Annotated in this window: 45 protein-coding genes, 1 tRNA gene and 1 pseudogene; 23 read left to right on the top strand and 24 right to left on the bottom strand. The window is 47.3% G+C overall.

The features are described from left to right. Positions 1-18 precede the first annotated feature (18 nt). Positions 19-95, top strand: a tRNA-Met gene (locus tag ACJAYR_RS10785). Positions 96-195: 100 nt separating this feature from the next. Here the strand turns inward: ACJAYR_RS10785 and ACJAYR_RS10790 are convergent. Beyond that, a complete protein-coding gene (locus ACJAYR_RS10790; protein WP_415236607.1) occupies positions 196-852 on the bottom strand; it encodes a hypothetical protein in 657 nt (218 codons plus the stop codon). Positions 853-955: 103 nt separating this feature from the next. Between ACJAYR_RS10790 and ACJAYR_RS10795 the strand changes: the two genes are divergently transcribed. The 3 genes from ACJAYR_RS10795 to ACJAYR_RS10805 are packed head-to-tail and all read left to right on the top strand — an operon-like array spanning position 956 to position 6,265. Then, on the top strand, positions 956-5,833 hold the full coding sequence (locus ACJAYR_RS10795) for a DEAD/DEAH box helicase (RefSeq protein WP_415236608.1): 4,878 nt from the start codon (positions 956-958) through the stop codon (positions 5,831-5,833). Beyond that, a complete protein-coding gene (locus ACJAYR_RS10800; RefSeq protein WP_415236609.1) occupies positions 5,834-6,022 on the top strand; it encodes a hypothetical protein in 189 nt (62 codons plus the stop codon). Between the two features lie 57 nt (positions 6,023-6,079). Next, complete coding sequence (locus ACJAYR_RS10805) at positions 6,080-6,265, top strand: hypothetical protein (RefSeq protein ID WP_415236610.1); 186 nt, start codon at positions 6,080-6,082, stop codon at positions 6,263-6,265. A 53-nt stretch (positions 6,266-6,318) separates the two neighbouring features. Here the strand turns inward: ACJAYR_RS10805 and ACJAYR_RS10810 are convergent, their stop codons facing one another. From ACJAYR_RS10810 to ACJAYR_RS10865, 12 genes and pseudogenes are all read right to left on the bottom strand, one after another. After that, positions 6,319-7,464, bottom strand: a complete 1,146-nt coding sequence (locus tag ACJAYR_RS10810; RefSeq protein WP_415236611.1) for a hypothetical protein — start codon at positions 7,462-7,464, stop codon at positions 6,319-6,321. A 99-nt stretch (positions 7,465-7,563) separates the two neighbouring features. Continuing rightward, complete coding sequence (locus ACJAYR_RS10815) at positions 7,564-7,791, bottom strand: hypothetical protein (protein WP_415236612.1); 228 nt, start codon at positions 7,789-7,791, stop codon at positions 7,564-7,566. Continuing rightward, complete coding sequence (locus ACJAYR_RS10820; protein WP_415236613.1) at positions 7,788-8,021, bottom strand: helix-turn-helix transcriptional regulator; 234 nt, start codon at positions 8,019-8,021, stop codon at positions 7,788-7,790. The genes ACJAYR_RS10815 and ACJAYR_RS10820 overlap by 4 nt, the downstream gene beginning before the upstream one ends. Before the next feature lie 108 nt (positions 8,022-8,129). Continuing rightward, positions 8,130-8,816, bottom strand: a complete 687-nt coding sequence (locus ACJAYR_RS10825; protein WP_415236614.1) for a hypothetical protein — start codon at positions 8,814-8,816, stop codon at positions 8,130-8,132. Between the two features lie 413 nt (positions 8,817-9,229). Continuing rightward, complete coding sequence (locus ACJAYR_RS10830; RefSeq protein ID WP_415236615.1) at positions 9,230-10,384, bottom strand: tyrosine-type recombinase/integrase; 1,155 nt, start codon at positions 10,382-10,384, stop codon at positions 9,230-9,232. A gap of 492 nt (positions 10,385-10,876) precedes the next feature. Beyond that, positions 10,877-12,027, bottom strand: a pseudogene (locus tag ACJAYR_RS10835) (IS3 family transposase). 253 nt (positions 12,028-12,280) lie between these two features. Beyond that, a complete protein-coding gene (locus tag ACJAYR_RS10840; protein WP_415236616.1) occupies positions 12,281-13,363 on the bottom strand; it encodes an alanine/ornithine racemase family PLP-dependent enzyme in 1,083 nt (360 codons plus the stop codon). Continuing rightward, the gene (locus ACJAYR_RS10845) at positions 13,360-14,559 is read right to left on the bottom strand and encodes a DUF1611 domain-containing protein (RefSeq protein WP_415236617.1); all 1,200 of its coding nucleotides are present in this window, start codon (positions 14,557-14,559) and stop codon (positions 13,360-13,362) included. The genes ACJAYR_RS10840 and ACJAYR_RS10845 overlap by 4 nt, the downstream gene beginning before the upstream one ends. Before the next feature lie 248 nt (positions 14,560-14,807). Continuing rightward, positions 14,808-15,158, bottom strand: coding sequence for a hypothetical protein (locus ACJAYR_RS10850; protein WP_415236618.1), 351 nt, complete (start codon positions 15,156-15,158; stop codon positions 14,808-14,810). Positions 15,159-15,994: 836 nt separating this feature from the next. Next, entirely contained in the window at positions 15,995-17,305 is a 1,311-nt protein-coding gene (locus ACJAYR_RS10855) for a magnesium transporter (RefSeq protein WP_415236619.1), read from the bottom strand. Continuing rightward, the gene (locus ACJAYR_RS10860; protein ID WP_415236620.1) at positions 17,302-18,144 is read right to left on the bottom strand and encodes a magnesium transporter MgtE N-terminal domain-containing protein; all 843 of its coding nucleotides are present in this window, start codon (positions 18,142-18,144) and stop codon (positions 17,302-17,304) included. Before ACJAYR_RS10860 ends, ACJAYR_RS10855 begins: the two co-directional genes overlap by 4 nt. Continuing rightward, entirely contained in the window at positions 18,134-18,982 is an 849-nt protein-coding gene (locus ACJAYR_RS10865) for a mechanosensitive ion channel family protein (RefSeq protein ID WP_415236621.1), read from the bottom strand. The genes ACJAYR_RS10860 and ACJAYR_RS10865 overlap by 11 nt, the downstream gene beginning before the upstream one ends. Before the next feature lie 626 nt (positions 18,983-19,608). Between ACJAYR_RS10865 and ACJAYR_RS10870 the strand changes: the two genes are divergently transcribed. The 3 genes from ACJAYR_RS10870 to ACJAYR_RS10880 are packed head-to-tail and all read left to right on the top strand — an operon-like array spanning position 19,609 to position 22,802. Beyond that, complete coding sequence (locus ACJAYR_RS10870) at positions 19,609-20,919, top strand: hypothetical protein (protein WP_415236622.1); 1,311 nt, start codon at positions 19,609-19,611, stop codon at positions 20,917-20,919. A 12-nt stretch (positions 20,920-20,931) separates the two neighbouring features. After that, the gene (locus ACJAYR_RS10875; RefSeq protein WP_415236623.1) at positions 20,932-22,062 is read left to right on the top strand and encodes a cytochrome-c peroxidase; all 1,131 of its coding nucleotides are present in this window, start codon (positions 20,932-20,934) and stop codon (positions 22,060-22,062) included. Then, positions 22,062-22,802 (top strand): MbnP family protein, encoded by a 741-nt coding sequence (locus tag ACJAYR_RS10880; protein WP_415236624.1) that lies wholly within the window; start codon positions 22,062-22,064, stop codon positions 22,800-22,802. Before ACJAYR_RS10875 ends, ACJAYR_RS10880 begins: the two co-directional genes overlap by 1 nt. 199 nt (positions 22,803-23,001) lie before the next feature. Here the strand turns inward: ACJAYR_RS10880 and ACJAYR_RS10885 are convergent, their stop codons facing one another. Then, a complete protein-coding gene (locus tag ACJAYR_RS10885) occupies positions 23,002-23,565 on the bottom strand; it encodes a TetR/AcrR family transcriptional regulator (RefSeq protein WP_415236625.1) in 564 nt (187 codons plus the stop codon). Positions 23,566-23,611: 46 nt separating this feature from the next. Here ACJAYR_RS10885 and ACJAYR_RS10890 point away from each other — a divergent pair, with 46 nt between their 5' ends. Genes ACJAYR_RS10890 through ACJAYR_RS10900 form a run of 3 tightly spaced genes read left to right on the top strand, consistent with a single transcriptional unit; the run spans position 23,612 to position 25,106 of the window. Further along, positions 23,612-23,983 (top strand): hypothetical protein, encoded by a 372-nt coding sequence (locus ACJAYR_RS10890; protein WP_415236626.1) that lies wholly within the window; start codon positions 23,612-23,614, stop codon positions 23,981-23,983. A 52-nt stretch (positions 23,984-24,035) separates the two neighbouring features. Then, positions 24,036-24,680, top strand: coding sequence for a hypothetical protein (locus tag ACJAYR_RS10895; RefSeq protein ID WP_415236627.1), 645 nt, complete (start codon positions 24,036-24,038; stop codon positions 24,678-24,680). A 48-nt stretch (positions 24,681-24,728) separates the two neighbouring features. After that, positions 24,729-25,106, top strand: a complete 378-nt coding sequence (locus ACJAYR_RS10900; protein WP_415236628.1) for a hypothetical protein — start codon at positions 24,729-24,731, stop codon at positions 25,104-25,106. A 114-nt stretch (positions 25,107-25,220) separates the two neighbouring features. On the opposite strand, the gene ACJAYR_RS10905 is transcribed toward ACJAYR_RS10900, so the two are convergent. The 5 genes from ACJAYR_RS10905 to ACJAYR_RS10925 all read right to left on the bottom strand — a co-directional run bounded on the left by ACJAYR_RS10905 (position 25,221) and on the right by ACJAYR_RS10925 (position 30,108). After that, a complete protein-coding gene (locus ACJAYR_RS10905) occupies positions 25,221-25,964 on the bottom strand; it encodes a substrate-binding periplasmic protein (protein WP_415236629.1) in 744 nt (247 codons plus the stop codon). A gap of 403 nt (positions 25,965-26,367) precedes the next feature. After that, entirely contained in the window at positions 26,368-27,714 is a 1,347-nt protein-coding gene (locus ACJAYR_RS10910; RefSeq protein WP_415236630.1) for a dihydrolipoyl dehydrogenase family protein, read from the bottom strand. A 167-nt stretch (positions 27,715-27,881) separates the two neighbouring features. Beyond that, positions 27,882-28,346, bottom strand: a complete 465-nt coding sequence (locus ACJAYR_RS10915; protein WP_415236631.1) for a DUF1348 family protein — start codon at positions 28,344-28,346, stop codon at positions 27,882-27,884. A 115-nt stretch (positions 28,347-28,461) separates the two neighbouring features. Then, entirely contained in the window at positions 28,462-29,259 is a 798-nt protein-coding gene (locus ACJAYR_RS10920; RefSeq protein ID WP_415236632.1) for a cysteine hydrolase, read from the bottom strand. A 306-nt stretch (positions 29,260-29,565) separates the two neighbouring features. Next, a complete protein-coding gene (locus ACJAYR_RS10925; RefSeq protein ID WP_415236633.1) occupies positions 29,566-30,108 on the bottom strand; it encodes a PAS domain-containing protein in 543 nt (180 codons plus the stop codon). A 275-nt stretch (positions 30,109-30,383) separates the two neighbouring features. Between ACJAYR_RS10925 and ACJAYR_RS10930 the strand changes: the two genes are divergently transcribed. From ACJAYR_RS10930 to ACJAYR_RS10955, 6 genes are read left to right on the top strand one after another with little or no spacing between them, the layout of a single operon-like run. Then, positions 30,384-30,665, top strand: a complete 282-nt coding sequence (locus ACJAYR_RS10930) for a hypothetical protein (RefSeq protein WP_415236634.1) — start codon at positions 30,384-30,386, stop codon at positions 30,663-30,665. Next, positions 30,662-31,180: an ATP-dependent zinc protease gene (locus ACJAYR_RS10935; RefSeq protein ID WP_415236635.1), complete on the top strand. Its 519-nt coding sequence runs from the start codon at positions 30,662-30,664 to the stop codon at positions 31,178-31,180. The genes ACJAYR_RS10930 and ACJAYR_RS10935 overlap by 4 nt, the downstream gene beginning before the upstream one ends. 4 nt (positions 31,181-31,184) lie before the next feature. After that, positions 31,185-32,090, top strand: coding sequence for a 30S ribosomal protein S6--L-glutamate ligase (rimK, locus tag ACJAYR_RS10940; protein WP_169544412.1), 906 nt, complete (start codon positions 31,185-31,187; stop codon positions 32,088-32,090). After that, positions 32,090-33,133, top strand: a complete 1,044-nt coding sequence (locus ACJAYR_RS10945) for a succinylglutamate desuccinylase/aspartoacylase family protein (protein WP_415236636.1) — start codon at positions 32,090-32,092, stop codon at positions 33,131-33,133. The genes rimK and ACJAYR_RS10945 overlap by 1 nt, the downstream gene beginning before the upstream one ends. 33 nt (positions 33,134-33,166) lie before the next feature. Then, a complete protein-coding gene (locus ACJAYR_RS10950; RefSeq protein WP_415236637.1) occupies positions 33,167-34,129 on the top strand; it encodes a mechanosensitive ion channel family protein in 963 nt (320 codons plus the stop codon). Further along, on the top strand, positions 34,126-35,097 hold the full coding sequence (locus ACJAYR_RS10955; protein ID WP_415236638.1) for a zinc transporter ZntB: 972 nt from the start codon (positions 34,126-34,128) through the stop codon (positions 35,095-35,097). Before ACJAYR_RS10950 ends, ACJAYR_RS10955 begins: the two co-directional genes overlap by 4 nt. A gap of 63 nt (positions 35,098-35,160) precedes the next feature. On the opposite strand, the gene ACJAYR_RS10960 is transcribed toward ACJAYR_RS10955, so the two are convergent. Continuing rightward, the gene (locus ACJAYR_RS10960) at positions 35,161-36,327 is read right to left on the bottom strand and encodes a hypothetical protein (protein WP_415236639.1); all 1,167 of its coding nucleotides are present in this window, start codon (positions 36,325-36,327) and stop codon (positions 35,161-35,163) included. 257 nt (positions 36,328-36,584) lie between these two features. On the opposite strand from ACJAYR_RS10960, the gene ACJAYR_RS10965 reads away from it, so the two are divergent. Next, positions 36,585-40,193: a hypothetical protein gene (locus tag ACJAYR_RS10965; RefSeq protein ID WP_415236640.1), complete on the top strand. Its 3,609-nt coding sequence runs from the start codon at positions 36,585-36,587 to the stop codon at positions 40,191-40,193. 9 nt (positions 40,194-40,202) lie between these two features. On the opposite strand, the gene ACJAYR_RS10970 is transcribed toward ACJAYR_RS10965, so the two are convergent. Further along, entirely contained in the window at positions 40,203-43,271 is a 3,069-nt protein-coding gene (locus tag ACJAYR_RS10970; protein ID WP_415236641.1) for an AAA family ATPase, read from the bottom strand. A 368-nt stretch (positions 43,272-43,639) separates the two neighbouring features. Here ACJAYR_RS10970 and ACJAYR_RS10975 point away from each other — a divergent pair, with 368 nt between their 5' ends. The 5 genes from ACJAYR_RS10975 to ACJAYR_RS10995 all read left to right on the top strand — a co-directional run bounded on the left by ACJAYR_RS10975 (position 43,640) and on the right by ACJAYR_RS10995 (position 48,401). Beyond that, positions 43,640-43,915 carry a carboxypeptidase-like regulatory domain-containing protein gene (locus ACJAYR_RS10975; RefSeq protein WP_415236642.1) on the top strand — a complete coding sequence of 92 codons (276 nt, stop codon included), beginning with the start codon at positions 43,640-43,642 and terminating at the stop codon, positions 43,913-43,915. Between the two features lie 63 nt (positions 43,916-43,978). Next, positions 43,979-44,719, top strand: coding sequence for a Crp/Fnr family transcriptional regulator (locus tag ACJAYR_RS10980; protein WP_415236643.1), 741 nt, complete (start codon positions 43,979-43,981; stop codon positions 44,717-44,719). 298 nt (positions 44,720-45,017) lie between these two features. Next, the gene (locus ACJAYR_RS10985; RefSeq protein ID WP_415236644.1) at positions 45,018-46,097 is read left to right on the top strand and encodes a saccharopine dehydrogenase; all 1,080 of its coding nucleotides are present in this window, start codon (positions 45,018-45,020) and stop codon (positions 46,095-46,097) included. 27 nt (positions 46,098-46,124) lie between these two features. Next, the gene (locus tag ACJAYR_RS10990) at positions 46,125-47,279 is read left to right on the top strand and encodes a saccharopine dehydrogenase family protein (protein ID WP_415236645.1); all 1,155 of its coding nucleotides are present in this window, start codon (positions 46,125-46,127) and stop codon (positions 47,277-47,279) included. 24 nt (positions 47,280-47,303) lie between these two features. Next, positions 47,304-48,401, top strand: coding sequence for a PQQ-dependent sugar dehydrogenase (locus ACJAYR_RS10995; RefSeq protein WP_415236646.1), 1,098 nt, complete (start codon positions 47,304-47,306; stop codon positions 48,399-48,401). A 48-nt stretch (positions 48,402-48,449) separates the two neighbouring features. On the opposite strand, the gene ACJAYR_RS11000 is transcribed toward ACJAYR_RS10995, so the two are convergent. From ACJAYR_RS11000 to ACJAYR_RS11010, 3 genes are read right to left on the bottom strand one after another with little or no spacing between them, the layout of a single operon-like run. After that, positions 48,450-49,829, bottom strand: a complete 1,380-nt coding sequence (locus ACJAYR_RS11000) for an HlyD family type I secretion periplasmic adaptor subunit (RefSeq protein WP_415236647.1) — start codon at positions 49,827-49,829, stop codon at positions 48,450-48,452. Further along, a complete protein-coding gene (locus tag ACJAYR_RS11005; RefSeq protein ID WP_415236648.1) occupies positions 49,829-51,958 on the bottom strand; it encodes a peptidase domain-containing ABC transporter in 2,130 nt (709 codons plus the stop codon). Before ACJAYR_RS11005 ends, ACJAYR_RS11000 begins: the two co-directional genes overlap by 1 nt. Positions 51,959-51,961: 3 nt before the next feature. Further along, entirely contained in the window at positions 51,962-53,737 is a 1,776-nt protein-coding gene (locus tag ACJAYR_RS11010; protein WP_415236649.1) for a peptidase domain-containing ABC transporter, read from the bottom strand. Positions 53,738-53,973: 236 nt separating this feature from the next. Between ACJAYR_RS11010 and ACJAYR_RS11015 the strand changes: the two genes are divergently transcribed. Further along, on the top strand, positions 53,974-54,637 hold a 664-nt coding region (locus tag ACJAYR_RS11015; RefSeq protein ID WP_415236650.1), incomplete at its 3' end, for a cadherin repeat domain-containing protein.

The following is a 54,637-nucleotide window of genomic DNA, read 5'->3' on the forward strand; positions in this document are numbered from 1 at the left end:
TATAACAACCAAGACAACCGCGGGGTGGAGCAGCCCGGTAGCTCGTCAGGCTCATAACCTGAAGGTCGTAGGTTCAAATCCTACCCCCGCAACCAAATTTATCATAACAATATCAATTGTTTACACGAAAAGCCCTGAACTCATCGTTCGGGGCTTTCGTCGTTCTGGAAGCAATATGGAAGCAGATGAAATGCGTTAGGCGATGATGTGCACTTTTGGGTAATCGGTGCAATCATCTTCGAACGGCTTTGTATAAATGAGTTCGACTTTGTCGCCTAAAATATTCTTTGCTTGGATTGAAAGCTCAAAGGCTTCTTCGTGAAACTCTACCCAATGTTGTTTCAGATCACGCAATGGGTCTTGATCTTGAAAAAGAGTTATTTTGTGAAATTTTTTGCACCAGACATCATAAAAAAGATCATCGAGATTGTTCAATGCCGGAGCATCAGGGCAATAATTGTAAAATGCAGTTGATGATCCTTCCAAGTTCCATAAATAAGCGTCCCCAAAATCTGCCATAATTCTAAAGAATGCTGGAAATCTTGGCGGGATTTGAAGGTGGGTCGTCTTAAATTCTGTACCCTTTCTTGCAACCTTTAACGGGATCCTATTGATGCTTATACAGTGTTTGTTGCCAATATAGGTCCATCGCCTTTTTACTTTGAAGTAATCTACTTTAATATCGCGTGAAATGAGAACCCTATTAGGCTCGCGATAGAAAAGGTTGAGCCGTTCTTCTTGTTTTACCACTCCATGACATTGATCTGAGAATTCGTAAAAAGGTCTATCCTCTTTATCAAAAAAATCTAAAGTGAGAATATTGTTGATGACTGGATCAGCAGTTATTTTCATTTCTCCAAACCTCGTCTATTCTCCCATTGACCTTTCGATAATCTTAATTCGATAATAGGCGTAAACAACTACTACTTTCAATAGCGTGTTGCGGGGGATGGCCATGTCGGCTTTGCATTCAATTCTAAAACGGTTTCGGGATGGCTCTAAAACGGAACGGGAAAAAGGAACTTATTTTGAAGAATTGGTTCGCGCCTATTTCCAGTATGATCCAATGCAGGCGGGGCAGTATGACGCTGTTTGGTCGTTTGCCGATTGGGCAAAGGAATTTGGATATCCCGGTGCTGATACTGGCGTAGATTTGGTGGCGCGGATCCGTGAAGATCAAACTTTTTGCGCTATTCAGTGTAAATTTTATGCGGAAGATCATCGCATTCAAAAAGGGGACTTGGACACATTTTTTGCAGCGTCTGGTAAATCCTATTTCACCCGAAGGATTGTCGTTGATAGCACCCGATCAGAATGGGGAAAGAATGCACTTGAAACATTAAATGATCAGGCAGTTGAAACCCTGCGGATCAGTTTGGATGATTTAGAAAAAAGCCCGATTGATTGGACAATCTTTGATCAAAAGCGACAAGTGCAACTGTCTGCCAAGAAAGAATTGCGGGATCATCAAAAGAAGGCCCTTGAAAAAGTAAAAGAAGGTTTGGCGGTTGCGGATCGCGGTAAACTGATTATGGCCTGCGGAACCGGTAAAACCTTCACAAGCTTAAAGATAGCAGAGGAATTGGCCGGAAAAGGCCATAGGGTGCTGTATTTAGTGCCATCGCTAGCATTGATGGCCCAAACCATTCGCGAATGGTCAATGGACGCCACAGCGCCTTTATTGGCGTTTTCGGCTTGTTCAGATGTTCAGGTTGGTAAACGTAAAGCCAGCAAAGATGTAACAGCCGTTAATATTCATGATCTGGCCTATCCGGCAACAACCAACTCGGAAACACTGGCGGAAAAAGTGGAGGCGCAACATTCCACAGATCGAATGACAGTTGTTTTTTCAACTTACCAATCCATTCAAGTCTTGTCAGAGGCGCAAGCCAGTTTCGGAATGGGGGAATTTGATTTAATCGTTTGTGATGAAGCACACCGGACAACAGGGGCAACCTTAGCGGATGAGGACGATTCCAATTTTGTAAAGGTTCACAAACAAGAACACATCAAAGCAAAGAAGCGCCTGTATATGACCGCCACGCCGCGTATTTATAGCGATGCAGTTAATTCGGCGGCTAAAGATGCCAATGCGGAATTGGCCTCAATGGATAACGAAGAACTTTTTGGTGAAACCTTGCATACGATCAGCTTTTCCGAAGCGGTCGAGCTTGATCTCTTAACGGATTACAAGGTCATAGTTTTGGCCGTGGATGAAGGGACGGTCAGTGCCGGTGTGCAGCGCCGCCTGTCGGATGAAAATTCTGAATTGAAGCTGGATGATGCCACAAAGATTATCGGCTGCTATAAGGCACTGACAAAAGGCGATATGCAGGACGAAGCTGGCGTTTCTAAGGACCCCATGCGCCGTGCTGTCGCTTTTTGTAAAGACATTGCAACTTCGAAGCTCGTCCGGGATGAGTTTGGCGCGGTGGTTGAGGAATTTTTGGCCGAACAGGAAGAGCCAAACCTCTTGAAGTGCGAATTGGATCATGTCGACGGAACTTATAATGCAAAAGAACGTAATGTCCTTTTGGATTGGCTCAATAGTAACGATGATCCACAAACATGCCGGATATTGAGCAATGCGCGATGTCTGTCCGAAGGCGTTGATGTTCCCTCCCTTGATGCCATCCTATTTATGCACCCGCGCAAAAGCCAGATTGATGTGGTCCAGTCTGTTGGCCGGGTGATGCGCAGAGCGCCGGGTAAGCAAATGGGTTATGTGATCCTGCCCGTTGGCATTCCGGCCGGGGTCACACCGGAGGAAGCACTCAATAATAATGAAAAATACAAAGTTGTTTGGCAGATATTGAATGCTTTGCGTGCCCATGATGATCGCTTTGATGCCATGATTAATAAAATCGGCCTTGGTGTTGATGTATCCAGCCAGATTGAAGTCATAGCTATTGCCAATACGCTGCCAAACAGAACGCTAAAAGCAGATGAAGGGGCGAACATCGGCAACGGAAGTGATGCAGGCGAGCGTGAACAGGCGGGCTTGCCAAAAGAGGAAACCAGCGATCGGCAATGGAAATTGTTTGAAGATGAGTTTTCTAAAGCCATTATGGCAAAGATCGTCAAACGATGCGGGACAAGGGATTATTGGGCTGATTGGGCATCAGATATCGCCCGGATTGCCCAAACTCATATAAGCCGGATTACAGGTGTTATTGCAAAAGAAGAAAGTAGTGAAAAGAAAGCGTTTGACGCTTTTCTGGATGAATTGCGCGATGATCTGAATGATAGCATCACGCAAGATGAAGCCATTGAAATGTTGGCGCAGCATGTCATCACCAAGCCGGTGTTCGATGCGCTTTTCGAAGGATATGACTTTACCAAGCACAACCCTGTTTCCATTGCACTTCAAAAAGTGTTGGATGTTTTGGATGAGCATAATCTGGAGAAAGAAAGCGAAAGCCTTCAAAAGTTCTATGCCAGTGTAAAAATGCGAGCGGAGGGGATCGACAGCGCGGACGCCAAGCAAAAAATCGTTGTCGAACTGTATGACAAGTTTTTCCGTAATGCCTTCCCGCGTATGACAGATCGTCTTGGCATTGTATATACGCCGGTTGAAGTGGTCGATTTTATCATTCATTCAGTCAATGAATTGCTGCAAAAAGAATTTGGGCAAACCCTTGGCTCCAAAGGGGTTCATATTATTGATCCGTTTACGGGGACCGGAACTTTTATTACGCGGCTTTTGCAGTCGGGCCTGATTAAACCCGAAGAACTGGCACATAAATATGCCCATGAAATCCATGCCAACGAGATTGTGTTGCTGGCTTACTATATCGCGGCCATTAATATCGAAGCGGTTTATCATAGCATAGCAGGAGAAGACTATACGCCGTTTGAAGGGATCTGTTTAACCGATACGTTCCAACTTTATGAAAAAGACGATTTGGTGAGCAATCTGCTTGCGGATAACAGCGCCCGCCGCAACAAGCAAAAAGATCTGGATATTCGGGTCATTATCGGCAACCCGCCTTATTCATCCGGACAAACCAACGCCAATGATAATAATGCAAATGTTGCTTACAACGGACTTGATGAAAGCATTCGAACAACTTATGCGGCGCACACAAAGGCCACGAACAAAAACGCGTTATATGACAGCTATATTCGGGCCATTCGTTGGGCTAGCGATCGATTGGCGAAAAGTGGCAGTGGTGTTGTGGGGTTTGTTACTGGAAGCGCTTGGATTGAACGCGCGTTTGCAGATGGAATGCGGAAATGTTTGGCAGAGGAGTTTAGCTCTCTTTATGTTTTCCATTTGCGGGGAGATATTCGTAAAAACATGCTGAGCAAGGGGCAGGCGAAAGAAGGTGGAAACATCTTTGGCTCTGGAAGCATGACGGGCGTTGCCATTTCATTTTTGGTTAAAAATCCTGACCAAAGTGAACAAGGAAAAATTTATTTCCATGATATCGGCGATGATTTAGGCGGTAACGATAAGCTAGCCATCATTCGGAACTTCAAAGATGTTTCAGGGATTGAGGAAGCGGGAGGTTGGGAGGAAATTGTCCCGGATCAGCACCATGACTGGTTGAACCAGCGAGATGAGAGTTTCGACCAATTTATCAAGATTGGAGATAAAAAGGTTAAGGGAGGCTTGAATTTATTTAAAACGTTCTCAAGGGGGATCGAAACCGGCCGAGATACATGGTGTTACAACGGGTCTAGGCGGAAGCTAAGTAATAATATTTTGGAAACCATCCTTTTTTACAACAGTGAGGTAGACCGTTATCAACAATCAGGTGAAACCCAAAAAGTGAAAGATTTTGTGAGCAATGATCCAACAAAAATCAGTTGGAGTAGCAGTCTTTTGCCTAAAGTTGAAAAAGGGATAAAGGCCGATTTCAAAGACACTCGGTTGGTTCGTTCCGTGTATCGGCCTTTTGCTAAAACAAACTTGTATTATGATCGCACCTTTAACCATCGCGTAGGGCAAATGCCCCACATTTTCCCAACCGGAAATGAAGAAAATCGGGTGATAGCATTGTCAGGCGTTGGCTCAAGAAATGGTGTTTCAATATTAATGAGCGATCAACTACCAGACTTAAATATGTTGGAGGCAGGGGCGCAATGTTTCCCATTAAAACTCTACGAAAAAACTGAAGATAGCTCTGAAGCTGATTTGTTTTCCGGTGATGGCGATGAAACTGGGTACAAAGTCAAAGATGGTATCACCGATGAAGGGCTGACTCATTTCCGGTCGGCCTATCCGGGTGAGGAAATAACCAAAGAAGATCTGTTCTATTACGTTTATGGTCTGTTGCATTCGAAAGGGTATCGCAAGCGGTATGCGGATAATCTGTCAAAGGAATTGCCGCGCATACCCGCCGTCAAGAAAACAGAGGATTTTTGGGCCTTTGTTGAGGCAGGACGCAAACTTGGCGATTTGCACGTGAATTATGAAAATGTTGACCCATACAAAGTGAACTTTAAAGAAGGAAGTTTGCTGTTTGGAGCTGCATCACCTGATGATTTTCGGGTCACGAAAATGAAATTTGGCAAAAAGGGCAAGGAAACGGATAAATCTGTCGTTATTTACAACAGCAAAATCACCATGACTGATATTCCGTTGGAAGCCTACGATTATATTGTGAATGGCAAGGCTGCTCTTGAATGGGTTATGGACCGTCAGGCGGTCAAGACGGATAAGGCCAGCGGCATCGTCAATGATGCGAATGATTATGCTGTCGAGACTGTTGGGGATCCGGCGTACCCACTTAAACTGTTCCAGCGTGTCATTACCGTTTCGTTGGAGACTATGAAAATCGTCAATGCGCTTCCGAAATTTGACCCGCAAATGAAAGAGGATACATAAATGTCAAAGCCGGATGAGTTTCAATTGCATGAAGCCTTGCATATGTCGTTGTTTCTTGGGGAGGCTGTTGAAAGTCAATTGATTGCTCACACTTTTGTAAAAGCAAATCCGGATTGCCTAGAATTGGCAGAGAAGGCCAATGATGCCTTGTTAGAGCTTTATCAGTTGATTGGCGCCAAAAGAGAATAGAGCCCCTTAAATGGGCTTAATTTTGGCGATTTGAAATGGCGGAAGTAGGAGAATTTAATGGGCGATGAAGATTTTGTAAGAATTGTTCATGGCATTCCGGTTCAGTTCACGCCGAAAGTGCCGCCACCCCCGTCAGATGATGCAACCGCAGAATTGGAAGAGTTGTTAGGTGCGACCGAAACACCTGACAAAAAGAATAAGCAATCTAGGGCGGCAAAGAAAAAACCGCCAAGCGACGCTTGATGGCTTCCTCCGGGAATTGGGTGCCCAGCGGCTAACACCGCTCATAGCTCCTCTCAGGGCGATATGAAGATATACCTCTCCTTGGCCTTCTCCATCTTTTTGTAAAAATGATCTTTGCCATCCCCGAGCGCTCCATTGAACGTTTTATGCAGTTCTTGCTTCAGCTTGGTGGGCCGATCATCTTCCAGATCCAGTAAGGACAAGTAGGTGGCCCCAAGCCCGACTAACTGACCTTGTAGCATTTCTGCCTGTTGGGCCTGTATGACCTCTTTAACAGCGGTTGGCTCGGCATTGCAGGCCATCTCAAACAGGTCTGTTTGTAATTCATGTCGAACTTTGTCCCAGAGTGGATCATTGGGCCAGCGAGCCCGGTTTCGATCCGCCGTTGGGCAGGTGTAGCGGATGGAGCGTAAAGTCCAGTCCATCAAATCTCCAAGCTTGTTGTCAAAATCTGCCCATTTGCTGATTGACCATATATCTTTCAGCAACCTTTTCCCTGCCCGAAGTTCAACACGCCAAACCTGTGATGAGCTTTTGTCACTTGGATTTAGGGGCGGTAACCCTTCTGCACGTCTGTTTGCATTCCAGATTTCCCACCATTCCGCTTTCTTTTTGGCAATGACTTCAGCTCGCTTGTCATAGACGACAAGTTGTCGTCCTGGCATCTTGCCAATGCGAACGCCCGTCACCCGACCAGACCGACCGCTTGTCTCCATTTCCCGGTTATCAGTTCTGGTGGCGTTGGAGTGCATGACAAAGTGATCCGGAACCAGTTCAAAGTCTGGCATGAGAAAATCCAGACAGTAATCCACGCGGCCAATGCTTTCCATGCCCGGCCTGTAAGGAGCGCCAATGGCCTCCAAAAAGTCGAAAAGGCGCGCCCGAACGCCGCCCAAGCCATAAAGGGCAAGGGCAAGAGATTTAGAGGAAACCCGAATACCCCATTGATCCTTGTTGGAACTGGGTTTCTTAAAGAACCATGTGGCCCCATCAGGCCCAGTATCTACTCGATAGGCAAAGCCGCCTTTGCCGCCGCTGTCGGAGACAAGCATGTATTGTCCGCCGCATTCTACCAACTGTGGTTGGTGTATTGATCCAGCGGCCTCTTTTGCCTTTTCCAGTTCAGCGGCAAAGGCTGCGGGGATATGTGTTTCAAAAGCAATGTCGAGGTTATCAAAACCTTTATGTACAATATTCATATTTTACTTTCCTTGACGCAGATGTATTTCCAGAGGGGGGTGTTACAAAACCCCCCGCCTAACGGAGATACGCCGTTGTCATTTTGTTAAATTGTAAGATTAAGAAGTGCATCCCTGCGGGATGCGGTTTGTTTGTGGTTGCGCGTTCCGCGCAACGGTGGCGGTTTGTGTTTTGGGGTCGGGAAGGGGATCAGAGTTCCATTTTGAAGCGCTTCTGTCTGCCGAAAGGGGGAGTTGGGAAGATGAGCGGCGATGCTGCCCATCTTCCCGGCCTTCCGGCCCCAAAATGCCTTGCGGTACCGCCAAGCCCGCAAGGCCAAAACTCAAGCGCCTGTCATTTGTGATGTGTTGTTAATGATCCGCGCTTCGATCCAATCGTTGATATCGCGGAACCGATAGCGGATGGATCTGGAAGAAACTTTTACATAGTTCGGCCCGCCGCCACGCAAGCGCCAGTTTTGCAGTGCCCGCATGGTATAGCCCATGAACGCCGCAGCTTCTTTTTCTGTCATTAGCCGGTCTTGGCTGGGGGTGTTGTTCGTATTCATATCCTGCATTGAAAAATCCTTTCATCAATTATGCTTCGATGGAGGAACTGTGCAGGAAGGATGTTGGTATTAAAATTGGTAAGAAAGAGGTTGGTTTTTTACCGGTATTTTTACCAACTATTTTTCTTTGTTGAACAAGGGGCTGATTGTTTTGCGAATATTCTGATCGCTTAAGCCCGTCTTTGTTTCTTTGTCGTCTGGATAATGCTTTAAAACCCAATCACGGATCATCGGGCATTGCGAGTTCATGGATTGAGAGCGGTTGATCTTTCCGTCTTTATCCAAGGCTTGAAAAGCGAAGATAATTTGGTCTTTGCGCGATGGTCTGCCTTTGGGCGTTGTAATGATTGCCGCATCCGGGGTTTCTGTAATCCACTTGACCGGGGTTAATCGAATGGCATCCATTTGAAGGCCATTGGCTTTTAAAGTGTCATCCATCCAGTCGCTTTTAATAGCCCAAAGATCGTCCGGGACCTCTTGGGCTTGTGCATCGGCTTGGCGCGGAAATGAATAGCCGTATGCTAATACTTTGCGGTCTCTAATGTCGACTATAATAGCTTTTTGAATTTTGGCTTTTAGATCTTTCGCGTCTTTGAGTGGCGTTGACGCCTCTTTTAAACTGTTTGTTATTACATCGCCGCTGGGTTTGCCCGATTCCAATTTTTGCGCGATCGTAGTGAAGATATTTCCAAAGGAGCCTTGCTGTTGAAGGTCACTTAATTGAGAAAGCACTTCCTTATTCCCAAAACGGTAAATGGCCTCGGAAAGCGGAATTCCTTTTTTCCAAATGTCATTGGGTTGCATACGTACGGATCCAAGAAAAGCGACTACAAGTTACAGCGTAAACGTCATGTTTAGCGGATGAGTCAGCAAGAGTCACCCGGAATAAGTGTTGATAATTCGACTGTACGACGTTGTTCGCAAAATTGTTTAGGCGAATGAGTCAATGGGCGAAAAGATCAGGGTTTCCGTAGGTAAAAGCGGTCGCCTTTAAACAGTTCTGGAAAATCTCGAAAAATTTCATATTTACATAGTATGAAATGGTCGACACAAAATCGCTGGCTCTATTTAGCAACTGTCGTGACATGGTGCTCAACAGTCTATTGGTTGTTTGAGCCAAGCTTCTGGGTTGCCGTTTGCGTTTTCGCTCTGTTTGCTATCTGCATGAAAGTTCATACTGATCTTGAAGAGCAACGAGAGCAAAATGAAGGAGGCGGTTAGCCTCCCATCAACGCTGCAATGTCTCCCGAAACCTTATCTACAGACACCTGAACCGGATCGTCCGCTAAATGGGCGTAGCGGGCTGTTGTCTGGACCTGTGAGTGCCCAAGTACCTTTCCGATCATCGGGAGGCTTTCCCCGCTGCCTACGGCAATAGAGGCAAATGAGTGCCGCAAATCATGAATACGAACATCTTCAATCTTGGCCGCCTTGCGAATGCGCCGCCATGGCTTCTGCATGTCCGTCAGATGGCTTCCGGCCTTTTTGCCGGTAATGACATAGGGATTGCCATCAATGCGCTCTATGCCCTTTAAAATGGCTTGGGCGGCACTGCCAAGGGGCAGGCGCTTTGCGCCCGTTTTGCTGTCTGGCAAATAAGCCACATTGCCCTTGATATAATCCCACTTTAACGTCTGGATTTCTCCAAGCCGTGCACCGGTCAATATCAAGAGGCGAATGCAGTTGATAGCCGCTTGCGGCGTATCCTTCTCATTCTCCAACTTGACCAATGTTTCGCCAAGCCGCTTGAACTCTTCCGGGCTTAAATAGCGCTCCCGTTTCTTTTCTTCATATTTTTTGACATGTCGGCAAGGGTTGGATCCATCTGGACGAATGTCCCAGACTTCTGCTTGATTAAATAGAACGGACAAAACGCCCAACGTGCGATTGGCCTGATAGGGCTTGTCTCTGTGCTTGTGATGAAGATCGGCAATCTCAGAGCGGGTGATATCTTCTGCTAAATCCGATCCAAAGGCCGGGCAGATAAAAAGATCAACGCAGCGGCGATATTCCTTTGCGGTGCTTTCCTTGCAAAGGGTGGGCACGTAATCGCGCATAAATTTCTCACAAAGCTGGGAAACTGTTAAAGCGCCCTTTTTTCGCTTTGCTTCTTCGGCGGGGTTCTTGCCCCGCGCAACGGAGGAAAGAAGCTCTCTGGCCTCTGTCTTGGCTTCCTCGGCGGTAACGGTGCCAAAGCGGCCCAAGCTTTTACGGCGTGTTCTGCCTGCCTGATCCCGATACTGAATGAGAAAAGATTTGCGCCCTGTCGGCATTACCCGAACGCCAAAACCGGGCAGGGTGGCATCCCATACGAAATAATCCTTATCCGATGCATCAAGTGCGTCTATCGTGCGTTTGCTTAGTCGTGTCATGTCGCTTCCATTTCTCAATTTGGAAGCATTATGGAAGCAAATGACAGCGAAAGACAAGATATTTTTTGAACCTTTAGAGTAAAAGGAAATCAAAAATACTCAATATAATCAGTACTATGTAACGCTTTATGTGTCACAATGAATTATTATGAACAATTACACAAACTAACTCATAACCTGAAGGTCGTAGGTTCAAATCCTACCCCCGCAACCATATTTAAGGGCTCGTCCTCATCAGAGGGCGGGCCCTTAAACGTTGTACGGGGATTGGTGAATGAACCTCTTCAGGGGCCCTACAAGCGGCAATAGCCGCGCAGGTGGGACAAACTCAATCAAATCCTACCCCCGAAACCAAAATTACCAAACAATATCAATGGATTAATGGAAATATATCGAAGTATCATCGATCTAGTTTTGTAGATTGGGCTACCATCGGGCTACCAATGTGATGCTTCGAGTGCTTTAAGCTTAGTTTGAGATGCCCCTATTTTGCTAGACACCTAGGGACTTCCATTTTTTCTGTTTCTCGAATTCGATAGGCGACAACATTCCGTTGTTACCATGCTTTCTGTTTGGATTGTAAAAGAACTCGATGTAATCAAACACATCCTGGCGAGCCTCTTTACGGGTTGTATAGGTCTTTCGTCTGATCCGCTCTCGCTTCAGCAATTGAAAGAAGCTCTCGGCAACGGCATTGTCACAACAATTGCCCCGACGGCTCATACTAGCTTCCTAATTATGAGCCTTCAGAAATTTTTGCCACTTATAACTGGTAAACTGACTCCCTTGATCAGAGTGAAGGATCACTTTTGACTTTGGCTTTCGCCGCCAAACGGCCATTAAGAGTGCGCTCAACACTAGATCCATTTGCATTCTGGATTGCATCGACCAGCCAATAATCCGGCGCGAATACAGATCAATGATAACGGCAAGATAGAGTCAACCTTCGTGGGTTTTTATGTAGGTAATATCCGCCACCCAAGCTTGATCCGGCTTCTCAACATAAAAAACCCTGGCCAGATGATTGGGCGCAACAACAGCAAGTCGCCCCCCATAGAAGCCAGCCTTACGTTTATAGCCAATTTGCGCTTTAATGGCGGCAAGACTTGTTAGCCAGGCTACTTTGTTGAGGCTACATACCTCTCCAAGAGATCTCAGGTCATCATGCAGTTTACGGTAACCGTAGACACAACCGCTTTCCAGCCAAGCCTGTTTTAACAGGTCAGTTAGCCGCAAATCATCTTTGGCTTTGTTGCTCAAAGGTTCTTTAAGCCATGCATAAAACCCACTGGGGTGAACTTTGAGAAGGCGGCACATCGGGCGAACACTGAAAACAAAACGGTGGGCCTTGATAAAGGCGTACTTTACTTGGCATCTTTTGCGAAGTACACCGTTGCCTTTTTTAATATATCCCGCTCCTCAGTCACCCGCGATAGTTCAGCTTTTAAACGGCGGATCTCAGAGGTCTGATCAACGTCTCGTTGACGCTCAGGCTCCGGCTTATGATACGTCATCTTCCAGTCATAAAGTGACTTCGTGCTAATACCCAATCGATTGGAGACTTCTTTTACCGAATATCCGCGTTCTGTGATTTGAGCGACCGCATCGCGTTTGAATTCTTCTGTGTGGCGAATACCTGACATGATCTAAAGCTCCTTGCTTCATTTTTAAACTGCAAGGTGTCTACAAATTCAAGGGCATCTCAGTTTTGCAGAACTAAATGGCAAATTACCGGTCTTTTTTGCCTGATAGCCGTTTAGGCTGTCGTCACTTGCGAACCCCGCGAACAAACTAACGTCGTAACTTTAACAGGTTACGGCGTTATATCGTTAACGTCGCCCGCGTGCGGAAAACCGTCTGCAACCAGAAGGGCTACCACAGGGATACTTTCGGTGTTTAGGGCGCCAGCGCAATTTCTTTCGTCAGTAACTGCTTGGCGACGAAAGGGGAGGTCATGGCGCGGATTAAGGCACTGTAATTGAGTTGGAAGTGGGTTTCGGTGCCGATTGGCATTGTATTTCGTCCAGAATCTACAATCAGGTGATCACTACTTGATCCAAGAATTTTAATCCCGGATGGCGGGGTCAGGCCTTCAGGATCGCAATCCATATGCCCCAAAGCAAATATAGCCTGTGAGATATGCCCGCTGTCGCGTATTGGAGTTGCTTTGCCAAAAGCTGTTTCAGCGACCTCTCCCCAAGGCTGAGATGGTTTGATTTTTGACTCAATGACTTCTGCGACGAGTGTGATCGCGTCTGTATGGAGACCTTTGATTGGTTGGCGATAAAGCGGCTCACATCCGAGAAAGATCGCTTCTCCCAGGCGAAGGTTGTTAATCCGGCCGGTATTGGAGGCATTAAGCAGCCACTGAAGATTACTCGAATTACCCCCGGATACAATTGATATAATAGGTCCGAAAGTTGTGTCTATTGCATTTGCAAGTGTGGATAGCTCCGCCATATTTTTCTCATCTGGCGCAACCCCGCAACGGCAGGCCAGATTAGTACCGATCCCTTTAAACAAGATATTCGGAAAGCGCAGGGTTCGACGGACAACCTCTTCAAGATCGTTTGGCATAATGCCTTCGCGCAAATCACCAAGCTCAACCATCAATAGGACGCCGTGAGAAAGTCTCATTGCCTGCGCTGATTTAGAAAGCTCTGAAATAACATCCAGTTCGGTGTTGAAGCTGACGTCTGTATTTTTGACGACCAGATCCGCCTGGCTGATCATTGGAGAGCGGATAAGGGCCATCGGTGCTTTTATGTTGGACTGGTGCATGGTTTGGATATTTTTAATCCGCGAGTCTGCCAGGCCGTTTACCCCGGCGGCCAACAATTCTCTGGCGATGCTCGGTAATCCTAACACTGCTTTGGTTACAGCGGAAACCGAAATCCCGCGGTATTTCAGCAAATTAACCAGAACTTTTGCATTGTGGTGCACTTTGGAGAGATCAATTTCCAGCCGTGGGGCCGTCAATTTGTGATCCCAACGGCCTTTTTTCTGAGGTGAGGGAATGATGTGAGTACCATTTCAACTAAATGATCAGGTGATCTCGTCAGTGCATCCGTTGCCGGAATAGCAAGTTCGTTTTCAAAATGTATGATTGCAGCGTCAACTTCGGCTTCAGACATATTCTCGTGGTTTATCGTAAGGCCAATGACCTTCGTATCGGCAAAGGTCTCGATCAGGTTAATCTCGCGGGATGGGGTTGGCATTGGTAATTGGTCAAAGTCACATCGGTTGATGCGTCCAGGAGCATGTTGAAGCACGACACCGTCAGGACAGGCCCCCCGCAATATGAAGGATGAGGTTGAGAATGCCGGATGACTGAGTGCTCCCTGACCCTCGACAATTATGATATCCGGACTTTCGGCTTCGAAAGCTTCAACGAGTGTGGCTTCTAATTCACCGCAACAAAATTGGGACGGGACAGCGTCGAGAGCAATGCCATATCGCGCGCCTTGAATTAAGCCGGTTTGTCCTGTGCCAACCATTACTGCCTTGACACCATATTCGTTAAGTGCCCTTGTCAGGATTGTCGCAGTAGTGCGCTTGCCGATTGCACAATCGGTGCCGAGCACAGCAATGCGAGGACAGGTGACCTTTGCGATCGCGCCACTAAACATACGAAGGTCTTTTTTGTCACGTGGTTTTCGAATGTCGAGAATTGTAACATCGTAAGTGAGACAAGCTGCGGCAAAGATCGGATCGTCATTGAGGAATTCATGCAGGCCACTTACAATATTCATTCCATGGCTCATGGCTTCGATTACGAGAGTGCGTTCATAAGCCGAGAGCATACCGCTTGACGGTGCCATGCCATATATAAAATAGTCAGGCAAGTTTTCAGAGAAGAACAATGCTTCAGCGAGATCGCGGTAAATAGGAATTCCGTTTGGTGCATCTCCGAGTGTCATGCTGGCATCAAAACCGGCCTTTTCACTGTCGATGACTGACAGGATTTTATATTTCTCCGAGTGCCGAACTAATCCGTTGGCCGTTTTACCGTCAATAGCACCAAAATTCCCTTCACAATAGACGATTGCCGTCTTGGTTATTTTTGGCAAAGCATGTGTCGGAGATTTGAGATCTGCTTTGATGCCCTTTGTAATAGCGGTTTGGGTTTTGTGGGCGGATGGGGAACTTTGATCGAGAGATATTGCGGAAGGCATATTGTTTCCTTGAATGTCACTTAGCACTGGCAACGGGATCGTGCTAGCAAAGCAACTGCGATTTTGCAGATGTATTAGCGGCGCAGGTAATTGTCGCCGCACATTTGTTATTTGCAATGTGCGATTGGTCGTAAAAGTTACAGAAGACGAGCGTGAGCAGCCCTTTAATAAAGTCGCGTCTTTATTAAAGGGGCTAATAGGGCATTAACGTTTGCTTTTTTTAAGAGCTGCGCTTGGACCAGTAAATACTAGGTTTTTTCTTTTAATGCGATCTGACAGGCTTCTGCAAGTGCTCGATCTGGCCTCTCAGCTCCCAAGGGCGTCGCCCAACCGGCTTTCTCAACAATTCCCCGTCGTTGATAGTTGTTGGCTTCTTTCAATTTTACGAGGACATCCATTGAATTCGCATCGCGTTTGGAATTTTGAAGGCAATAAGGCAAAAGTGCCTCAGTAACAGCTGTTGCCGAGCTCTTGCTTGACATTTGTAGGGCTGCATTCGCTGTGACCCAGCCACCCCAGTTAAACCCCACTATAGCCAGAGCAATAGCACCGGTTCCTGCACCAATCAAGGCAGGTTTCGTCCATTCAGGGATTTGCATAATAAGTCCGATCTGTATCAGGACAGGCACGCAGTGTCGCGTGCAAGTATTAATGTTATAACACACAGTCGTAAATAACGCGCATGGTTTAACGAAGTATTTTTCAAGTCAGATTGATTTGTTTCAATAAAAACTGGCTGGGACGCCATTAATTTAGCAAATATTCTTACACCGAAGCGCAAGTAAACTTGCCTTTATGTCCCCGCAACTAAGCAAATCAACGGCTTGTCGCAAAAAAAAGCTGAGCCGTTTTATTGTTCGCGGTCTTCGGTGCAAATATTCGTGCTGGACGTAGGGCGGGGAAAAAAAGCAAAAAAAATATAAACAGAAGGACTGCCAAAGGGTTACTTTGGGTGCAGATTTGATCCTTCGGAAAGAGGTATTAAACATACCTTTGACAGGTTACGGCCAAAGGGGCTTCTGAGCACCGGCTAAACCACATGGACGCTAAACTCTATCAGCAACCAAGAAAATGCCCCGTTGTGTCTACGATGCCGCAGGGTCAGCGATCAGAGGTTGATTTAACAGCGGAAGTGGTGTGGGCGCATGGTGAACGAAAAATGAGAGGAAATCCGTCAATAATCTGGTGGCGCCGAAAACGGTTTTGCTGGTAGTGACACACGGTTTTACCTGTCACCGAGCGAAAAATAATGAGCACAATACCCAAAGCCGATAAACGAATTCTGTTCAACAACGCTCCTATAAAGGTGAGCATTACCATATTGTGCGGCCTTTGCGATTAAACATTTCCAATTTTGGTCGTATATGCGGTGCGATGTCATTTTAGAAGCTGGCTAGCGTACAATAACTAAGGATTAGTCCACACAGGCAGTATTTTACTGCAAGAATTGCATCATTAATGAAGCAATGCCGAGAAACGCGAAGAAGCCAGCGACGTCTGTAACGGTGGTTAGGATGATTGAGGATGATGTGGCAGGATCTTGACCAAGGCGTGTGAGCAACACGGGGATCAACGCGCCAGTAAATCCTGCCGCGATCATGGCAATGACCATCGATGACATGATAACAGCGACCAGGCCTATGGATTGACTCCAGATAAAAACACCGATGCCACAGGTGATTGCTATTGCTACTCCGTTTAGGAAACCGGCAATCACTTCCTTGCGGACGACCCGCGCCCACTGTCGCACTGTAATCTCTCGCAGGGCCAGACCGCGCATCGTAACGGCAAGGGCTTGCGCACCAGTATTGCCAGATTGCCCCGCGACAACCGGTAACAAAACAGCAAGAGCCGTAACTTGAGCAATCGTTGCTTCAAAAATCCCAACGACTGACGCTGCTAAGAATGCGGTTAGCAGGTTTATTTGTAACCAGGGCATACGCTTTTTTACGGTGAAAAAAGGACTTGAAAGCGCCCGCTCTTCTTTACTGGCACCTACCATGGTTTGTAGACCCGCAGTTGCATTCTGTTGGACTGTTTTGGCAATATCGGTATGCGTAACCGCCCCAAGGAAGATACCGTCAAGGTCGACCACTGCAATATCGAGTACGTCTCGGTTTTCAAAAAGCTGGGCCACGATGCTGAGAGAGTCAATTGGACGAACCACTGCGACAATCGGCGTTTCCATTGATCCAAGTACCGCGTCTTCAGGTGCAAGTGCTGCGTCCTGCAGCGAAACTTTACCGGTGAGGCGCAGGTTATCATCGACAAGAAACAGGCTTCTCGCAGTTGTCATTCCACCTTTGCGTAATCGTTTCAAGGCATCTGCGACCTTCGCATCGCGGCGGAATGTCCAGACCGAGGTGTCCATAATTCGTCCAGCGGTATCCCTTGGATAAGACATGATTGTTTCAAGGTCGCGGCGGATCGTGTCGTCAAGGCGAACAAGTCGCTCAGCTCTTTCTTCTTGGCTTAGATGGCCGAGTACTCTTACAGCTGCCGGTGGCGGCAATTCAGTCAGCAATTCATCCGCCATGCTATCGGGCAACGCCCGTAACAGCCTTGAGGCCGTATCCGGGGTTATTTTTAGAATAGCGGGAATAAGTACTTTTACGGGTTGGCGGGTAACGGCGTCAATCACTTCTGCCGCAGGAAGCTCTTCGATTTTTTTTGCGACGTCGCTTGGATAGTCAAGAAAAAACCGGCGGTTCAGGTTGTCTGCTGGGGTTGCCAAATAGTCGGTCATGGACGTTTCTCCTCAGCTGATACCTTCTGAGTTTCAGTAACGATCTTAGCCAATCCATTTATGCTTACGAGAAAAGCATCGAGTATTGATGCCGCAATTGACTGGTTGAAACGTGTATTTTCCACGGGTTGAACCTGTAATGCGTCCTTTGCTGTTTTCCTTAACAATACACCTATTGTTTGGTCCTGACGGTTGATCACGGGAAGCTCGCTATAATCGACCCACCCAGAAAGATCATGAACTGACAATAAGGTCGAGCGGGCTGATATTCGGGCGACGCCTAGATCCATTATTTTGCTCAATAAAGTGTCTGGTGGGTTTTGCAAAAGATCGCGTGCTGAGACCGCACCAATGAGTTTGTAGTCAGCACCTATTATATGAATGATATTTGATTTGGTTTTTTTGGACTGTCGAAACAGTTCCATTGCGTCTGAAACCATGTGCTCCTGAGTGAGGGTCATGATAGCCGTCGTCATATGCGCGCCCACGGTATCATCAGGGTATTTCAGGGACGTCTCAAAGTCCGTGCGAAGTTTTTCTGGAAGTGCCAACAAAATGCGCGAGCGATCTTTAATGGCAATATTCCGTAAAATAGCCGACGCATCTCGATAATCAATCTGTCCTAAAGAAGCGGCGGCACTTACAGCATTCATTTTGGTAAGAATAACAGCGGCCGACCAAGGGGGCATTGCTGCCAGAACAGGGGCTGCGAACCGGGCAGGAATTTCATCAAGAAACTGTGCAGCATCTGTCGCTTTTAACGAGGCGAGTTCTCGGCTGGCAGAGAGTGGTTTTTGTTCTAGGAAGGCCAGCGTTAATGGAGAGAAATTAGACATCATCGTTCCCTTCCACGGAAGTCAAGATTTCGATAATCTGGTTATCAATGATGCGTGCTGGCAAGAGCATGCGACCGGTTGCAGTATCAAGCGCAATGTGAGCCTCCGTAACCTCCAGAATATCACCTTCAATATCCCCAATTCGGACCTTAAGGCCAGGCTGTAGAGTTCCGCGTGCTGTTCGAGCGCCAATCAGGTTGCGTACATGTTCCTGGGCTCCGAGGCCAAAGGCAATAGAAAATCCGGCGATTGAGGCCCCGGTGACCACTGTCAGTAAGGTAATTAAAAAAGAAACTTTTACACCAAATTGGTCAAGACCGATTATCAGAGCTGTTACGAAGATAAAGCCCTGGGCAAGTCGGCCAACGAAAATGCTTTTGCTTGATGTTTCTTCACCGGCACTAGAGGTCACCAACTTGCCGACATATAGGCTTGCTATATACCCAAAGGCAATGATGAAAATACCGAGTACGAGGTTTGGTAAATAGAAAACTATTTCATTGAGCCAGCTGGATATTGCAGAGAAGCCGGCCATGCGCGCTGCAACAGTGATTGTCAAAAACAGAATAATCCAGAAGGTCACCTCAGCCACAATTGAGGTTACAGGCGCGGTTAGGCGAATAGTTGACAGCGTCCCTTTTCGAAAGACGCGATCTAGCAATCTGTTTACGGTGTTGGGGAGGCGCCTTACAAGGTCGCGCACGATGCGGGCGAGAAACCACCCTGCAATGGATATCAGTATCGCACCTAGAAAACCCGGTGCTATGTCCATGATGCTAGACGTGGTTTCAGCCGCCTTTTCTCCAAAAATCGAAACCCATGATGTGCTTGTCTCTGTCATCTTTCGTTCCAATCAAAAAATTCGAAAGCGAACAACTTCGTATTTTGGGGGACTACAAAGAAAATTACTTCAGAATGAAAATTAGAATAATCTAAATCAGATGTTACCACAGTAATGGGCGTCGTCACATTAAATTGCGATAAGCATCGGGAAGCTTAAGTGGTTTTTTGAGGCGGCGGCGTTTGCAGGTTACCCCAATAGCCCATAGCTTCGGCTTGGCATTCTTTGAGAGAGAGGTGGGGGCGAAAAACGCTATATTATCGTTCTTTTCGCCGCGAAATTGGTGTGGCGACAACTGGGTCTGCTTGTGACTAGAAATGGGTTTTCTTGCCACCTAATATTTAGCTTTTACCAAGGATACTGGGATTTATATTTCTGACTATTAGGCGCCCCCACAGCGCCAATTGAGAATAAGCAATAGTGCGCATTACTTACCCAAGGGTGGCAGTATGCTAGGCGTGATGCTTTGAGCAGTTACCACAGCGGAGCGAGACTTGTTGTCATTTGGTTGTTTTCATAATATGATAAAAAAATAATATAAAAAAGTAGTGAGTGGTGTTTCAGACCTAAAAACGCTGCCGGTTTAGTTTTTTCTAAAAACTATTTCTCTTTTGGAGGCTGATCCCGTGAAATTCCATTTATTTACAAAAATGCGTCCAATTCCATTGCTGGTACTTTTCGCTGCCCTATTCTTTAGCCCAGTTTTGCATTCTGGAGAGGTCCGCGAAGAAAGCCATGCGATGGTGCTGTTGCGCGGTTTGCCCACGTTGGGAACCGTACATAGTATCGGAATCGTCGAACTTGATCCCGAGGCTTCAAACTTTGGCGAAATTCTGAGTGAGGTGGAACAACCTGATATGGCGCTTCCGCTGCATCATATGTACTACAGTCCAACTGGTCGATTATACGCTACAGGATTAGATCCAGCTTGTAGTTTGGCGGAAATCAATCTCATCCGCGATGCGTCGGGAAATCCAGTGGTGAAGGGTTTCAGCTGTCTGGATACCAAAGGTCAAATCGTTGGTGAAGACATTATGTGGCATTCCTCCAACGGCAAGGATTATATGTTTGTCACCTTCATGGGCGGGGTTGGTGGCAAGGATGGTGGATCAATCGGGGTCTTCGATCAACAAACGAATGAAGTGGTCAAGATAATTGAAGCCAGACCCAGCCAAGTTGGAGACGGCAAACCGTATATCATGTATCCGCACGGGATATCAGCGTTCAAGGATCGGATGATCGTAACGTCGACAATCCATCCCGATCTAGCAACAGGTGTCGGAAACGCAATCACAGTTATTGATCTCAATACGCTCGAACCGATTGAGAATATTGTCGTCGAAAAGGAAAAGCCTGTGGGCTTTCCTTCTTCGCCCGTCGAAGTCTTGTTTACACGTCCCGATATACACCCGAACGCTAAGCCTGCGGTCCTTGTAAATACTATGTTTGGCTTTGAAACTTGGCGAATACCCTATGATGAAACAACCAAGAAATTTGGGGTGGCGGAAGTCGTATATAGTGGCGTTGAAAACAAGACCGGTGTTCCGCTTGAGTTTTATGGTAATGAAACTGAATTATTCATCAGCCACGCGTTGCCAGGAGTTGTGAAGCGTTACAAGCTTTCTGAGTTGCCAAATCTGGTTCCGGCAGGACCGGATATCAATGCGGATGCTGGCGCCCACCATATGATCTTTTTTTCGTCCCGATCTGGTCGCAAACTCATTGCCGTTCAGAATAACCTTCTTAATCTCGGTGATGCGAAAGCCAACGATCCGACAGATATCGATTTTATTGCGGGTGTGAATGCACATACCATCACAGTGCATGATCTTGAAACGGGTGAAAGACTGGCAGCGGTGGACTTCAAAAAACGATATAGTAAAGGCGTCGACAATGTTGAAGGCCTATTCGGATCTGGATTTGTTCACCATCACTGATCTATAGAGAAAATGACCAAACGGTTTTGGATTCTGATCTGTTCGTCTGCAATCCTCGTTGGGGGGCTTGTCTTATATGTTTTCACCCGCGAGAGCGTGCGCGTTTCTGCAACCCCCATCACAAATTTCTCTGCACCGTTTGTTTTTGGTCGGTTCAACATACCAAAAGAGAACCCTTTAACAGAAGAGGCGTTCGCTTTGGGGCGTAGGCTGTTCTACGATCCAATTCTGTCAGGGAACAACGATGTTGCATGCGCGACTTGCCATCAACAACATCTGGCATTTACCGATGGGTTGGCCAGGCCTACAGGGCTTTCAGGAAAAGAGCTTGAGTTCAGCAGTATGAGCTTGGCAAACCTTTTGTGGGGGGCACGTCGATTTTTCTGGAACGGTCGAGCTGTATCTCTAGAAGAACTGGCATTGATTCCAATACAACACCCTGAAGAAATGAACCAGAACTTGGACGAACTTCTGCGCGAACTGAAGAAATCTGAGAAATATCGATATATGTTCGCCCAGACTTTTGGTGATATCTCGTCGGATGCGGTTGCGAAAGCCCTTGCAACGTTCATGCGGCTGCTGATTTCATCTGATTCAAAGTATGATCAGTTTCTGCGTGGTGAAGTCAATCTGAGCCCATTGGAAGAACATGGCCGCAAATTATTTATGGCGCACCCTGATGTCAAAGCGTCACTACGCGGTGCAAATTGCATTGACTGTCACAGCCAGTTTCTTACCTCCGGCTTTCGTGATGCTTTCGACGGATTTTCCAACAACGGACTGGACAGCGAAGAACATCTGTCCAAAGGCTTGGAGGCAGTAACCAAGGATCCGAAGCATCGGGGTCTGTTCAAAGTACCAACACTGCGAAATATCGCACTAACTGCCCCTTACATGCATGACGGACGCTTTCGAACTCTGGAAGAAGTCATGGATCACTATATAAATGGCATCAAGATTAGTACGACTTTGAGCCCCTTGATACTTGAAGCGGATAATTCACCTTCTGATAACGATCCGTCCGTTGGCCTAAAACTCAACGACAGCGAAAAGAAGGCGATCATAGCATTTCTGCACACTTTGACTGACGAGAAATTTGTCTCCAACCAGAAACTATCTAATCCTTTCGAAGGAGGGAGCTAATGTCACGTCTCGCAAAACTCACGATGGCTATGATTAGTTTGGGAGTGATAATTACGGTCACTTGGCTGATTTTGTCCAACATCTCGCCATCCTTCAACAGCCTTGCATTGGTGTTCAACGCAAAAGTTGGCGATCAGGCCCTCGTTTTCGACAAGTTCAATTATACAAATCCAGAAGGCTCTGAGAAATTCAAGATCCGAGATTTTCGCTTTTTTATAAGCAACATCACGTTACACAGTGGAGACGATAAATACATCGAAACCAATAGTTATCATCTTGCGCGTTTTGACAATGAGCAAACCTCCTACTCTATCATTTTGCAAGATGTTGAACTCAATGAAATAGACAAGATTACCTTTTCCATCGGCGTGGACTCTGACGCAAATTCCTCACTCGAGCCGCTCGGTGATCTTGATCCCAACAGTAAAATGGCTTGGAACTGGGAGGTGGGCTATAAGTTTGTCCTATTGGAGGGGGGCATCCAAATAAACAAACAGGTGCGTCCGCTGGTCTACCATATCGGTTTTGATGAAAATCGTCGTGACCTGGAATTCAGTTTCCCTACAGGCTATGCGTTAAGTGATGGGATGAAGATTCAATACACTGTGGACGCTATGAAGCTCTTTGCCAGTACTTCCAGCGTGAATATTGCGGATATTCAATCTGTAAAATTTGACAAGACGGATGCTCGCCTGTTTGCCGATAATTATCAAAAAATGATCTCCGCAAACTGGAAATAAGAGATAGAAACGCGCCTTCGGGAATTGACACTTTGTTGACTGCTGTTGAGCCTACGGAATTCTTTTGGGTAACGTGCATTCCAACGAGGGGGCAAGATTTATTCAAGCAAATTCCACGACGCGCATTATATTTGGTGGGAGCATAATTTTTGAAAGTATAGATCCTCCCAAGCTTTTGGTGCGGTATGCGTCTCTGTGTTTACTTTACATTCATGGCTGAACGGTAGGCTGCAAGAATATATTCATCAACAGATTTCGGGACCCGTTTGTGGGGCAGATATAGCCGCACGGAGGCGAGGGGAAACGCGACAATCCCATGAAGGCAGGCTTGCATGTTCAAGGCATGTTTTTTTGAATAAGCAATCATTGCGGCGTGCGTTTCTGCGTTTAGGGCATCTACAGCCTGCCTGATTTCCGATGGGGCTTTCTCATTTAATAATGTCTCGCGGCGTCCCACACATAATATGACGGCCCTTTCGCGATGGGCCCGGGAGAATTGCGGCGTTACAAGAGCCGCCCGTTCGCCCGCTTCCAGGCCGGGAGACTGAATGGCCTTCAGAAACTCCTTTTGAAAGGCCTGCAAGGCATCCAGCCAAGCGGCCGCCGTGATCCCCTCGCGTGATCCGTAGTGGTGATACAGAGATCCAACCGAGACACCTGTGTCCACTGCTAGATCATGAATTCTGAATTCATCCCCTTGCGCGACCTGATGGCTGACGGCTTCGAATATTTTTTGAACTGAAATTGTTGACTTTCTACCCATACCGATGAATATACTAGAAAAAATATTCTAGTAAAGGAAAAATCTGATGTTGATTTCGATTTGGCTTGCCGCGGTGGCTTCGGCTGTGACGTTTGTGGTGCATTTTTTCGTTGGAGGTAGAATGGTTGCTGCGCCGCTCCTTAAAGATAAAACGCTGCCTGTAGCATCAAAGTGGCTCAATTATTATTGTTGGCATGTGACCTCGGTAATGTTGATTTTCTTTATAGCAGGGTTTGTCTGGTTGGCTGTCGTCCCGGATCGGCCCTCGGTAGTCTTCTTGGCACTGCTCAGTATTTCTCTTTCGGTTTTAAGTGCAACGGTCGCTCTGAGGGCCAATCTTGCGCCTTGGCGTTTCCCGTCAACGTCCCTGTTTGCGGTTATTGCTATCTTTGGCTTCATTGCAGTGCTTGCGGAATGACTTCAAAGGTCAGGAATTTATTGGGCAAACACCTGTCGCCACGGAGGAGGAAATGGTGAGCTATCAGACATACCATCGCGTAAATGGTCTTTTTATCAGTCTTTTTATCGTTTTACATATGGCTACACATTTGTCGGGATTGTGGGGCATTGATGCTTATAACGCGATGCAACAGGTGATGCGGATCGTCTATCGCAATACAGTTGTAGAACCCATTTTACTTGTGTCTGTTGTTCTTCAGGTCGGGGTTGGTATTAAATTGGTGAGCCAAAATTTCCGACGAAAACTGAAAGAAAAATGGGCGAGACGACAGGCTCTGTCAGGTCTTTTCTTTTTGTTTTTTATTTCCCAGCATCTGAGTGCATTAGCAATGGCCCGCTGGATAGAGGGGCTGGATACCAGTTTCTTCTGGCCGGCATCCGTCATGAGTGCGCCGCCTTTCTATTGGTATTTCGCGCCTTATTATTTTCTGGGGGTGACAGCAATGTTTGTGCATTTGGGCTGTGCTTTGCGACTATATGCCTTGAGAAGAAAATCAACAGTTTTGGCGGGTTCTCTTTTTTGGGGAGTATCGGGCGGCGGCGGGTTGCTTGCTTTGACCATCGTTTTTATGTTGCTCGGTCTGTTTTATGACATCGAGCTGCCAGCTGTCTGGGTCGGTTATCTCACCAGGGTTAGTGGGGGTTTATACCCCTGATCCCATCGCCAGTTTCAATAACATCACACTAATCTGAAAGGGTTGAATATGTTGGTTCTATCAGCGGTCTTACTTTTTTCCGTTGGGCTTATGCATAGTTTGTTAGGCGGACGGCGTTTAATTGCTCCGATCCTCGCCCGGTCCGATCTGCCGATTATTTTGGGAAGTGTTCGTAATACCCGGCTGACCTTGTGGGTCGGATGGCATATCCTGACCTTGTTTTGGTGGGGGCAGGCGATTGTCCTGATTGTGATCGAAGTTGCCCCGGATTATGTCGCAGAAGCTACTCTTTTGACGTTGGCGTTCAGTTCTTTTGTAGCGGGCGTTTTGGCAATTATACTCTCACAGGCTAAACATAAATCCTGGATCATGTTCCTGCCGCTGGCATTTATAGCATTTTATGCTGCAATTTGGGGTGGGGTCTGAGCATGTGCCAACACGATGGTCGAGATCATCTGTATACCACAATGGCTGGATTGAAACGCTTTGGCCTAAGCGACCTTCTTTTTAGGGTGATTAAACTAAGAAAGCGCCGTCGCCTTAATAGTTGGGTGGAATGTTATACTTTTTGAAAATTTCATCGATTTTTCCAGAGCTGCGCAACTGGTCCATCGCTACTTTCAATTCTTCTAGATGAGGGTAGGGGGCGGCGCTATTTGTGGCAAGAAATGTCTTGAAGGTCTGAATGGGTTCGCTGTAGGCGATATTTTGATCTTCCTGCTGGTTTAAAACACTGCCAGCAATGATGGTGTCTGTGTACCAGGCATCAATCCTATTGTTACGCAACAGTTTGATCAATTCGCGACCTTCACCGGGGACTCGGTGAACACGTTCAAAACCATGCTCGGTCAACCAATTGTCCCAACTCGATTTCAGTTGAACACCAATATGTTTTTCGCGGGCAGTTTCAACTGTTAGCTTAATATTATTAAAGGTTATGAAATGGGTTTGGTTGTTGAAGATATTAACCCGCCAAACGTAGTTTTGTTCCCGCGTCGTTGTTCTGGACAACGGAAATATAAGGGCGTGCGGTGTTTGCTTGGCCATATACTGGGCTCTGGCCCACGGAAGAACGATTAATTTGAAATCTTTCTGTACGAGTTTAAAAAGCTCTTGGACAATTTCATAAGCAATACCCGGCTGATGTGGGTCTTCTGTCACCACATGCGGAAAATGGGATGTGTAGATCGTCACGGGTTCTGACGCTATTGCGCTGCGTACAAACAGAGTCATGAAAATGGAAATGCATAAAATTGAGGTGGTGATTTTTTTCAGTAAAACCACATTTCCCCCCCTACAACTGAACATATTTCACCAGAAAATTAATAATCAAAGATTTCAAAAACAATGAATGAATACAACTTTTCTATGTGCGTGCAACGTTTTTGTGTGCACGCTCAGTTATTCCCTAACGTTGATTGTAACATTATAAGGCCGAAATGAAGGTCGCGGCTAGCAATTTTATGTCGCTTTCCAAGGACGGGAGGGGTTTGGGGCTTTTTATCTTTTCCCAAAAGTCTTCGCTGTGGCTTGGGTTAAGGGGCGGAGTATGCCCGTTCAGGCAGAGACCGCCAATGGAGACCTGGAGGTCGTATTTGCTTCAGCGGACATACTTTTTGCGTGTTTTCTTTGCGGATATCGTAACTAATTTGATCGTTTCTAAGGTTTTTTATGTCTCTGCAATAGGCTAGATCATATTTTTTATGTCCGAAGAGAAGGTAGGAAAGGCAAAAATATCCTGTTTTAAATCACTGGCAGAGATCCTGTGTCGCATTGCCATTGCAAAAATGTGGATTAACTCCTCACCGTGATGTCCGACCATGTGGGCACCAACGATTTGATCGCTATCCTCGTCAATAATGACCTTTGCGTAAGCGACTGTCTCGGCATAGGTCTTTCCAGAAAACCAATTGGACATATCGCTTTCTGTCACTTTTACCAACAAACCTTTCTGTTTAGCCGCTTTTTCTGTTAGCCCAACAGTACTCAGGGCGGGCACTGTATAAACGCCGCTGGGAATTACCGTATAATCTGGTTTGCTGATTGCCCCTTCAACGATATTCGTTCCTACAATTTGTCCTTCATAGGACGCTATTGGAGAGAGTTGGGCGGGTCCGACCAAAGCATCGCCGCATACCCATATGGACGGATTGGAAACAGAACGGAGGTACTCGTCTACTTCAATGGCATGTTGTTTATGCTTGATGTTTGCAGCGTCGAGGTTCAGGTGTTCGACATTCGCAATCCGCCCCGCACCATTAACCACCTGGTCGGTATCAATGGTGTGTTCTTCCTGTTCAATCGAATAGGTAACGCTTAGGCGGCTGCCGTTCTTGGTTATGGTTTTTACGTCCACATTCGTCTTGATCGATATCCCCAGACGTTCGCTTTCCTGTCTAAGGGCGTCGACGGCGCCTTCTTCCATCTGAGGTAACAGATCAGGCATTGCTTCTAGAATAGTGACTCTTGATCCAGCCCTCGCGTAAACGTGGCTAAACTCCATGGCAATGACGCCGCCACCGACAAACACAACCTCTGAAGGCTGCTGTTCCTCTGACAGAATATCCTCCGAGGTGATCATATGCTCGGCCCCGTCAATGGGAAGAGGGCGAGGGGTGGATCCCGTTGCAATAACAATATGGGTACCTTCCAGACGCTCGCCATTGACGGTTATGATATTTGGCCCTGCGAACTGAGCGGTTCCTTCAAAAACATCCCCTCTGTCACGGGCCAGGTTCGCCATTCCATCCGGAATGCCAGCGATCATCGACTTTTCGCGTTTTATCAGGGCGGACCAGTTGAGAGACGGTTTGCCGACGTCAATACAGTGAGTGTTTGCCTGTTCAATTTCATGGAGGGTCTGCGCAGCGGCCACCAGTACTTTTTTAGGGGTGCAACCACGATTTGGGCACGTGCCGCCAAATTCCCGGTTTTCAACAAAGGCGACTGTTTTGCCTGCGGCCCGGACAGTTTTTGAAACCGCGAACCCGGCATTTCCGCCGCCAAGAATGATTACATCATATTTTTTTGTCATGAGGATCTCCTGATTGTTCTGCAATTTGGAACTATCGGTAAGTCTGGTTAAGCGCTGCGCGCCTTTGCAGAATTAACTTAGGGGTTATCGGACCAGATCAGAGGGCGTTCCGGCCCCATAACAGTTTTACGAATGATCGTCGATTAGATTAACGTAAGGCCGTTGGCTTACAAGTCTAGGTCCGATAACGACGGGTAGTCATCAGGACGGGCGCCTTGCGGCCAGAAAAATTTCCGGTCAATTTCTGCAATGGCAAGATCGTTGATGCTCGCAATGCGGCGTTGCATTAAACCATCTGCTGCGAATTCCCAATTTTCGTTACCGTATGAGCGGAACCACTGCCCGTTCACATTCTGCCATTCATAGGCAAATCGCACAGCAATGCGGTTGTCGGTAAACGCCCAGAGTTCTTTTATCAATCTGTATTGATGTTCGGTTTCCCATTTTTTTGTGAGAAAGGCTTCAATATCAGCGCGCCCGCGAATAAATTCGGAACGGTTTCGCCAAATGCAATCCTTTGTGTAGGCCAGTGCAACTTTGGCAGGGTCACGTGAGTTCCAGCCATCTTCGGCGGCCTGCACTTTCTGAATAGCTGTTTCATTACTAAAGGGGGGAAGAGGGGGTCTTGTCATAAAGGTACTCCTATGGATCAGATAAAGGGGGTCTTCGACCAGTCGCCGCAGGTAACGAACTGGCCGAAGACATTTGGCATCGAATGAGGGAGGGGGTTCGATGCCAGGGGACAGGTTACTTGGCTGCGGCCGTTTTTATGGCGGTGACAGCTGTTTCAGTATCGGTGACATGGTTCGCGATCATCCGGAAATTGGTCAGTGCGGCGGCGTAGCCATCATATCCGGGGACCTGCGCGGCTGCTGTGGCATCTGTTACCACCATCACCTCGAACCCTTCTTCAATCAGGGCACGCATATGGGATTCGGTACAAAGATTTGCAGACATTCCGGCAATAATAACTTTGTCTATGCCCTGTTTGCGCAACTGAAGAACCAGATCATTGCTTTCCGGACCAAAGACTTTGTGGGGGCTTGTTACCACTGTGGCGCCGTCATCGATGTACTTTTTATATTGTTCCAACCAATCAGCGCCGGACCCGTTGAAGTCGGTAGTGTCCAGTGGGCTTTTGCGATTGAACATACCGATTTTATGCATCAACGCTTCTAGGGCGCCTTCAAATTTCCAGCTATGGTCATGTGGATAATAATAATGAGGTGACACAAAAACCGGCATGTTTGTGGCCTTGGCGGCGGCAAACAATTGGTCAATATGTTCTACAGTCCCGTTTGCTTCGACATTTTGGCCAACAACCCCCCAAGTCACGCCGTCAGGGCTTAGGAAGTCATTCTGAGGATCGGTAACCAACAAGGCTGTTCTGCCTTGGACAATTTCAAAACCAGGGTCCGGTAATCCACTGCCATCTGCATGCACAATGCTGCTTGCGCTGGTTGTTGCAAGGATAGCCGCCGCCGAGAGAGCAAGGATGCCTGAGTGGAATTTGTTCTGAATAAGGTAGTGCGAAAAAACCTTCATGATATTCTCCATTTCCAGTACAGCATTGCGCTGAATACGCAAATGTACCGATCTGTACACTTTGATAAACGGTAATTGTGTGCTTTGTGGGTAATTGTCAACGTAAAATATAAAAAAATATGGATGATATTTTTTAAGTCATTGAATTATTACAAATATTTTTAAATAGAAAATGGCCACAAAAGATCATAAAATGTACCGATAGGTACGTTTAAAGGGCGTGTGTGGAGTTGTGATGCGGTTTGATGCCCTGATGCAAAGAGTGTTGGGGGTGTTCTCTAGCTGGGTGAAGGGGGGGTATGGCGGTTAAGCGATTTGATGGGCGTGCTCATTTATTTCTGTAAATCGACAATGTTCTTCAAAGTCGATGCTATCCTCAATCACCCTGATATTTTCAAGCTTGGTGTGTTTGTCCAGAATTGGGATGGTAGAAAAAAGGAGGGTATCAACAGACTGCTGATTTGAGCCTAGTGGCAAAATCAAACGCTGAGTGAAGAGGCCTCTATCGTCATCATAGAGAAAGGCCGACTTGGAAAATACGGGGCGCTTGACTTCTACCGCGCAAGCATACAGGTCAATCAGGAATTCGCCATATTTACCTGGTTTTGATTGATTGACGTAAGTTCCCGTAAAGTCTGTCCTGAAGAAATCAACCATTGCCGTGCCGATCAGGCGGTAGCGGAATTGTCTGGGGCCCGTGACGTCGATGAGTCCGATATGGGGGAGTAGGTCCTTGATTTCTTCAGGGTGGATATCGCTTCGCCGGGGAAAGCATTTGCCTCGGGCTTTTATGTGCCAATAGTCCAGCAGGCTCTTCTGATACTCATTTTCGACTTTAGTCCTGAACATATTACAAGGCCTGAAGATGTAAACATATTGACCTAGGTATTTTGGCTAAATGCCGGCATTAGTCAATGAGAAAGGCTTTTTTGGGGTTTGTGCGGCTATCCTAGGGCCCCTCCCTTTTTCGGTGGGCGGCTTAAGGAGAGGGGGTTCTGGGCCGGGTATCTAAAGCTACACCTGGTGATGTCCATTTAGAATTTTATGGGACAAATGACCAGCAAGCAAATAAACAAATATTTTTTAACTATAGACAGAATAAAATTTATATATAGGATGTCTAAATGGAAAATATACCGAAAGAGCTTTCGCAGGTTGCTGATAGGCTGGCAGATTTATATCTGCAGTCTTTTGGCGGAAAAGAAAAAGGCCGATATCGAATTTCAGAGAAATTGGTTAGAAAACTGGCCGATCGCCGACGTCTTTATGAGCGGGATATTCGCGCACTTACCTATTTAATGTATGAAAAAGGGTATGTTTTTATTGATATGGACAGTTTCTTTGTTGTCCTGAGTGCCAATACATTTGTCAATTATCGACGGGTTAATGAGGATAGTCTAACATGAAGGCTTCTGGTCTGCGCAACCAAGTGGGGTCGCGCACTGTTGTTGGGTGGCGCGAATATGTTGCGCTGCCTGATCTGGGGGTCGCTCAAATGCGGGCGAAGCTGGATACGGGCGCAAGAACGTCGGCATTACATGCTGTGCATATAAAGCCTGAAATAATTGACGGTGAAGATTGGGTTTCTTTTCATATTCCGATTTCCAAAATGCCCAAGGACACGATTTGCCGGGCCAAGGTGATTGAACGGCGAAAAATAAAGAATACAAGTGGTGTTCCTGAATTCAGGTATGTTATTGAAACCACGCTAATTTTAGGTGAGTTTTCATGGAAAATTGAAGTTTCGCTGGCAGATCGCGAAAACATGACCCACGATTTGATTTTGGGTCGCACAGCGATCCGGCGATATGATCTACTCGTTACCTCGGGACATTCTTTTTTGACCGGTCGTATCCAAAAAAGCGGTGCCAAAAAACGCAAGCTAAAATCTGAAGCTATCAAATCAACTCATAAGGAGTAATTGAATGAAAATCGCAATGCTGGCCCGTAATCCAAACCTTTACAGCCATAAAAGGTTAAAAGAGGCAGCGGAGGAACGAGGGCATGAGTTGAGAATAATCAATACATTGCAATGCTATATGAATATAGCGTCCCGTCGTCCGGAAGTTTATTACAATGAAGAAAAACTGACCGGATTTGATGCGGTTATTCCAAGGATTGGAGCCTCGGTTACCTTCTACGGAACGGCTGTCCTTCGGCAGTTTGAAATGATGGGTGTTTATCCTCTCAACGAGTCGGTTGCTATTGGTCGCTCGCGCGACAAACTTCGCTCTATGCAGTTGTTAGCGCGGGATGGGATTGGGCTTCCTGTGACAACATTTGCCTATGATCCAAAACAGACCGATAAGGTTTTGAAATTGGCAGGCGGTGCGCCCTTGGTTGTCAAGCTGCTGGAAGGCACGCAGGGAATTGGTGTGGTTTTGGCCGATACAGACCGATCCGCGGCGTCTGTTATTGAGGCGTTTCGCGGCGCCAAAGTGAATATTCTGGTTCAGGAATTCATCAAAGAGGCGGGCGGAACTGATATCCGGGCGCTGGTTATCGGTGGTAAAGTTGTCGCGGCAATGCAGCGCAAGGGTGCTGAAGGAGAATTCAGGTCCAACCTTCACAGAGGCGGAAGCGCGAAGGCCATCAAGATTTCTCCTGAAGAGCGTTCAACCGCCATCAGGGCGGCAAAAGCTATGGGACTTAACGTTTGTGGCGTCGATATGCTGCGGGCGAACCATGGACCTGTTGTTATGGAAGTGAATTCGTCGCCGGGTCTGGAAGGCGTCGAGAAAGCAACCGGTATTGATATCGCGGGTAAAATCATTGAGTTTCTCGAAAAATCAGCGAAGCCAGGCAAGACTAAAACGCGGGGCAAAGGTTAGTGGCTTTACGTGACAATTTTGAAATTGGTTCGCATTCAATAAAACCGGGTACCCGTAAAACAGTCGATTTGCCGGTCAGCATCATGTCTGATCATACGCCGGTAACGCTGTCTGTTCATGTTGTCCACGGGCGCAGACCCGGTCCAACACTTTTTGTAAGTGCGGCAATCCATGGTGATGAAATTATTGGGGTGGAAATTGTTCGCCGCCTGCTCAGGACCGCTAGTTTAAAGAGTATGAAAGGAACCCTTCTTGCGGTTCCAATTGTAAACTCTTTTGGTTTTATGAACCATAGCCGTTACTTACCCGATCGAAGGGATCTTAACCGGTCCTTTCCGGGAAGTGCGACCGGATCACTGGCTTCCCGTCTTGCTCATATTTTCATGACAGAAGTGGTGATGCGGTCGGATGTCGGAATTGATTTACATTCAGCTGCGATCCACCGGGTTAATCTGCCGCAAATCCGTGTAACCCCGTCTAAAGCAGAGACAATGGAGCTTGCACAGGTCTTTCGTGCGCCGCTTACAATCACATCGAAAATCCGTCCGGGTTCCCTGCGGGATGCCGCGCAAAAGAACGGCGTCGATATTTTGCTCTATGAAGCGGGGGAGGGGTTGCGGTTTGATGAATTTGCGGTTCGCGCGGGTGTTTCGGGCGTCCTCCGGGTGATGCGCCATCTTGGAATGATCCCGCATAAAAAGGCCAAGAAGAAGCGGGTGGAAACCATACATGCAACGACAAGCAGCTGGACCCGTGCAGCGGCGGGTGGTGTTCTAAGAACCCACAAGAATATTGGAGAGCGGGTTGAGGTCGGCGATCTACTAGGAGTTGTCTCGGACCCGTTCGGGGAGCACGAAACCGAAATACTTGCTGAATATAGCGGATTGATCATGGGGCGCACAAATTTGCCAATTGTGTATGAAGGGGATGCTTTGTTCCATGTCGCCAAAATCCGAAGCAATATTGATGCAGAAGCGAAAATTGATGCTTTGGCAAAGCAACTGGAAGAAGATATTCTTCTGGACGAAGATGAAATCATATAACAATCGCCATATTCTATCGACTGGGAGACATTAATGAGCGGTCTGTGGACGTCAATTTTAAAGCCGCGCGGATGGGTTACACGGCTTTGCCTTCTGCTATTTGTCGTTGGGTTTTTTCTTCTTGGTTATCTGGATTATCTAAAACCGATACAGGCGTTCCTGGACTCAGATGAACTGGCGTTCAAGGTAGGCGACATCCGTTTTTCATTGTATGCCCTAACGAAGGCGCTAATCGCAATTGTGATTGCTTTCTGGCTCGCAGGTCTGGTTTCTGAATTTGGTGAGAAGAAAATAAGAAGCCTTCAGAATATTAAAGTTAGTAACCGGGCTTTAATGACCAAAGCTTTTCAGATCGGTGTTTATTTTCTGGCCTTCCTAATTGGGCTCGATGTTTTGGGCATCGACCTGACAGCCTTGGCAATTTTCAGCGGTGCCGTTGGTATTGGCGTCGGCTTTGGCCTTCAGAAAATTGCGTCTAACTTTATCAGTGGCACGATACTGCTTTTGGAAAAATCGGTCGAAGAAGCGGATCTGGTTGAACTAAATGACGGAACAACCGGTTTTGTGCGAAATATTGGGGCACGCTATGCTTTGGTTGAAACCTTCGAGGGACGCGAGATCATGGTTCCAAACGAGGATTTTATAACAAACAGGGTGACGAACTGGACCTTGAGTAATACGCGTGGCCGGATTGATATCCATATTGGTGTTTCGTATGGGGCGGATCTTGATTTGGTGAAAGACCTTATTCTTGAAGCCGCGCTGGAACATCCCAGATGCGGGCAAAATCCGCCGCCCGAGGTTTTCCTTGTCGATTTTGCTGAAAGCTCGGTTAATTTCACGCTCTATTTTTGGGTGGATGACATCATTGAAGGTCGAAAACGACCGCGCAGTGATGTCTTGTTTTCCATCTGGCGTCGCTTCAAGGAACATGGCGTGGAAATCCCGTTCCCACAACGCGATGTTCACATAAAAAGCCATGAGGCCCCGAAATGAATTCACCCATCCTTTTAGCGTGCGATTTCAATGGGGAAGGCGGTGGCCGAGCCTTGAATGAAACAGAAGCAACCCAGCAACTTAAGGCGGATCAGTTGGCATGGGTGCATTTGGACGTCAATCACCCTCAGACGAGAGGCTGGCTGGAAAAAGAAGTTTCGTATTTGGATGACTTTATCATTGAAGCCTTAATGGCATGGGAAACCAGACCCCGGATCATGGAAATCGGGGATGGTGTGCTAATCATCCTGCGGGGCGTCAATCTGAACGAAAATGCTTCCCCGGAAGATATGATCTCCATCCGTCTTTGGGTCGACCGTCACAGGATCATCAGTTTGCAAAAAAGGCAGTTGAAGGCAGTAAGTGATATTCACGATCGGATTAATGCCGGGAAGGGACCCAAGGACTGTGCCGAATTCATTTGTCTGCTTATTTCCCGGCTTTTTGATCGTATGGAACCGGTTCTTACAGAATTGGATGAACGGACCGATACAGTTGAAGAGAAGGTCCTGGACGAGCCGGACATGTCTTTGAGAAACGAGATTGTAAATATTCGAAAACAAGCCATTATTTTGCGGCGTTACATGGCACCGCAAAAAGATGCGATCGGACAATTGCGTAATTCGTCTCTGGAATGGTTTGACATAACTGACAAGCGAAACCTGCTTGAAAGCTATGACCGCATTTTGAGATATATTGAAGACTTGGATGCTATCCGCGAGCGGGCCCAGATCGTTAAGGATGAACTGGTGAATACGCTTTCTGACAGGCTGAACAAGAATATGTATGTCCTGTCAGTTATTGCTGCCATCTTTCTGCCGCTCGGGTTTTTGACCGGCCTTTTAGGTATTAATGTTGGGGGCATTCCGGGGACAGATTATAAATACGCATTCTGGCTTTTTTCTGGACTGCTGATTGGGGTCGTGGGGATACAGATCTACGCCTTCAAGCGGTTGAAATGGTTCTGATACTACCAGCGCAGATCTGTTCAGGGTCGCCTGCATTTGAACGTAGGCAACCCCGGTAGATCGTTATTTCCGACGGTATTCCTGGGTCCAAATGGTGCAAATATCCAGTTTGAGTATTCTCAGCGATAAAACCGCCAGCAATAGTCTGTCAATTTTGCTTATTAGATACGCGGGAAAGTGATTGCTGGGTAAGCCTGCAGCAATTGCGCCCTCTTTAAGGGCGGACAATAAGTCCAGTAAATCCGGGGCGTGTTCAGCATTTATTTCTGAAGAGCAAACGTCCGTGTAGACCTTCTCAAGGGCAGGCCAGTCTTGAATATTTTCGGCGCTTGCAAACCGGTGAAACAAGCCAAGACCCTGAATAAGAGTTTCCACAGAAATTGACGGCGCATCATAAAGCTGATTGCTGTAATTTACCGGAGGAACGCTTTGTAGGGATATCATGTCTGGCAGGATGCGCGCCGGGTCGTTGATGTGATTACTATGCTGAGTAATGAGCTCTTTCAGATGATTTGCGAAGGTACAGCATGTCTCGTGATCAAGATTGTTCTCCCGACTTTGTGCGTCGGTAAAAACAGTCAAAGACTGCAGAATGCCTGCATAGTCAGGCTGACGCCCATCCTCGTTTGCAAAAGTATCCAGAAAATCGTTCCAAAAAGAACGACAGGCAAATTGTGCAATTTTTTGATCTAGATAGAGGGCTGATTTCGTTTGATGCGCGTGCATATCAGCAAGCTTTTTTCTTTCAAATTCATTGAGATTTTCTACAAAGCGACCTTTCAACGCCCGAAATGCATCCTCAAAAAGGCTCGCATTTTCATAAGGGAGCAATGCCTGTTCTTGAGGAGCCAGATCGCGCTCCCCTGAGGGGGGTACTTTCGCCTCTTCTTCCAAAACCAGTTCTGCCGATCTTGGGGCGGGAGCGGATAATGGGTGTGGTTGAGGTTGAGGAGTATTTTTTAAAATCGTTTTGGCAATTTCGGACGCTGACAGATGCATCTGGTGTCGTAAGTTCGCCGGGTCTGAAATTGCGGCCCAAGTATATTGAAACCGGCCCACCAATTCCATAAAGAGTGGTAATCGATAGATATCCAGTGTTTCGGGATGAAAAGGGCGCGCATGAAAGAAGTGTAGGACATAATCCTGAAAATTTTTTGTATTTTTTAAGGGCGCCTTGTCAGCTGCCGCTAATATACAGTCTGTCAAATAGGCTTCTAGAGTTTTTGGCATGATATTCCCTTATGTTAATGGCTTCACAAAGGGACGTACCGGGTGTTTAGCTGTGACAGTTTGAACGCATAACGTATCATTTGAGAGAGTATTCGATTATTTTAAATGTGGTTTTTCGCACATTGGTCGATCCGAATATTCACTAGTGTTTAAGCATTGCTGTTTCTGGAGGCTGAACCGGGAGTGGTTTTTCCTTTTCATAATAAATGAATTCAATATCTGCCGATCAATTCTATGGAAGTCTTACTGGGGGAACTATGCGGGACGAAATTTCAAGCAAGAGTCTTGGTTCATCATCTGAATTACTGGTGATATCTGATTTGAAACAGGATTTTATACCCATTCGCGATTCCATTACATATGCGACGCGTCTTAGAATTTTGTTGCGGGCCCTCAATTCTATTCGAAAAATCGGGTTAGAGGAAAAAGGAGAAACGATCTACGTGGGTCCGATTGATCGTCTGCAAACGATCCATACGGTGCGCTGGACTGTAATTGAAGAAAATCGAAAGATGCTTTTGGCCGTAACTTTCGACCGCTCGTTAGAAACCTATGTAAGGCGGATCGTTGATATCGCAGGCCCTGTTCTAGATGCGATCCTGTGTCATTGCAGTGGTTATAAGGACCATACCTGCTGGCAGGGCCATGAAGGCTTTTCGCGCTATGTGGCGAAAAACCAAATTGATGTAGATTTTTATGGCGCGTCTTCTCCGCATCTGACGGTCGACGATATCGTTTATTTGACCAAGCTTGAGCAAAAGCAGCGGTCGATGACCGACCTTTGCAAGTTTGACGAGTTCGCTGCCAAGTTAAATCTGCCATCCCAGTCGGATAATGTGCGCGAAGCGCTAAAAAACAAGCCGGAAGAGGCTAAACAGCAAGCGCTTGATCTGATCAGTGCCATGTACAGATTAAAAGATTATTTTCCTTACGCCAGAAAAGGGCAGCCTCATATCGGAAGTGATCAATTTTACCTGCAGCGACTGACAGAAGCGTTGGTTTTCGAATTCAAGCCGTCTTCTTTGACCGCCGCGGAATATGATCAGTATCGAAAGGAAATTGACTGGTTTGCATCGTTTGAAACGAACCTTTCTTCCATCTTAACAGAAGAAGCACCTGTCGCACCGGATCCGAGGGACGTGCAGGGCGGGATCCTAAACAGCTACGGGGCGACTGACACAGGCTATTTGATGTTGCTTCAGTTTTCTGATGAAAAAAAGGCCAAGGCGTTTTTAAAGAACCGCAAGAAGGAATTGACCACCGCAGGCGAGCTGGTTGACAAAAAAGTCTACTGTAATTTTTCTTTGACCTATCGCGGATTGAAAGCATTGGGCCTTAACGAGCCGGTTCTTCGACAATTCCCGAAGGAATTTCGTGAAGGGATGGAGGCACGGGCTGGAAAACTAGGTGACATGGGGCGCAATTATCCCAAAAACTGGCGTCTTCCCCGGCACTCTGTGACTGGACATGAGGTTAAGATGTCCTCGGTTGATATGGTGGTCCAGCTGCAAGGATATGCGAGCCCTAAAGGAAAAAAAGCAGCGTCACTTCATCGGAAACTGGAAGGGTGGAAAAAGGCGGCGGAAAAAGCAGGCGTCGATATTCTGGCAATCGAACAGATGCAAAGAACAAAAGCACCGGATGGGAGCGGGTTTGTTGAGCATTTCGGATTTTTGGACGGTGTAAGTCAGCCTCATGTTAAGGGCGTTGGAGCTTCCAAGCCGAAAGCGCGAAATGACAGGGATGCAATCTTATTGGGCGACGTCTTTATGGGATATCAAAGTGAAAGAGATGTTCCTAAAACGGTCAAATTCCCGGACGAAGTGGAAATGGAGCCTTTGCTGAAAGATGGCACCTTTCTTGTGGTCAGAAAGCTGAAGCAAAATGTCAAAAGCTTCAATGACTTCGTAAATGGTTCCAAAAACACCATTGGGCGCCGGGCGTTGGAGGCAAAAATGATGGGCCGGTATCCGAATGGAACGCCGTTGCTTCCCGATCATGTGTCGCTGGGCAAAAATATAAACGACTTTGACTATCAGGACGATCCGGATGGTGTCGTGTGCCCGATGCATTCGCATATCCGGCGAACCAATCCAAGAGAGATGTCGAAACCGAAGGCCGAAGGTCCACCGACGCCCCGTATTATCCGGCGAGGATTTTCTTATGGGTCAAGATACAGTCACGAAACGGCACATGAAGAAAGAGGTCTGTTTTTTATGGCTTATAATGCCAGTATAGCAGAGCAGTTCGAAGTTATTCAGCGCTGGATAAACGGGGGAAATAGCACCGGCGTCATGAGTAAACATTTCGACGCGATAATGGCGGCCCGCCACGACGAAGAAGATCGAACCATCCGTTTCATGCATGACAATCAGGTGCATCGAATAGAGTTGCCGAAAGAACAGTTTGTTGATTTGGAATGGGGACTCTATTTGTTTGTTCCCTCACTTGATGCTATTGACAGGTTATGCGGTTCTGAGGATGCGTTGCCGCAGATATCTGATGGCCGATTGGCGGGTGGGGCAAAATCAATTTTCCAGTTGCAGAGTATGGAACGTGAGTTGACGGCTTTAGGCTACCCGGAACCTGTCGTGCAAGAGCGCATGCGGTACGCCTGGAAGGCGCTATTAGAAGACCCTAGCGGTGAGGATCTGGCCGACGAGGTCTGGGCTAAAATTCGCCATGATGGGGGTGTTCTGCAAACTCCTTATGGGGTTCTGGTCGGAAATCTTACCCATGTAAAAGCGGTCTTTAAAGATGATGGAACCACATATTCAACGCGCGAATATTGGGAGCGGATGCAAAACTCAATCGGAGAGCTTTATCTGGGCCTTGATCCCAAGCCCGCGATCATGCCTTCTGGATCAGTATCTGAAAACCCAAGGCGTGATAAAGCCTTCGAAAAAGAGACCAAGAAAAGTGATTACAATAAGATCGCAAAACCGACCAATGGTTGGATTGCCAGTATTACTGAAGAGAAGGCTTTTGATATTGCGGTTTGCGTTGCCCGGAATTGGTTTCGTGATGAACTGGTCAAAAGGCGGGACCCGCATTCTCTTGAATTAAAAGAATGTATTGTCGATCTATTAGGCGTTCTGTCTAAGATTTGGTTCGACCTTCCTGAAGACGGCTCAATTGATATCGGTGGTGAGGCGGGCGCTCGGCCTAATGTTCCTGACGACCTGGTCAGTGCGTCTCATTATTTGTTTGGTCCCCGACCTACGGACTTTGTTATAGACGAAGCAAAAGAGAGAGGGACATCGCTTAAAAAAGCGATCAGGGCGTTCGTCGATGAACAATCGCCAACGCCAGATACACTGCATCATTTCCTTTCCGTCCATCCTGTGTTTAAGGGGGATCTGGATTTGATCGCCCGGACCCTTGTCGGATGCGTAAACGGATTTGTTGCGGCATCCAGAGGAAGTTTTCTTTCTATAATGCAACGCTGGATGGCTAATGAAGATCTTTGGCGATATCGCCAAATGCTATTATCGGCTGTCGGATCGAGTAAAAGCGGTGCGCTGGATTATGCGACCGCGAAATCCGTTTTTCGCGAAGAAATGATTATTGCGATGCAGAAGCGATCACGGCCCAACCTGCTGCATCGGGTTGCGGTAAAACAGACGACCTTGGGAGGGGTTGAAATTCAGGCTGGACAGGCCGTCGTTTTAAGCCTGCAATCCGCAGCTGAAGAACAAGAAGGAAATCCAGAAATTCTATTTGGCGGAAATTATAGGGATACAGTGCACGCCTGCTCGGGACAGCAGATGGCAATTGGGGTCCTGATGGGTGTGATTTCTGTCGTTATGGAACAGGATATTCTGGAATATCAGTCAACTTTTTCATTGTCGCTGAGCAAAGAGTAGGGCAGCTGATCAGTTGTTTATCAGACTGGCAATCTGGTCGTCATAAATCCTGATGCCCATTTGTGCGAATAAAATCTGCGCGTCGGCTGCATTTTTCTGGGCAAGGGATTTTTTTCCGGTTCTAAGCTGGTTTTCTGTGATAAGAAGCAGGTTTTTTGCTTGTTCATGCGGAGAGGATCTTTGCTGCGCAGAGAGGGCTGCGCGGTGCATATAGGCATCTGCAATGCTATTGTCGCCGCCCTGTTGAAAGGAAAGGGATGCCAGTGTTCGGCATGCCATTGCTTCGCCGAGGCTATCTTGTTGATCCGCCCGTTCCAGGGCTTTTTCGGCATAATGTTGGGCATCCGATTTTTTCCCAAGAGAAAAAAGCACATCGGCCGTCCATCCATAGAAAAAAGAAGAGTATAAAAACATTCCTTTTTCTTCAACAAGGGTCAACACCTGCTTTAATGTGTTAATGCTGGCCGGATCTTTAAACAACTTCCATCGTCCATACGCGTTGATCGCTGACGCGCAGGCATAGAGATAAGGCGCACTGACATGTTCGGCGATCTGCTTGGATTGATCCGAAAACTCAACCGCTTGTTCCCATTTCCCTTGCCACAGACACACAGTTGCCCGATTGTTTAAAATTGAGCCTTCGATCTCGTGCCCTTGGCCAGCCACATTCTGATGGGCTTGTGCACTACATTCATCTGATTGGGAAAATGCACCCATATCTCCCAAAACCATGGCTTTGCAGGACAGGGCATAGGACGTCCCTACCTTTACCCGGCTTTTGCCCGGATGCTCCCGCTTTTCGTGAATGGCCTGATCGAGAAGCGAGAGTGCGTTTTTATAATCAGCCGCGGCGGCATGGCTTTGTCCGAGTGTTGCTGTGATCTGGGTCGCGCTTTGTCGGTTTCCTACGTCTGTAGCAACGTTCAAAGCCTTGCTGAAAGAATGTATGGACGCTGTCTGGTCGCCCAGAACATGACTGATATACCCTTGCCAGTAATACGCATTTGCCAGACCGTTTAAATCTTCAAGTTCTTCCGCAAAAGCAATGGTTTTATCGAGAATATCCAGTTGTTCTTTTTCAGGTCCATACACACAGGGCAGGGCCCAACGGCTGCTGATTGAAATCCATTTTTGTCGATTTTCATGGGTTTGAGGCAGGCGTTTGATGGCTTGCAGACCGGCTTCATATTGCAGTCTGGCCCGATCCAGAGAGGAGGTTGCAAGGGCCTTGTCTCCCGCCCGTTCTGCATATTCCAGTGCTTTCAGGAAATTGGCGCTGCCAGCGTGATGATACGCCAGGCTTTCCAAATATTCGTCGGGATTTCCAGCCTCGGCCAATTGTTCCAGTATGCTGGCGACGTCACCGTGAATCTGGCGCCTTTGTTTCAGGCTGACGGTCGCGTATATGGTTTCCCGGGTAATGCCATGCTTAAACTGCAGGGCATCGCGCAAGCCGCTACTGTAAATAATATCACTTCTGGCTAGATCGCGCAGGATGGGGTCCCCGTTTTTGATGCCGCTCAGACGTTCCAGAAGCCATAGGGGAATGATATTTCCAATGACAGACGCGATATGAATGAGGTCGATCTGGTCCTGCGGAAGACGCCTGACCCGAGCCTCGATCAATCCTTGCAAGGTCGCTGGAATGACCCCGCTATTTGGTGCCAGTTGTTCGCGGGCTTCCCAGTCGTAAACCGACTGGCATAATTCCTCGAGGAAAAGGGGATTTCCGCCGGATTTGGTATGCAGGCTTTCTTTTTCGCTTATCGAGCCTTGTTCAGGTAAAAGTTCAGCGATCAATTTGGCCGTTGCTTTTTGAGAAAGCGGGGCCAGCTTGATGGTCGATGAGACATCAAGCAGGATATCTTCCACCTTTTGATCCCGAGCCGCCAAAACAAACAGAATACGGTTTTTTACTGTTGATCGAAGCAATCTGTTCAAAAGTTTCCGGGACGCATCATCGGCCCATTGCCAGTCATCAATTATCAACACAACAGTGCAGCGTTCTTCGAGATTATCGAGAAAGGTTTCAAAAATACGGGCACGTTGAGCAAGGGAGTCCCCTTCAATACGGGTGCTTAACGCTGTTCTTAAAGAGGCCTCTGTTAAAGCCGGAGGCTGGCCCTCTTCCAATGGGGCGGGCAGGTCCAATTTTGGCTCGTCACCGATGGACAAAGACGGGGACAGATTAAAGTGATTGCGCAAAATCTGCAAAAAAGGCTGGAGTGGTTCGATGCCGCCCCGCGACTCGCAGTGGCCCCGCAAAATAGTGCAATTTGCAAGGCCCGATTGACGGGAAAACTCGTCAAGTAAGCGGGTTTTTCCCAAGCCCGGATCTCCAATGATCTGAACAACCTGTTGCCCTTCAAAGGCTGCTTTGGAGACGTAATTCTGTAACAGGGAGAGTTCTTGTTCCCGTCCATGAAATGCGGTTAGTCCACGTTTTTTGCTTGCTTCAAATCGCGTGCTGATCCCCGTTGTGCTGTGTATTTTCCAGGCAGGCTGAGGGCGTGTTCGGCCCTTTACAGCTACTGGTGCAGTCGCTGAGACGTTAAAGAACGGGCGGGCCCGACCAAGTGTTTTATCGAGAATTATGATCTCATCGTCTGCTGCAGCATTACTTATACCTGCGGCGACATTCACAGCATCGCCCACAAGTTCCAATGTACCATCCAGATAGTTCCCGTCACTGATCAATACCAGGCCTGCTTCAATGCCAGTATGCAGTTTTGCTTCAAATCCTTCGGGTAAGAAGTCTTTTAGGTCGAGACTGTTTATTTCTTTATGAAGGGCAAGTGCCGCAGTGGCTGCGTTTTCAACATCATTCTCTAACGGAACCGGGTAACCAAATATGGCGAGGATACCGTCTCCATGAAATTGAGTGACAATACCATCAAATTCACTAATGACTTTTGTGGCCGCCTCTTTAACTGACCGGACGATCTCTGCTGTGTTCTCTGGATCAGCGAGGGCTCCCAATTGTGTGGAGTGGCACAAATCTGAAAACAGGACCGTAACATGCCGCCTTTGGCTGCCGGTCTCGCTGGTGGTTATATTTTTGTTTTTATTTTTATTCATAGGATCGTTTGGGTGCTGGTCCAATTTTGAATGACAATATAACTGGCTGATTAAATACTCGTAATTCGCTCGCTGGTAACAGCAGAATGAGGAACTGCCCTGTTCTTTTTCTTAAAGTGTGCCTTACAAGTTAAAAGGGAGCAACCCAAACACAGGATTAACCTCTCGGATGGAGGGCCGCAGACCTACATGAAAGGGCTATCTTGTTGAAATATTGCACAGTGTGGTTTTCCTCACAGAACTGAACGCGCGTTAAGAACACTATTCAGGGACTACTTTACTGAGGGGTAGGGTACTTTGGATGGCACTGCCTGATTCTGGAACGTCAGGCGGTGCCTTTCTTTCGGGAAGAACGAATAGAGGTTCGTGTGTCAGATAACAGACAAATTCACGTAATTGTTCAAGATATGTCTGGCAACCGATTACAGAACGCAACTGTGGTGATAGAGCGAACGCCATTTCCCGTTGAAGAAACATCAAAAAGAGTAAGCGCTAAGGGCGAGGTGGACTTCAATATAAAGGCAATCGGCTTGTATGAGCTTTCCTGCCACGCCGCCGGGTTTGAACCCACTTCCATTACTGCGATGATAACAGATACGCCTGTTTCCCTGGTTCTAATACTCTTACGCCCGGCCGATGTGTGATCAGTCTAAGGTCAATACCGTGTGTTTCATGCTTTACTTGATGAAAACATCTGGCATTTTAAGATGACGGAATGGTTAACAAGTAACGCAAAGGGCTTTCTTCAAATGCAGGGTCGCCAATTATTGGGCCTTAAAAAGAACAGGCTGCTTTCCAGCTTGTCTGAGACCCAGTTGAATATCATCAAAGAACGCTGCTTGTGGCTTCAATACGAGAAGGGGCAGCAGATTATCAGCCAGAATGACCCCTCTACAGATGTGTTTTTTGTGATTGAAGGGGCGGTGCGGGCGAAAAGTTATTCTCCGTCAGGTCGAGAAGTGTCTTTCATTGATATCGAAGAGGGCAATATCTTCGGTGAATTTTCTGCGATTGATCATCAGGAAAGAGCGTCTTCTGTCTTCGCACTTGAAGCCGGTCTGCTGGCGCGGATGTCTTCTGGTGATTTTCGCCAGACCCTTCTGGACGTGCCCGAGGTGGCGCTACAATTGATCGAGTTGTTGGTCGCTAAAACCCGAGCACTGAGCGATCGGGTGTTTGAGTTCAGTACGCTTCCCGTGCAAGGAAGGGTAACGCTTGAGCTTTTGCGCCTTGCAGAAAAATCTTCAGATGACGGAGTGACGGCCCAAATTAAACCAGCCCCGACACATTACGAACTGGCGACCCGTATTAGTACACACCGAGAGGCGGTGACGCGGGAACTAAACCATCTGGTGGACGAGCAGATCATAACATTGCATCGTCGACGAATGGAGGTCTTGAACCTGCCGAAGTTACGAGCGCTGGTCGACCAGGCGTTAAACGAATAAAAAAATGGGACGGTGAAAGGCAGGGAGAGAAATCCTTCCACCGCGTATGAACGACCTGTTGGCTCGCAGGTCCCCATGGTTCATATGTTATAAATCAAGTGCCCGACCCACCCTTTATAGACGGGGCAAGATCAGAATTCTGTGAGGTTTTTCACGCTGGAAAATAGTCTTTTGTTCTTTTGAGACAATGAATGGCGTCACAGGCTGGCAATTTTCTGGAGGGTCAAGTAAGGTCGCGTTTGATGCCCAGTGAATGCTGGGAAGTGAATCAAAACATAAAAGCAGGTCCAAATTATCCATGGCAGAAACACTGAATAACCACCTATGGGTTCGGTCAGAGAAAAAGGCAAATGAGCGCCGTGTGGCGATCGTACCAGATGATGCAAAAACCTTGTTGGAAGCGGGATATAAGATCACCGTCGAAAAATCCGCTCAGCGTTGCATCGATATTCAAAAATATGCGGATGTTGGCTGTGAAATTGCCGAGGAGGGAAGCTGGACCAATGCCCCGAAAGAAGCATTTATTCTGGGGGTAAAGGAACTCCCGGAAGGGGACGGTGAACTGGTGCATCGCCACATTTATTTTGGCCATGTCTATAAAGATCAACCGGGCTGGCAACATACCCTCAACCGTTTTGTAAACGGAAACGGGACATTATATGACCTTGAATGCCTGGTGGATGAAGGAGGCCGACGCGTCGCTGCGTTTGGTTATTGGGCGGGATATGCCGGGGCTGCTGTAGCCGTAAAAATCTGGGCCGGACAAAAAATGGGGAATGTCCCACCTCTCGGGAGGGTCGATAGCTACCCAAATGTTGATGCCCTGCTGAGCGATCTGCGCGGGCAGATACAGATGATTGGTGAAAAGCCAAACATGATCGTTATCGGCGCCCTTGGCCGAACAGGAAGCGGTGCAACCGATCTTGGGCTTGCTTTGGGAATGGATATAACAAAATGGGATATGGCTGAAACAGCCTCAGGGGGGCCCTTCCCGGAAATTCAGCAGCATTCAATTTTTGTGAATTGCATTTTAGCGACCCCAGAATGTCCTCGATTTGTAACGTCTGAAGATATCAAAGTCGCGGACCGTCGATTGTCGGTTATCGCCGACGTGAGTTGTGATCCGGAAAGTAAGTATAATCCGATCCCGATTTATAACAGAAGCACGACGTTTGACGCGCCTTCCATATCGGTTGTTTCTGAAGGAACACCATTGGATGTTATGGCAATCGATCACTTGCCGTCGATGTTACCCTTGGAATCCAGCGAAGATTATTCTCGTCAACTCTTGGCGGCGCTGATTGATCTGAACGAACCTGAAAAAGGGATTTGGGGGCGGGCCCTCAATGACTTTAGAAAAAATTTAGCGCGTCTTTAGAATACGCGACACAGGAGTAAGTAGATTATGGCACATATTCATTGGCTTGGTGCAGGCTTATCGTCAGTTCCCGGCATTCGCAGACTGATCAAAAACGGTCATTCGCTGACTGTTTGGAACCGTACTCTGGAAAAAGCCCAAGCCGCGGTTGATGGGGTGGATGGCGACTGTGAGGTCGCGGCCTTCGATCTGGAGGTTTTTGCAGATAAACTGACAAAAGGGGATGTGGCAATTTCAATGTTGCCGGGCGATTTCCATCCGGTTGTTGCAAAGGTTTGCTTGGATAAAGAGGCTCATTTTGTTTCCAGCTCCTACATCTCTCCTGCAATGCAGGACCTTAACAAGATGGCCGAGGACAAAGGCGTCTGCTTTGTTAATGAAGTGGGGCTGGATCCGGGAATTGATCATCTGATGGCGCATGTTGTTATGAATGATTACAAAACCTCTGAGGTTTTTGATCCCAAGAATGAACATTTTTTCCGGTCTTATTGTGGTGGCCTTTCCGATGTTCCCAATGACTTTAAATATAAGTTCAGTTGGTCTCCTTTGGGTGTTTTGAAAGCCCTTCGTTCTCCGTCGAAAAGCATAAAGGATGGTCAGGAATATGATGTCAGTCGTCCTTGGGACGCGGTAGAACAATATGAAGTGGACTTGCCACACGGTCGTGAAACTTTTGAGGTTTATCCAAATCGCGATTCACTTCCTTATCTGGTCGAATATGGTTTCGGTGCGGAAATGAATGTTCAGCAATTTGTCCGCGGAACCCTTCGTTACGGGGGCTGGTCGAAAGCCTGGTCTGATATCTTTAAAGAAGTTGAAACATTGGAAGGACCAGAAGGCGATGCGCGTCTTGAAGAAATGAGTGCAGATCTTTGGGACAAATACGCTGTGGAAGACGGTGAAGCGGACCGCGTCGTCCTCTGTGTCGATCTGCTGGCGACATCCGGCGGTCGGCAGGTTTATAATAAGTCCTATGTAATGGACGCTTATGGAGATGAAGCTTATACGGCAATGGCGCGATTGGTTTCCGTTCCGGTGAGTTTTGCTGTGGAAGCCGTTCTGGACAGAAAATTTAAGCCGGGCGTCCATGCAGCCCCGTCTGATCCCGAAGTTGCGGCGGATTGGTTGGCTGAACTTAATAAACTGGGAGAAAAAATGGCACTGATCAATCATTTGGATTGATAAAGGGCCACCACAGGAGGTTCCATGAGAATTGTGCAACGTTTGGTTTATGTTGTTTGCGCCGTGTTTTTTGGCGCGTCAGCTCACGCTAACTCCGAGTTGTCTTTTCTCAACCTAGCTGAGGGGTTTAGCATTAAGGTCTGGGCCAAGGTTCCCGGTGCCCGATCCTTAGCGGCGACGCTGGATGGTAAGACCATTTATGTGAGCACGCGAGGGGACACGGTTTACCGCATACAGGATGAAAATAACGATGGGGTCGCGGACGATGTCCGCCCCTTTTTGACCGGTCTGAAGGTTGCAAATGGAATTGCGCTGGATGCGGCTGGAAGTCTGTATATCGCGGAACAGCACCGTATCTTCAAACTGTCAACCAACGGTGAAAAATCAATAATTCTGCCCGCGGGCATCTTGCCTGACAGGCGTCATCATGGATGGCGTTATATCGGGATCAGTCCGGCGGGTGATTTGTTCGTGTCTGTCGGCGCACCTTGCAACATTTGTGAGGTGTCCGGGGTTGAGGGGACGCTGCTAAAGATCGATTTGTCATCGCTTGATCATGCGATTTTTGCTGCCGGGGTCCGCAATTCGGTAGGGTTTGATTGGCATCCGGCCACTAAGGAGCTGTTTTTCACAGACAATGGGGGAGACAATCTGGGTGACGATATTCCGCCGGACGAGTTAAACAGGGCACAAAATAAAGGTCTGCATTTTGGATATCCCTTCTGGTATGACGACCAGAAAGCCTATCCGCAGTTTAGAAATAAAGGATCGGTAAAAAATCCGGTTCCGCCTGTTATAAAATTTCAGGCGCATGTGGCCGCGCTTGGAATGGATTTTTACACAGGCTCACAATTTCCAGATACCTATAAAAATGATGCGTTTGTTGCGCAGCATGGATCGTGGAACCGAACGGTGCCGGTCGGATATCGCGTGATGAGAGTGCAGTATGACAAAACGGGGCAGCCACTTTCAAAGTCTGTTTTCATCGACGGATGGTTGGCGAAGGACGGGCGGGTTTTTGGTCGTCCAGTTGACATCGAAGAATTGCCCGACGGCTCCTTATTGATCTCCGATGATCATGCGGATGTAATTTACCGCGTCACTTATTCCGCGCCTAACTAAGCACTTTTTATAAGAAACTACTGCCGCGATTAAAGCGTGCCGCCTTCTTTAGCGTTCCCGAAAAGACTGCGCCAGCGTGGTGTGGATGGGTTTAAGAAGATAATCCAACAGTGTTTTTTTACCGGAGTGAATATCCGCAGTTGCGGTCATTCCTGGTAAAATAAGGTTTCTATCGGGGTCATCGCCAACATAGGATTGTGTAAGGGCAACTTTCCCTTTGTAATAGTTGACGCCTTCTTCATCCTGAAAGGTGGTTGCAGACAAGTAGGTAAGTTCCCCCACAATCGATCCATATCTGGAAAAGTTATAGGTTGTGAATTTTACGGTTGCCGCCTGCCCAAGTTGCAAAAAGCCGATGTCTTCGGGTCTGACCCGCGTTTCCAGAACCAGTTCCTGGTCCACAGGGACGACAGACACGATTGGGTTGCCCGCTTTTATGACCGTTCCGATGGAGTTTACATCCAGACCCTGAATGACACCGTCAACAGGTGAGCGAATTTCAAGCCGTTTGATAACAGATTGCAGCCGCTCAAGTTCTTCACGGGTTTTTAGGGCTTCTGCATTTGCCAGCGCCATCTCGTCCAACGCTTCTCTTTTGACGCGACCTTCCATCTCTGTCAAACGGCCCCGGGCTTCGATGATTGCCTGATCGAGGGATTTGGCGGTCAGAACTAATTCGTCAAGTTGCCCTTTTTCTTTCAAATACTGTCGCTGGGATTCCAAGTAATCATAGCGACTTAGCGTTTTGCCTTGCAGCAGGCCCTGCCGAATTTTCATCTGCTCTCGTAGCGGGGCAATCTGGGTTTGTAGAATTTTAATCTGGTCCTGTAAATTGCTACGCTCACCGATGCGTTGTTCAAGCTGCGCTTGAAGGACATTTCGTTGATTTTGAATGTCCAGCCGCTGGCTTTCCAATAGAGTTTTCTGCTCTTGAATGAGCGGCAAAAACCGCGGATCTGAATAAGATGTATTAATATCCGAATTATTCACAAAGGCGCGAAGTCGGTCAGCCTTGATCGTTGAAATCGCAAGCTGAGTGGAAAGCTGTTTGATTTCGGACAGGGCATCGGTCGGATCGAGGCGGATCAGAACCTGCCCTTCTTTGACAATATCGCCTTCCTGAATAGTGATATCACTGATTGTACCGCCATCAACATGCTGGATGGTTTGAACGGTGCCCGAAGGAATTACCTCGCCGGATGTTACAGCAACCTCATCTATAAGGGCATACTGAGCCCATAAAATGAACAGAAGCAAGATAACAAAACAGAACAGAATTGCCGTTCTCAGCAGCGAAGAAGGGCCAGTTTCTTCGAGCATGATAGACTGACTAAGCCGCATTGTCTCAGGCTTGCCTTTACGAAGGGGCTGGGCCTCTTCTTTGTATTTTTCTTGATCAATTGAAATGAATTTCAGTGAGTCAGCCATTAGGCGCCTCCGAAGACAAGGGGTATGATAGTGGCGGCAGGCCCGATGGTTTGAACGGCCCCTCGATTAAGTAGAACAACGCGATCCGCTGCCCGCATGTGACTGGGACGGTGCGTTATAATTATGACGGTTGCTTTCCCGCGCATTTTATTCACTGCCTCAAGAAAAGCTCTGTCACCTTCTTCATCCAAATTATTCCCAGGTTCGTCAAATATCATAATTTTTGCGTTTGCAAGAAACGCCCGCGCCATGATCAGGCGTTGTTGAAACCCGGCTGGAAGTTGCTGCATGAGTTGGTCGCCAATGCGTGTATCAAGTTTGTCGGGCAATCGATCAATATCGGCCGTCAAATTAGCAAGTTCGCAGGCTTCTAGAATTTGCTGCTCACTGGCCGTACTGCTGGCAAGCAGTAGGTTTTGACGAATTGTCCCGTGGAAAAGCTCGCTATATTGCGGCATATATCCAATGGATTTCCTAAGCTCAATCGGGTCAATTTGCCGGATGTCGACACCATCCAATGAAATGCGCCCGACTTGCGGTTGGTATAAGCCGGTCAGCAATTTAACGATTGTGGATTTACCTGAACTGTTGGCCCCTGCAAAGGCAACAACCTCACCTGCACCAATATTAAAATCCAATCCCATGACAGCAGGATCCTGATCAGGTGCATATCTGAAGCTTACATGTGAAAAAGAGATGTTCCCTTTAAAGCGCTTCAGTTTTGAAGATGCGTATGGGTTATTTTCACTGGGCAGCATAAAAAGCTGATTAAGCCGTTTAATGCTGACCCCAATAATGTTCAGTTTGGTCAATGCCAGAAAGAGGGTTTGCGTAGGGGCCAGCATCCGCCAGATCAGGGCCATTGTTGCAACAAGCGCCCCCACTGTCATTGACTGGTCAAAGACCCGCCCAATTCCAAAGGTCAATGTCAGGACGCCTGATGTAACCATAATGACATGGGCAAAGGTCTGCGCGACCGCCCCTGTCATATTATTGTTTAAACCCGCGAGCGCATTGCCGACAGAAATATCCCGAAAGCGTTCCAACCATACTTCTTCAGCGCCCATCTGCTTGATAGCTCGCATCTTATTGAAGGTTTCTGTTACGAACGATCCTTTAGTGGCTGAATTAGCAAGGTCGCTTGCTGTTTTTTGCTGAATGACGGGTAAAATAAAAAAGCCGACAATAGCGTACAAAACCAGCATTCCGATCGGGACAAGAACCAATGGTCCGCCCAATAGTCCTATGGTGATCAGGTAAATGAAAATGAACGGCAACTCCAGAAAGGCGAGCGCCATGGGGCCGATAAAAAAGTCTCGAATGGCATCGAATTCGCGGAATCGTGCGATTTTGGAGCCAAGCGAGGTGCGTTCCGTTTGGGAAATCGGCAGGGATAATATTTTCTGTAGGACGGTGCTTCCGACAATATAATCCAGTCGAGCGCCAATATGGGCAAGCATGGAGCCGCGCAACAGGCGAAGAACGATATCACAAAAGATGGCGATCCCAACGCCCATCAGTAGATAGGTAAGTGTTTCCAAAGACCCGGAGCCAATAACCATATCATAGACCGCCATAATAAAAAGCGGTGTCGCCAGCGCCAACAAGTTCAGAAGAAAGGTCATCAGGAATATTCGCTTGATCAGCGGTGCGAAGCGGCCTGTAACGGCTCTGAACCAGTTTTGTCCTGTATTCCACTGTCCGATTTTTTCTTTCGGTGTCGGGCTGAAGAAAAAAGCAGTGCCCTTTTCGTTTAATGCCTGCTTGTCGCTTAGGACAGTATATTCCTGATATTCAGCATCAAAAACATAGACGCCATCGTCGTCGTTTGAAATAAGGACTTTCAGGGATCCTTTTTCAGGGTCAAACAGGCAGGGATAGAGCCGTTCATCGATTTTGTTGATCGTTTGCAGTTCTGACGAGCTTTGGTAATGCAGATTGGCAAGGGTGCTCCGAAAATCCAGTAGATCCATCGTTGTTTTAAAGTGAGGCATTGCCTCAACCACCTGCTCGATGTCACCCCGCCAACCCAGTGCGTTCAGCATGGGTTTAACGCACGCCGCATACTGGGTGTTTCGTCCCCAGTTATTTTCGTCAGGCCGGCCAAATGCAGAATTTAAAAAGGTCATGACTTAAACCAGCTTTATTTTTGGACGAAAGGCAGGAGCAGGTTTCTTATAGTCTGTCAGGCTGTCGACAGGCATTTTCTGGAGTTGCTTCCTGGTTATTTTGTAACCCTGGTCTGCAATCTTCAGAAGTGACGGGCGGTGACTGACCAAAATGATGGTGCTTTTACCTTTTAGTTGGAACATGGCATTTTTGAGGATCTCATCACCCGCGGCATCAAGTGACGTATTCGCTTCATCAAAAAGGATGATTTCCGGCTCGTTTACAAGAGCCCGGGCAATCGCAATACGCTGCCGTATACCACCCGGCAGACTGTCAGCTGCGCCATCGCCGACAATCGTGTCGTACCCCAAGGGGAGTCTTTTAATTGTATCGTCTAAGCCCAGTCCAATAGAGAGGGAAATCGCGCGATCAATAGACGAGCCTTTACGAAACATGGTCAGGTTTTCCATGATCGTCCCATGAAAGATCGTTCCGTTTTGAGGCAGATAAGCGATCCGGTTATGGATTTCCTCTTTTGGCAGATAAGCCATATCCTCGCCATTTAGCAGCACACGGCCTTGTGTTGGCGCAATCAGGCCCATCGCCAGCCAAAGAAGAGTTGTTTTGCCGGACCCATTTGGCCCTGCAATCGCAGTGGTGCTGCCGCTGAAGAATTGTGCATCCATATCCTGGAAAAGATCAGCTTCATCGCCCCCGTAGCCAAACGAGACCTGTTCGAAAGCCAGGCGACCGCCGATCTCCGATTTTGGCAACATCTGGAAATTGAGCACGGTTTCGCTGTTGGCAAAACTATCCCGGGACTCTTTTTCCTGTGGTAAGGACAACAGACTGTTGACCCGTTTTTTTGACAGTTTGATATTTTGATAATGTGTCCAGACGCCCATGGCGCGAAGCAAAGGTTGGAGCGCCCGGCCTGATAAGAGGGTGCAGGCTGCCAGACCACCAATGGTAAGCGCCTCATTAATAACTAGGACCGACCCAAACGCTGCTACAGAAATAAGTGTTATTTGTGAAAAAACGGACCCGAAACTCTGGGCAACCCCATTTTGAAAAGCGACCTTTTTAATCACACCGGCTGTTGTTTCCTGAAGTCGTTCATATCGGCGTACCATTTGCGCTTCAAGCGCAAGGCCCTTGACGGTATGAATGCCCGTTAAAACTTCTATCAGGAAGTTATACCGCCGGTCATCCCATGTAGAGCGCTCATCCAGTGCTTTTTTCAGACCGCTCCCCATAAACACTGTCAGTACGGCAAAAACCAGCAGCAGTAAAATGGGAGCAAGAACAAGAACGCCGCCGATATAGCCGACCATGAACAGGAAAATGATACCAAATGGTAAATCGATAAAGACAAGAAGGTTGTTGCCGGACATAAAATCCTTGAGGTTTTCAATTGCATTGAAGCGATGAAGGTAAACGCCTGCAGCCTCTTTTTCGAAGCGAACAATGTCAGTTCCCATTGCGTGGGACAGGGCGCGACAGCCTGCGATATGATCAAATTTGGCACCAGAATAAGCTGTAATGTAAGAACGGCCTAAACGGAAGAAAGCTTCCAGTATCAAGGCTAAGCCAACCCCCAGAACAAGAAGCAACAACGTATCTGTAGCATTGTTCGGAATGATGCGATCATAAATCTGTAAGATCATGATCGGTAGCGCCAAGGCAAGAATGTTCAGCGCGGTCGAGGCTAGAATAATATCTAATCTTGTTTGCGTCGATTTTGGAAGCGATGCCTGTCTCAGCATCGGCTTGTCATCATTTGATATGTCTATTTTCAACTTTTAGTGCCTTAACAAATCAAAATGTCAAAAATGGGCAATGCCCTCGAAATCGAAACTTAATTCGGTAAGCATGGCCAATAAGTCTTTAATTTTGGTAAAAATTTCGGCAACTGTTGGGGGGTTGTTAACCACATTGATTAGCTGTTTATTAAGGCTCCTGACTTAAAGTGTCCGTTATTGTTCATTTTTCTAAATTTATTTTTAATTTGTCGGTATTGGTGTGAGAGGTTCCTATGAGTGATGGTGATAATCAGAATTCGGATAGGCTGATCCAGGATTTAGAGCATTCAGCCTCTGATATGGGGACTTCTAAAAACGCTTTTTTTGATGAAGAGCAGGAAGCCAAAAATACCCAGACAGCCAATGAATATGACCGGTCCCTTGCCAATATCCATAAAGGAAGTGGCCGAGACTACGATGAGAGCGACACGGCGCCCCCTCCTGCGGAAAATGAAAAGAGTGCCCGCGACGAACAGTCAATTGATGCGGTACTCAACGGCGAGCCTGGTTCAGAGCCCCTGAATATCGGTTTGAATTCGCTCGACAGCCTAACTGACATCGATGATCTATCGGAAAATACGGACGAGACATCACTGCGACCGTCAGAAAGTGATCTGGGCTCTCTCATGGGACTGCAAAGCGAGTCTCTACTTGGGGATTCACTTCTTCAAGAGTCTGCGGCTGATTTTCAGGTGTCCTCATCCTCCGTTGAAACCTCAGGAGACGCTACTTCTGGCACCGTTCAGCCAGAAAATTTTAATCTGGCCGCCCATTCGGTGGCGCTGGATGATAATACGATTGTGGAAAACTCTGCGATTGGAACGGTTGTCGGCACGGTGAGTGCGGAAGATCCGGAAGGCGGTACCCTGACCTACAGCCTGTCTGATGATGCCGGCG

Origin of the sequence: Sneathiella sp., from assembly GCF_047631475.1 — a bacterium.
GTDB lineage: Bacteria > Pseudomonadota > Alphaproteobacteria > Sneathiellales > Sneathiellaceae > Sneathiella.

Bases quoted from the DNA above. Each gene is read 5' to 3' on its own strand.
- ACJAYR_RS10855 (WP_415236619.1), bottom strand. From the start codon at position 17,305: ATGACCGACTATTTGGCAACCCCAGCAGACAACCTGAACCGCCGGTTT.
- ACJAYR_RS10970 (WP_415236641.1), bottom strand. From the start codon at position 43,271: ATGAATAAAAATAAAAACAAAAATATAACCACCAGCGAGACCGGCAGC.
- ACJAYR_RS10805 (WP_415236610.1), top strand. From the start codon at position 6,080: ATGGGCGATGAAGATTTTGTAAGAATTGTTCATGGCATTCCGGTTCAG.
- ACJAYR_RS10985 (WP_415236644.1), top strand. From the start codon at position 45,018: ATGGCAGAAACACTGAATAACCACCTATGGGTTCGGTCAGAGAAAAAG.
- ACJAYR_RS10880 (WP_415236624.1), top strand. From the start codon at position 22,062: ATGTCACGTCTCGCAAAACTCACGATGGCTATGATTAGTTTGGGAGTG.
- ACJAYR_RS10900 (WP_415236628.1), top strand. From the start codon at position 24,729: ATGTTGGTTCTATCAGCGGTCTTACTTTTTTCCGTTGGGCTTATGCAT.
- ACJAYR_RS10980 (WP_415236643.1), top strand. From the start codon at position 43,979: ATGACGGAATGGTTAACAAGTAACGCAAAGGGCTTTCTTCAAATGCAG.
- ACJAYR_RS10845 (WP_415236617.1), bottom strand. From the start codon at position 14,559: ATGCCTTCCGCAATATCTCTCGATCAAAGTTCCCCATCCGCCCACAAA.
- ACJAYR_RS10995 (WP_415236646.1), top strand. From the start codon at position 47,304: ATGAGAATTGTGCAACGTTTGGTTTATGTTGTTTGCGCCGTGTTTTTT.
- ACJAYR_RS10960 (WP_415236639.1), bottom strand. From the start codon at position 36,327: ATGCCAAAAACTCTAGAAGCCTATTTGACAGACTGTATATTAGCGGCA.
- ACJAYR_RS10935 (WP_415236635.1), top strand. From the start codon at position 30,662: ATGAAGGCTTCTGGTCTGCGCAACCAAGTGGGGTCGCGCACTGTTGTT.
- ACJAYR_RS10790 (WP_415236607.1), bottom strand. From the start codon at position 852: ATGAAAATAACTGCTGATCCAGTCATCAACAATATTCTCACTTTAGAT.
- ACJAYR_RS10865 (WP_415236621.1), bottom strand. From the start codon at position 18,982: ATGACAGAGACAAGCACATCATGGGTTTCGATTTTTGGAGAAAAGGCG.
- ACJAYR_RS10795 (WP_415236608.1), top strand. From the start codon at position 956: ATGTCGGCTTTGCATTCAATTCTAAAACGGTTTCGGGATGGCTCTAAA.
- ACJAYR_RS10850 (WP_415236618.1), bottom strand. From the start codon at position 15,158: ATGCAAATCCCTGAATGGACGAAACCTGCCTTGATTGGTGCAGGAACC.
- ACJAYR_RS10875 (WP_415236623.1), top strand. From the start codon at position 20,932: ATGACCAAACGGTTTTGGATTCTGATCTGTTCGTCTGCAATCCTCGTT.
- ACJAYR_RS10800 (WP_415236609.1), top strand. From the start codon at position 5,834: ATGTCAAAGCCGGATGAGTTTCAATTGCATGAAGCCTTGCATATGTCG.
- ACJAYR_RS10895 (WP_415236627.1), top strand. From the start codon at position 24,036: ATGGTGAGCTATCAGACATACCATCGCGTAAATGGTCTTTTTATCAGT.
- ACJAYR_RS10990 (WP_415236645.1), top strand. From the start codon at position 46,125: ATGGCACATATTCATTGGCTTGGTGCAGGCTTATCGTCAGTTCCCGGC.
- ACJAYR_RS11005 (WP_415236648.1), bottom strand. From the start codon at position 51,958: ATGACCTTTTTAAATTCTGCATTTGGCCGGCCTGACGAAAATAACTGG.
- ACJAYR_RS10885 (WP_415236625.1), bottom strand. From the start codon at position 23,565: ATGGGTAGAAAGTCAACAATTTCAGTTCAAAAAATATTCGAAGCCGTC.
- ACJAYR_RS11000 (WP_415236647.1), bottom strand. From the start codon at position 49,829: ATGGCTGACTCACTGAAATTCATTTCAATTGATCAAGAAAAATACAAA.
- ACJAYR_RS10950 (WP_415236637.1), top strand. From the start codon at position 33,167: ATGAGCGGTCTGTGGACGTCAATTTTAAAGCCGCGCGGATGGGTTACA.
- ACJAYR_RS10860 (WP_415236620.1), bottom strand. From the start codon at position 18,144: ATGATGTCTAATTTCTCTCCATTAACGCTGGCCTTCCTAGAACAAAAA.
- ACJAYR_RS10915 (WP_415236631.1), bottom strand. From the start codon at position 28,346: ATGACAAGACCCCCTCTTCCCCCCTTTAGTAATGAAACAGCTATTCAG.
- ACJAYR_RS10820 (WP_415236613.1), bottom strand. From the start codon at position 8,021: ATGCAGGATATGAATACGAACAACACCCCCAGCCAAGACCGGCTAATG.
- ACJAYR_RS10965 (WP_415236640.1), top strand. From the start codon at position 36,585: ATGCGGGACGAAATTTCAAGCAAGAGTCTTGGTTCATCATCTGAATTA.
- ACJAYR_RS10930 (WP_415236634.1), top strand. From the start codon at position 30,384: ATGGAAAATATACCGAAAGAGCTTTCGCAGGTTGCTGATAGGCTGGCA.
- ACJAYR_RS10925 (WP_415236633.1), bottom strand. From the start codon at position 30,108: ATGTTCAGGACTAAAGTCGAAAATGAGTATCAGAAGAGCCTGCTGGAC.
- ACJAYR_RS10955 (WP_415236638.1), top strand. From the start codon at position 34,126: ATGAATTCACCCATCCTTTTAGCGTGCGATTTCAATGGGGAAGGCGGT.
- rimK (WP_169544412.1), top strand. From the start codon at position 31,185: ATGAAAATCGCAATGCTGGCCCGTAATCCAAACCTTTACAGCCATAAA.
- ACJAYR_RS10810 (WP_415236611.1), bottom strand. From the start codon at position 7,464: ATGAATATTGTACATAAAGGTTTTGATAACCTCGACATTGCTTTTGAA.
- ACJAYR_RS10825 (WP_415236614.1), bottom strand. From the start codon at position 8,816: ATGCAACCCAATGACATTTGGAAAAAAGGAATTCCGCTTTCCGAGGCC.
- ACJAYR_RS10830 (WP_415236615.1), bottom strand. From the start codon at position 10,384: ATGACACGACTAAGCAAACGCACGATAGACGCACTTGATGCATCGGAT.
- ACJAYR_RS10910 (WP_415236630.1), bottom strand. From the start codon at position 27,714: ATGACAAAAAAATATGATGTAATCATTCTTGGCGGCGGAAATGCCGGG.
- ACJAYR_RS10890 (WP_415236626.1), top strand. From the start codon at position 23,612: ATGTTGATTTCGATTTGGCTTGCCGCGGTGGCTTCGGCTGTGACGTTT.
- ACJAYR_RS10920 (WP_415236632.1), bottom strand. From the start codon at position 29,259: ATGAAGGTTTTTTCGCACTACCTTATTCAGAACAAATTCCACTCAGGC.